Source organism: Alcaligenes sp. CHO6, from assembly GCF_037120595.1.
GTDB classification, from domain to species: Bacteria; Pseudomonadota; Gammaproteobacteria; order Burkholderiales; family Burkholderiaceae_B; genus Alcaligenes; species Alcaligenes ammonioxydans.
This window is the reverse complement of the sequence record NZ_JBANCI010000003.1, coordinates 338,161-379,707: the sequence shown is the minus strand read 5'-3', so window position 1 is coordinate 379,707 and position 41,547 is coordinate 338,161. Positions and strand designations below refer to the sequence as shown.

38 protein-coding genes are annotated in these 41,547 nt (G+C 56.9%); 25 read left to right on the top strand and 13 right to left on the bottom strand.

What is annotated here, in order from left to right; all coding sequences use genetic code 11:
* From V6936_RS13915 to rpsQ, 14 genes are all read left to right on the top strand, one after another.
* On the top strand, positions 1-767 hold a 767-nt coding region (locus V6936_RS13915), incomplete at its 5' end, for an elongation factor Tu (RefSeq protein ID WP_336580017.1).
* Positions 768-913: 146 nt separating this feature from the next.
* Complete coding sequence (rpsJ, locus tag V6936_RS13910) at positions 914-1,225, top strand: 30S ribosomal protein S10 (RefSeq protein WP_003803053.1); 312 nt, start codon at positions 914-916, stop codon at positions 1,223-1,225.
* A gap of 272 nt (positions 1,226-1,497) precedes the next feature.
* Entirely contained in the window at positions 1,498-3,432 is a 1,935-nt protein-coding gene (locus V6936_RS17385; RefSeq protein ID WP_442892612.1) for a glycine betaine ABC transporter substrate-binding protein, read from the top strand.
* The gene (locus V6936_RS13895; RefSeq protein WP_003803048.1) at positions 3,429-4,271 is read left to right on the top strand and encodes a quaternary amine ABC transporter ATP-binding protein; all 843 of its coding nucleotides are present in this window, start codon (positions 3,429-3,431) and stop codon (positions 4,269-4,271) included. The genes V6936_RS17385 and V6936_RS13895 overlap by 4 nt, the downstream gene beginning before the upstream one ends.
* A 240-nt stretch (positions 4,272-4,511) precedes the next feature.
* Entirely contained in the window at positions 4,512-5,186 is a 675-nt protein-coding gene (gene rplC / locus V6936_RS13890; protein ID WP_003803046.1) for a 50S ribosomal protein L3, read from the top strand.
* Positions 5,187-5,189: 3 nt separating this feature from the next.
* Positions 5,190-5,810: a 50S ribosomal protein L4 gene (gene rplD, locus V6936_RS13885; protein ID WP_059318600.1), complete on the top strand. Its 621-nt coding sequence runs from the start codon at positions 5,190-5,192 to the stop codon at positions 5,808-5,810.
* Positions 5,807-6,103 (top strand): 50S ribosomal protein L23, encoded by a 297-nt coding sequence (gene rplW, locus V6936_RS13880; protein ID WP_003803043.1) that lies wholly within the window; start codon positions 5,807-5,809, stop codon positions 6,101-6,103. The genes rplD and rplW overlap by 4 nt, the downstream gene beginning before the upstream one ends.
* A 1-nt stretch (position 6,104) precedes the next feature.
* Positions 6,105-6,932 carry a 50S ribosomal protein L2 gene (gene rplB, locus V6936_RS13875; protein ID WP_003803041.1) on the top strand — a complete coding sequence of 276 codons (828 nt, stop codon included), beginning with the start codon at positions 6,105-6,107 and terminating at the stop codon, positions 6,930-6,932.
* 12 nt (positions 6,933-6,944) lie between these two features.
* Complete coding sequence (gene rpsS, locus V6936_RS13870; RefSeq protein ID WP_003803039.1) at positions 6,945-7,220, top strand: 30S ribosomal protein S19; 276 nt, start codon at positions 6,945-6,947, stop codon at positions 7,218-7,220.
* A 3-nt stretch (positions 7,221-7,223) separates the two neighbouring features.
* Positions 7,224-7,553 carry a 50S ribosomal protein L22 gene (gene rplV / locus V6936_RS13865; RefSeq protein WP_003803038.1) on the top strand — a complete coding sequence of 110 codons (330 nt, stop codon included), beginning with the start codon at positions 7,224-7,226 and terminating at the stop codon, positions 7,551-7,553.
* Between the two features lie 9 nt (positions 7,554-7,562).
* A complete protein-coding gene (rpsC, locus tag V6936_RS13860) occupies positions 7,563-8,336 on the top strand; it encodes a 30S ribosomal protein S3 (RefSeq protein ID WP_003803035.1) in 774 nt (257 codons plus the stop codon).
* Positions 8,337-8,338: 2 nt separating this feature from the next.
* Positions 8,339-8,755, top strand: a complete 417-nt coding sequence (gene rplP / locus V6936_RS13855; protein ID WP_003803033.1) for a 50S ribosomal protein L16 — start codon at positions 8,339-8,341, stop codon at positions 8,753-8,755.
* Between the two features lie 9 nt (positions 8,756-8,764).
* Complete coding sequence (rpmC, locus tag V6936_RS13850) at positions 8,765-8,956, top strand: 50S ribosomal protein L29 (protein WP_003803032.1); 192 nt, start codon at positions 8,765-8,767, stop codon at positions 8,954-8,956.
* Position 8,957: 1 nt separating this feature from the next.
* A complete protein-coding gene (rpsQ, locus tag V6936_RS13845; RefSeq protein WP_003803027.1) occupies positions 8,958-9,233 on the top strand; it encodes a 30S ribosomal protein S17 in 276 nt (91 codons plus the stop codon).
* 329 nt (positions 9,234-9,562) lie between these two features.
* On the opposite strand, the gene V6936_RS13840 is transcribed toward rpsQ, so the two are convergent.
* Positions 9,563-10,531 carry an AraC family transcriptional regulator gene (locus V6936_RS13840; RefSeq protein ID WP_131071096.1) on the bottom strand — a complete coding sequence of 323 codons (969 nt, stop codon included), beginning with the start codon at positions 10,529-10,531 and terminating at the stop codon, positions 9,563-9,565.
* 129 nt (positions 10,532-10,660) lie between these two features.
* Between V6936_RS13840 and V6936_RS13835 the strand changes: the two genes are divergently transcribed.
* From V6936_RS13835 to V6936_RS13815, 5 genes are all read left to right on the top strand, one after another.
* Complete coding sequence (locus V6936_RS13835) at positions 10,661-11,221, top strand: carboxymuconolactone decarboxylase family protein (protein WP_003803023.1); 561 nt, start codon at positions 10,661-10,663, stop codon at positions 11,219-11,221.
* A complete protein-coding gene (locus V6936_RS13830) occupies positions 11,206-12,297 on the top strand; it encodes an acyl-CoA dehydrogenase family protein (protein WP_219235358.1) in 1,092 nt (363 codons plus the stop codon). The genes V6936_RS13835 and V6936_RS13830 overlap by 16 nt, the downstream gene beginning before the upstream one ends.
* Positions 12,294-13,103, top strand: a complete 810-nt coding sequence (locus tag V6936_RS13825) for an ABC transporter ATP-binding protein (RefSeq protein WP_059318601.1) — start codon at positions 12,294-12,296, stop codon at positions 13,101-13,103. Before V6936_RS13830 ends, V6936_RS13825 begins: the two co-directional genes overlap by 4 nt.
* Positions 13,104-13,113: 10 nt before the next feature.
* Entirely contained in the window at positions 13,114-14,310 is a 1,197-nt protein-coding gene (locus V6936_RS13820; RefSeq protein ID WP_336580016.1) for an ABC transporter substrate-binding protein, read from the top strand.
* A 77-nt stretch (positions 14,311-14,387) separates the two neighbouring features.
* On the top strand, positions 14,388-15,137 hold the full coding sequence (locus tag V6936_RS13815) for an ABC transporter permease (RefSeq protein ID WP_003803013.1): 750 nt from the start codon (positions 14,388-14,390) through the stop codon (positions 15,135-15,137).
* Positions 15,138-15,512: 375 nt separating this feature from the next.
* Here V6936_RS13815 and cysG read toward each other — a convergent pair whose 3' ends face one another.
* The 12 genes from cysG to V6936_RS13755 all read right to left on the bottom strand — a co-directional run bounded on the left by cysG (position 15,513) and on the right by V6936_RS13755 (position 32,971).
* Entirely contained in the window at positions 15,513-16,967 is a 1,455-nt protein-coding gene (cysG, locus tag V6936_RS13810; RefSeq protein ID WP_240209118.1) for a siroheme synthase CysG, read from the bottom strand.
* A 1-nt stretch (position 16,968) separates the two neighbouring features.
* A complete protein-coding gene (cysI, locus tag V6936_RS13805) occupies positions 16,969-18,678 on the bottom strand; it encodes an assimilatory sulfite reductase (NADPH) hemoprotein subunit (protein ID WP_003803008.1) in 1,710 nt (569 codons plus the stop codon).
* A gap of 11 nt (positions 18,679-18,689) precedes the next feature.
* Positions 18,690-20,522: an assimilatory sulfite reductase (NADPH) flavoprotein subunit gene (locus V6936_RS13800; protein ID WP_059318603.1), complete on the bottom strand. Its 1,833-nt coding sequence runs from the start codon at positions 20,520-20,522 to the stop codon at positions 18,690-18,692.
* Positions 20,523-20,676: 154 nt separating this feature from the next.
* Positions 20,677-22,341, bottom strand: a complete 1,665-nt coding sequence (locus tag V6936_RS13795) for an AMP-binding protein (RefSeq protein WP_336580015.1) — start codon at positions 22,339-22,341, stop codon at positions 20,677-20,679.
* A 23-nt stretch (positions 22,342-22,364) separates the two neighbouring features.
* The gene (locus tag V6936_RS13790; RefSeq protein ID WP_003803002.1) at positions 22,365-22,937 is read right to left on the bottom strand and encodes a chalcone isomerase family protein; all 573 of its coding nucleotides are present in this window, start codon (positions 22,935-22,937) and stop codon (positions 22,365-22,367) included.
* Positions 22,938-22,956: 19 nt separating this feature from the next.
* Positions 22,957-23,475, bottom strand: a complete 519-nt coding sequence (locus V6936_RS13785; protein ID WP_003803000.1) for a DUF4442 domain-containing protein — start codon at positions 23,473-23,475, stop codon at positions 22,957-22,959.
* Positions 23,476-23,484: 9 nt separating this feature from the next.
* Positions 23,485-24,810: an OmpP1/FadL family transporter gene (locus V6936_RS13780; protein WP_003802999.1), complete on the bottom strand. Its 1,326-nt coding sequence runs from the start codon at positions 24,808-24,810 to the stop codon at positions 23,485-23,487.
* A gap of 125 nt (positions 24,811-24,935) precedes the next feature.
* Positions 24,936-26,879 carry a 3-hydroxyacyl-CoA dehydrogenase NAD-binding domain-containing protein gene (locus V6936_RS13775; RefSeq protein ID WP_131071092.1) on the bottom strand — a complete coding sequence of 648 codons (1,944 nt, stop codon included), beginning with the start codon at positions 26,877-26,879 and terminating at the stop codon, positions 24,936-24,938.
* Positions 26,876-28,171: an acetyl-CoA C-acetyltransferase gene (locus V6936_RS13770; RefSeq protein WP_003802997.1), complete on the bottom strand. Its 1,296-nt coding sequence runs from the start codon at positions 28,169-28,171 to the stop codon at positions 26,876-26,878. Before V6936_RS13770 ends, V6936_RS13775 begins: the two co-directional genes overlap by 4 nt.
* Positions 28,168-30,513 carry an acyl-CoA dehydrogenase gene (locus V6936_RS13765; RefSeq protein WP_003802996.1) on the bottom strand — a complete coding sequence of 782 codons (2,346 nt, stop codon included), beginning with the start codon at positions 30,511-30,513 and terminating at the stop codon, positions 28,168-28,170. Before V6936_RS13765 ends, V6936_RS13770 begins: the two co-directional genes overlap by 4 nt.
* A gap of 270 nt (positions 30,514-30,783) precedes the next feature.
* On the bottom strand, positions 30,784-31,437 hold the full coding sequence (locus V6936_RS13760) for a TetR/AcrR family transcriptional regulator (protein ID WP_003802995.1): 654 nt from the start codon (positions 31,435-31,437) through the stop codon (positions 30,784-30,786).
* A 106-nt stretch (positions 31,438-31,543) separates the two neighbouring features.
* A complete protein-coding gene (locus V6936_RS13755) occupies positions 31,544-32,971 on the bottom strand; it encodes an NAD-dependent succinate-semialdehyde dehydrogenase (protein ID WP_336580014.1) in 1,428 nt (475 codons plus the stop codon).
* A gap of 825 nt (positions 32,972-33,796) precedes the next feature.
* Between V6936_RS13755 and V6936_RS13750 the strand changes: the two genes are divergently transcribed.
* The 6 genes from V6936_RS13750 to V6936_RS13725 all read left to right on the top strand — a co-directional run.
* Positions 33,797-35,338, top strand: a complete 1,542-nt coding sequence (locus V6936_RS13750; RefSeq protein WP_080584989.1) for a TolC family outer membrane protein — start codon at positions 33,797-33,799, stop codon at positions 35,336-35,338.
* A gap of 41 nt (positions 35,339-35,379) precedes the next feature.
* Entirely contained in the window at positions 35,380-35,601 is a 222-nt protein-coding gene (locus V6936_RS13745; RefSeq protein ID WP_003802992.1) for a hypothetical protein, read from the top strand.
* A complete protein-coding gene (locus V6936_RS13740) occupies positions 35,585-37,768 on the top strand; it encodes a type I secretion system permease/ATPase (protein ID WP_100214874.1) in 2,184 nt (727 codons plus the stop codon). Before V6936_RS13745 ends, V6936_RS13740 begins: the two co-directional genes overlap by 17 nt.
* A gap of 71 nt (positions 37,769-37,839) precedes the next feature.
* The gene (locus V6936_RS13735) at positions 37,840-39,126 is read left to right on the top strand and encodes an HlyD family type I secretion periplasmic adaptor subunit (protein WP_230406343.1); all 1,287 of its coding nucleotides are present in this window, start codon (positions 37,840-37,842) and stop codon (positions 39,124-39,126) included.
* A gap of 108 nt (positions 39,127-39,234) precedes the next feature.
* On the top strand, positions 39,235-39,849 hold the full coding sequence (locus tag V6936_RS13730) for a response regulator transcription factor (protein ID WP_003802989.1): 615 nt from the start codon (positions 39,235-39,237) through the stop codon (positions 39,847-39,849).
* A 175-nt stretch (positions 39,850-40,024) separates the two neighbouring features.
* Positions 40,025-41,547 (top strand): retention module-containing protein (locus tag V6936_RS13725; RefSeq protein ID WP_336580013.1); only part of this gene is annotated, 1,523 nt, incomplete at its 3' end.

Here is a 41,547-nt window from a genome sequence, read left to right as displayed (position 1 = left end):
ATGACGAAGAGCTGATCGAACTGGTTGAAATGGAAGTTCGTGAGCTGTTGTCCAAGTACGACTTCCCTGGCGACGACACCCCGATCATCAAGGGTTCGGCCAAACTGGCTCTGGAAGGCGACGAAGGCCCACTGGGTAGCCAAGCTGTTCTGGCTCTGGCCGAAGCGCTGGACACCTACATTCCTACGCCTGAGCGTGCCGTTGACGGTACCTTCTTGATGCCTGTTGAAGACGTGTTCTCGATCTCCGGCCGTGGTACGGTTGTGACCGGTCGTATTGAGCGCGGCATCATCAAAGTCGGCGAAGAAATCGAAATCGTGGGTATCAAAGACACGGTCAAGACCATTTGTACCGGCGTTGAAATGTTCCGCAAACTGCTGGACCAAGGCGAAGCTGGCGATAACGTCGGTCTGCTGCTGCGTGGTACCAAGCGTGAAGACGTGGAGCGTGGTCAAGTTCTGGCCAAACCTGGTTCGATCAAGCCACACACGGACTTCGACGCCGAGGTGTACATTTTGTCCAAAGAAGAAGGTGGTCGTCACACGCCTTTCTTCAAGGGCTACCGTCCTCAGTTCTACTTCCGTACAACTGACGTGACCGGCACGATCGAGCTGCCAGAAGACAAGGAAATGGTTCTGCCAGGCGACAACATTTCGATGAAAGTGTCCCTGATCGCTCCTATCGCCATGGAAGAAGGTCTGCGCTTCGCTATTCGCGAAGGCGGCCGTACCGTTGGCGCTGGCGTGGTGGCAAAAATCATCAAGTAATAAGCCTTGATCGCGGTGTGAAGGTGCAAACCTTCCCGCCGCGTCTTTGCTACCCCCAAAAGGGGTGCTTTTTAGTCAGAGTTTCTTCGAGCAATCGGTAAGCCCAGTCAAAAAGCCCCCACTTATATCGTTCTTTAGGATTACCCATGAAAAACCAGAAAATCCGCATCCGTCTGAAGGCTTACGATTACAAGTTGATCGATCAGTCTGCTGCTGAGATCGTAGAAACCGCCAAGCGCACCGGCGCTGTTGTTCGTGGTCCAGTACCACTGCCAACACGTATCCGTCGCTACGACATTCTGCGTTCGCCGCACGTCAACAAGACATCGCGCGATCAGTTTGAAATGCGTACCCACCAGCGCTTGATGGACATTGTCGATCCTACCGACAAGACCGTCGACGCTCTGATGCGTCTGGATTTGCCAGCCGGTGTTGACGTCGAAATCGCTCTGCAGTAATTCTGCCTAGCAGTTCGAGCTTCATCGAAAGAAACGCCATGCAACTGCATGGCGTTTTTTTTCGTCCGTAAGCAGCGGTCTGACTCAGACGATAGGGTGACTAGCCGCCATTTTTTCTGAGCAGGGGTTTTGTCTCTCGTCCTTGACCCTGTTGTGAGCGATGCACGCTGATGCCGCCGTGGAGTAAAACCTGTTTTTAGTTTGTTTTTACGACCGGACACACTTTCACCCGGAAACAAATGCGACGATGAGCGGGGTGAAGGAGGACGAGAATGAAAAATCAGATACGAAAGCCATTTCTGGCCCTGTGGTACTGCCTGGGCCTATGGCTTTGCCTGTGGGGAGGTCATGCATACGCGCAAGCTTGTCAGCCGGACAAACCAATACGTCTGGCTGACTTGAGCTGGGAGAGTGCCGCGTTCAGCACGGAGCTGTATCAACAGATTCTGGAAAGGGCGTATGGCTGCAAGACTGAACGGGTGCCGGGCTCCTCGGCTGCCTTGGAAAGTGCGTTGGCACAGAATGATATCCAGGTAATCGGCGAGATCTGGTCCGGGCGTACCGAGATCATCGAGAAAGCCATTGAAGCCGGACAGGTTCAGGTTCTGGGCAATACGCTGAAGGGTGGGGCCGAGCAGGGGTGGTACGTTCCGGACTATGTGGTCGAGGGTGATCCTGACAAGGGAATCAAGCCAATTGCCCCCGATCTCCAGAAAGTTGAAGATTTGGGGCGCTACGCCACTATTTTCAGCGACCCGGAACAGCCCCATAAAGGTCGCTTCTATAACTGTCCCTCCGGTTGGGTCTGTGAAACCTTCAATAGCCATCTGTTCGATCTCTATGGTCTGGGCGAACACTATCAGAATTTCCGACCCGGTACGGGTGCGGCTCTGGATGCGGCCATCAGTGCTGCTTATGACAGGCGTGAGCCTATCCTGTTCTATTACTGGCAGCCAGCAGGCCTCATGGCCAAGTATTCCTTCAAAAAGCTGGCCAGCGCGCCTTTCAATGAACGTTGCTGGGAAGCGGCGGTGTCTGGCAAAGGCCAGGTTTGCCCCACAGACTTCATTCTGGCCCATATTGGTGTGGCGGCCTCCACGCCTTTCGTACAGTCGCATCCTGATCTGGTGGATCTGTTCGAAAAAATCCAGCTTGAGCCTGAGCAGATGAACAAGATCATTCTGGGTATGACGGAAGGCGGACAGAATGCCCGTACACAGGTGCAGAAATTCTTGAAAGAGAACCCTGAGCAATGGCGCCAGTGGATGCCTGCGGCACAGGCAGAGCGGCTGCTGGCCTCCCTGGAGCCGCAGTCAACAGGGAAGGTCGCTGTCTCGCAGCCGTCATTTTTTGCACAGTGGTCGGCGGCGGATTGGGTGAATCGCCAATTGCTGGTAGCCGTGCGGGATTGGGGCACAGGTTTTCGTCAGATCAGCGCCTGGATTCTGACGAACGCCATCTTGCCGGTGGAGCGGGTCTTGCAGCAGGTGCCCGCCTGGGTCATCCTGGCCTTGACCGGTTTGCTGGCCTGGTGGGGCCAGCGACGTTTCCTGCCGGTCCTGCTCTACGTGGCCGGTCTGTACCTGATAGGCGCCATGGGTTTGTGGGACAAGCTGATGCAAACCTTCACTCTGGTGCTGGTGGCAACCGTTTTTTCGATTCTGATCGGTGTCCCACTTGGCATTCTTAGCGCCCGAAGTCGTCTGCTTAGAAAAGTGCTGACGCCCGTGCTGGATGTGATGCAAACCATGCCTAGCTTTGTGTACCTGATTCCGGTGCTGATGCTGTTTGGCCTGGGTAAAGTCCCCGCCGTCCTGGCCACCGTTGTCTATGCTGTCCCTCCCTTGATTCGCCTGACCAGTCTGGGACTGCGACAGGTGGACAAGCATGTGATGGAAGCGGCACAGGCGTATGGGGTCACGCGCTGGCAAATGTTGACCAAGGTCACCTTGCCTCTGGCCCGTCCCAGTATCATGGCGGGCATCAATCAGACCACCATGATGGCACTTTCCATGGTGGTGGTGGCCTCCATGATTGGGGCTCAGGGTTTGGGTGAAGACGTGCTGGCGGGGATTCAGACCCTGGATATCGGTCGTGGCTTGCAGGCAGGGGTAGCGATTGTGATCCTGGCGATTGTCATTGATCGGATCACCCAATCCTTTGGTCGTTCTCAGCGTCACCGTCGTAAGGTCAGGAGGCAAGCATGACGACGATACCTACTTCTCACCATGACTCCGACTGCAAGATTGAGCTGCGGGATGTGTATAAGGTTTTTGGTAATCGGGCGACCGAAGCCGTCGATTTGTTAAAGCAGGGGGTCGACAAGCAGGCCGTGCAAAAGCAGACGGACTGCATTGTGGGGCTGGCGGGGGTAGATGCCTGCTTTCCCGCGCAGCAGATATCCTGCGTGATGGGCTTGTCCGGTTCGGGCAAATCCACGCTGGTGCGCCACATCAACCGTTTGATCGACCCCAGCGCCGGACAGGTGCTAGTGGATGGGCAGGACATCTTGCAGCTGGACATGGCCAGCCTGCGACAATTCCGCCGCTATGGAATCAGCATGGTCTTCCAGGCCTTTGGCCTGCTGCCCCATTTGACCGTGTTGGAGAATGTCGCCTTCGGTCTTGAGGTGCGTGGAGACAAGCGTTCGCAAGCCCGAGAGCAAGCTCGGCAATGGCTGGAGCGCGTGGGTCTGCATGATTATGCCGATAACTACCCTGACGAATTGTCAGGCGGGATGCAGCAACGCGTAGGCCTGGCGCGAGCGTTGGCTGTCGATGCCGATATTTTGCTGATGGACGAGGCCTTCTCGGCCCTGGACCCCTTGATTCGCTACGAGATGCAGGATGAGCTTTTGCGTTTGCAGAGCAGCCTGAACAAAACCATTATCTTCATTACGCACGATATCGATGAGGCATTGCGGCTGGGGCAGCATATTGTGGTGTTGCGTGAGGGGAGGGTGGAGCAAAGCGGGACGCCGACGCAAATTCGGGATGAACCGGTCAATGAGTACGTCGCTCGATTCGTGAATAAGGCACATCAATAAATGGCGGGGGTGGAATCCGTTTTCTTGATGGCGCCCTGATGGCGTGCAGGGGCAAATGGGAAAAAACTGTTGTCAATCAAGCAGTTTCGGGCCATTTTTTGCAGTAAATCTTGCTTGGCTTTACAGCACCGTGCTATATTTACTAGCTTAGCCAAAAAGTTTTGGCTATGGTCGTCGCGCAAATTATTGCGTGTACTCTCAGTTAGCCCTGACCAATCGTAGTCAGGAATGGAGAAAACGATGTCGAACTCGACACCTACGCCTGCCGCGTGGCGGCTGGGCCTTGTTGGGCGTAAAGTTGGCATGACCCGTGTGTTTACAGAGGAAGGCGAGTCCATCCCTGTGACCGTGCTGGACGTGTCCAACAACCGCATCACCCAGGTCAAGACGCCCGCAGTTGACGGTTACGCTGCTGTACAGGTTGCCTTTGGCACCCGTCGTGCAACACGCGTTACCAAGCCCCAGGCAGGGCATTATGCAAAAGCTGGCGTTGAAGCTGGCAGCATCCTGAAAGAATTCCGCCTCGACCCCGCTGCTATCGCCGAGCTTTCCGCCGGTTCCGTAGTTGCTGTGGAAAGCATTTTCGAAGCGGGTCAGAAGGTTGACGTTACGGGCACCACGATCGGTAAAGGCTTTGCCGGTACCATCAAACGCCACAATTTTGGCGGCCAGCGTAACAGCCACGGTAACTCGCGCTCGCACCGCGTACCCGGTTCCATTGGTCAAGCCCAGGATCCAGGCCGTGTGTTCAAAGGTAAAAAAATGTCGGGCCATATGGGTGACGTTACCCGTACGGTTCAGAATCTTGACGTGATCCGCGTCGACGCCGAGCGTGGCTTGTTGTTGGTCCGGGGCGCTGTCCCAGGTCACAAGAACGCCAATATCGTTGTGCGCCCTGCTGTGAAAGGAGCCTAAACCATGGAACTGAAGCTCCTGAACGAACAAGGCCAAGCTGCATCCACATTGCAGGCCAACGAAAACGTTTTCGGTCGTGAATTCAACGAAGCTCTGGTTCACCAGATCGTTGTTGCTTACCAAGCCAATGCTCGCAGCGGCAACAGCAAGCAATTGACACGCGCTGAAGTCAACCACAGCACCAAAAAGCCATGGCGCCAAAAAGGCACCGGTCGCGCTCGTGCTGGTATGACATCCTCGCCCGTGTGGCGTGGAGGCGGTCGTGCATTCCCCAACACCGGTGAAGAAAACTACGCACACAAGGTCAACAAGAAGATGTACCGCGCCGGTATCAGCGCGATTCTGTCTCAGTTGGTCCGCGACGAGCGTCTGTTGGTTGTTGATTCCTTCACTCTGGAAGCACCCAAGACCCGTCTGGCAGCCAACAAGCTGAAAGACCTGGGCCTGGAATCCGTGTTGATCATCACCGACGCGCTGGACGAGAACGTGTACCTGGCTACGCGTAACCTGCCTCACGTTGCTGTGGTTGAGCCACGCTACGCCGACCCGCTGTCCCTGATCCACTACAAAAAAGTGTTGGTCACTAAAGCGGCTGTCGCTCAGTTTGAGGAGATGTTGGGATGAACGCCGAACGTCTATTGCAAGTCATTCTGGCACCTGTCGTGACTGAAAAAGCCACGTACGTTGCCGAAAAAAATCAGCAAATCGCTTTCCGCGTCGCTCCTGATGCCACCAAGCCCGAAATCAAAGCTGCTATTGAACTGCTGTTCAAGGTAGAAGTTGAGTCGGTTCAGGTGCTCAATCAGAAGGGCAAAGAAAAGCGCTTTGGCCGTTTCATGGGTCGCCGCCGCAGTGTGCGCAAGGCATATGTCTCGCTCAAGCCCGGTCAGGAACTCGACTTTTCTGAGGTGAACTAATATGGCATTGGTAAAAGTAAAACCAACGTCGCCAGGTCGCCGTGGCATGATCAAAGTGGTTCACCCTGAACTGCACAAAGGCGCTCCTTACGCGGCTTTGCTGGAAAAGAAATCCAGCAGTGCTGGCCGTAACAACAACGGCCACATCACGGTTCGTCACCGTGGCGGCGGTCACAAGCAGCATTACCGTATTGTCGACTTCCGTCGCAACAAGGACGGTATTCCTGCGAAAGTAGAACGTCTGGAATACGACCCTAACCGCAGCGCTCACATCGCATTGGTGTGCTACGCGGACGGCGAGCGTCGTTACATCATCGCCCCTCGTGGTCTGGAAGTGGGTGCAACGGTTGTGTCTGGCGCGGAAGCTCCTATCCGTTCCGGCAACACTTTGCCTATCCGCAACATTCCTGTGGGTCAAACCATTCACTGCATCGAGATGCTGCCTGGTAAGGGTGCTCAAATCGCTCGTTCCGCTGGTGGTTCCGCTGTGTTGCTGGCTCGTGAAGGCACGTACGCTCAAGTGCGTCTGCGTTCCGGTGAAGTTCGCCGCATTCACATCGACTGCCGCGCCACGATTGGCGAAGTCAGCAACCACGATCACAGCCTGCGTCAGATCGGTAAAGCCGGTGCTGTTCGCTGGCGTGGTATTCGTCCTACCGTTCGCGGTGTGGCGATGAACCCAGTCGATCACCCGCACGGTGGTGGTGAAGGTCGTACGGGTGAAGGCCGTGAGCCAGTCAGCCCATGGGGTACGCCTGCCAAGGGCTACCGCACCCGTCGTAACAAGCGCACAGACAACATGATTGTTTCGCGCCGTAAGCGCAAGTAAGGGGCGAACACTATGTCACGTTCGATCAAAAAAGGCCCATTCGTTGATGCTCACCTGATCAAAAAGGTTGATGCAGCCGTTGTGGGTAACGACAAGCGACCAATCAAGACCTGGTCGCGCCGCTCGACCATCCTGCCCGAGTTCATTGGGCTGACGATTGCCGTTCACAATGGTCGTCAACATATTCCCGTTTACATTAACGAGAACATGGTTGGCCACAAGCTCGGCGAGTTCGCCTTGACCCGTACTTTCAAGGGTCACGCTGCGGACAAAAAGGCCCGGAGATAAGTGATGGAAACTACAGCAATTATTCGTGGAGTCCATATTTCGGCGCAAAAAGCACGTCTGGTTGCGGATATGATCCGCGGCAAGTCCGTTGCTCACGCTCTGAATACGCTGACTTTCACTCCCAAGAAAGCCGCTGGCATCATCAAGAAAGCTCTGGAATCGGCTATTGCCAACGCTGAGCACAATGACGGCGCCGATATCGACGAACTGAAAGTCACCTCCATTTACGTGGACAAGGCTCAGTCGTTGAAGCGTTTTTCTGCACGAGCCAAAGGCCGCGGTAACCGTATTGAGAAGCAGACTTGCCACATTGTGGTCAAAGTCGGCGCTTAAGGAGTCACAATGGGACAGAAAATCCACCCAATTGGGTTCCGCCTGGCTGTTAACCGTAACTGGAGCTCGCGTTGGTACGCTGACGGTGCTGAGTTCGGTACGATGTTGGCTGACGACATCCGTGTGCGCGAATACCTGAAACGCAAGCTGAAAAGCGCGTCCGTTGGCCGTGTGGTCATCGAGCGTCCTGCCAAAAATGCTCGCATCACCATTTACTCGGCTCGTCCAGGTGTGGTGATCGGCAAGCGCGGCGAGGATATCGAAAGCCTGAAGGCTGACCTGCAGCGCCTGTTGGGCGTGCCCGTGCACGTTAACATCGAAGAAATTCGCAAACCTGAAACCGACGCTCAACTGATCGCCGATTCCATTGCCCAGCAATTGGAAAAGCGCATCATGTTCCGTCGTGCGATGAAGCGTTCCATGCAAAACGCCATGCGTCTGGGTGCCCAAGGCATCAAGATCATGAGCTCGGGTCGCTTGAACGGCATCGAAATCGCTCGTACCGAATGGTACCGCGAAGGCCGTGTGCCTCTGCACACCCTGCGCGCTAACATCGATTACGGTACTTCCGAAGCGCACACGACGTACGGGATCATCGGTATCAAGGTCTGGGTCTACAAGGGCGACATGCTGCCTAACGGCGAAATGCCTGTTGACACCGTAGCCCCTGAAGAGCGCCGCCCACGTCGTCCACGTGGTGACCGCCCTGAAAACCGCCGTCCAGGTGGTCGTGGTCGCGGTCCTCGTAAAGACGCTGCTCCTGCTGCGTCCGAAGGAGAATAAACATGCTGCAACCTTCTCGCAGAAAGTATCGCAAAGAGCACAAAGGCCGTAATACCGGTCTGGCGACTCGCGGTGCGCAAGTTTCGTTTGGCGAATTTGGTCTGAAAGCCACTGACCGTGGCCGTCTGACTGCTCGCCAGATCGAAGCAGCACGTCGTGCAATTAACCGTCACATCAAACGTGGTGGCCGCATCTGGATCCGTATCTTCCCCGATAAGCCAATTTCGCAGAAACCTGCCGAAGTTCGTATGGGTAACGGTAAGGGTAATCCAGAGTTCTGGGTCGCTGAGATTCAACCAGGCAAGGTCCTGTACGAAATGGAAGGTGTTAGCGAAGAGCTGGCACGCGAGGCATTCCGTCTGGCCGCTGCCAAGCTGCCTATCTCGACGACGTTCGTAACGCGTCAGATCGGTGCTTAAGGAGACGTCATGAAAGCCAGCGAACTCCGTACTAAAGATGCCGCCGAGCTCCAGAAAGAGCTCGAGAGCCTGTTGAAAGCACAATTTAACCTGCGCATGCAGCGTGCTACTCAACAGCTTTCCAACACCAGCCAATTGGGCAAAGTACGCCGCGACATCGCTCGCGTGCGCACTGTCATGGCTGAGACCGCAGGAAAGTAAGATGAGCGAAACTCAAACTACCGAAAAACGTCAACGTACCCTGATTGGTCAAGTTGTCAGCAACAAGATGGACAAAACTGTCGTCGTTCTGGTTGAACGCCGCGTTAAACATCCTCTGTATGGCAAGATCATCGTGCGCTCCAATAAATACAAAGCACACGACGAGACCAACCAGTACAACGAAGGCGATACCGTTGAGATTTCCGAAGGCCGTCCTATCAGCCGCAGCAAGTCCTGGACTGTTGTGCGTCTGATCGAAGCAGCCCGCGTGATCTAAACGCTTGCTCAGATGTTAGGCCTTGGCCTGGCTCTGGTAGGTCAAAAAAACCCCAATCTGTTTACAGATTGGGGTTTTTTTTATGCCCCGCTGTCTGCCCCTCTGTGGCGGGAGAAGGCTGGGAAATCAGGTAGGTAAGGGGCGAACAGGGCTCAGGATGATTACCAGAGTCCGTATTTGAGTCTGAACGGGTGGGACAAGCCTTTTGTCTGATCGGCGTGGTAGGCCGCTCGCGGCATCACAATGATCACCTTGGGGCTGATTGTCTGCACGGATGAGCCGCGTGATGACAGGGTTGGACTGTCGTTCGTGGCTGGCGGTGTGGCCGCTCAGGTGCGTGGCTCTTGCTTACGCCATTGAGCCGGGCTGACACCGACACTGCGCCTGAATGCCGCACTGAATGCCGCCGCGGAACTGTAGCCGATGCGCTCGGCGATCTGTTCCATGGTGAGCCCCTGTTCCAGCTGCCGTTTGGCCAGTTGCATGCGTAGTTGCAACAGTATCTGGGCCGGTGCCATCCCGCATAGCAGGGTAAAGCGTCGGTGAAAGGCGGCGCGTGACATGTTCAGATAGGCCGCCATGTCATCGACTGACCAGGCCTTGGCCGGTTCCCGCAGCAGTTGTTCGATCAGACCACCAAAAGCAGGGTCGCTGGCAAGATGGATCAGGCCCGCTGGCAAGGCTCCTTCGGAGGGCGTTTGACCAATTTGCCGCCGCAAAGTGTAGAACAGCAAAAGCTCCACCAGTTTCTCCAACAGGCTGGGGTTGGCCTGTGGGTGGCGCTGCATTTCCGCCTGGATCAAGTCCAGCAAAGGACGGCCCGTATCGGCATCAGCCTGCGAACCGTCAATCAGCAAAACATCAGGCACCGTTGCCAGAAGCAATTCACTCAAACCCCGACCCAAATTCAGAAAGCCGCAGAGCAGGCCGGTGCTCTGGGGCACTTGAGGCTCCAGACCTTGCATGTTTTGCCGCTGCAACGCCGCATTCCAGTTTGGGGGCTGTGGCGATGAGCTCAGCCGGTGAGGAATGTCACGCAGAAAAAACACGGCGTCGCCTGCTTGCAGGGCCAGGGTGTCCTGATGCGGGATGTGTAGCCAGCACGGTCCATGCAAGACCACATGAAAGCCGGCCCGTTGATGCCCGTGCAGGCTGCTTTCCCATTGATTGCAATACTGGCCCAAATGAAACAGGCTGGCCGAGATCTCCAGCCCCGACAAGAGCAGCTCTTCCACAGGGCGCCCTGTGTCGTGGGAGTTGAGGGCGCAATGGCCGTCAGGAAAGGCAGAATCACTCATGTGGAAAATATGCTTATTTCTTTTCGTGGATATTTTTAATATGAATACCGCTATGTTCGCACATGGAGATCAGGCGCCAGTCAATCGACAATAAAACCTTCTCGGATTAACTAAGGAATTGTCGCGATCATGACCCGCTTAACGTTGCATACTGTGGACTCCGCCCCTGAGGCCGTCAAACCAGCCCTGGAAAAAGCTGTGCGTGGTAGTGGCTTTCTCTCTAACCTGCTGGCTATTTTGGCGAACGCCCCCGTTGCCTTGCAAGCCTACCAGGACATGTCTGCCTTGAATGCCACCGCCAGCCTGTCGCTGGTCGAGCGCGAGGTGGTGCAGCTGGTTGCCGGTACCACACACGGCTGCCGCTTCTGCGTGGCCGGTCATACCGCCATCGCGACGAACAAAGCCAAGCTGGACCCAGAGATTCTGGCCGCCTTGCGTGCTCGTGGTTTTGATCAGATCAATGATGAACGTCTCCAGGCCCTGGCCCTGTTCAGCCGCGCGGTGATTGACACCCGTGGTCAGGTATCGGATCAGGATCTGGCCGCCTTCCGTGCTGCGGGCTATGGCGATCAGCAGGCTCTGGAGGTCATTACCGGCATTGGTTTGGCGACCATCTGCAACTTTGCCAATAATCTGGCTCGTACGCCGCTCAATAGCCAGTTGGAGGCCTACGCATGGGAAACGCCTTAACACGCGCCGAACAGGCTGTGCTGGCCTCAGAGCGCTCGGTTTTATCGCCTGCTCTGGCCCAGTGGCTCGAAGAGCACGCCCTGTCGCTGGATAGTGAGGCCTCCCAGTCGCAGGCCTTGTTGCCTCGCCTGGCGCAAGACGGTTTGTTGAGCCTGGGTCTGCAAGCGGACTTTTCCGATTTTGGTGATGCCGTTCAGTCTATTGTGGAAGTGGCTGAGCATTCGCTGACGGCGGGTTTTGTCCTGTGGAGTCAGCGCACCTTTATTGAATATCTGCGTGAGGTTCAGGACCCTGCCATGCGAGAGCGTTACCTGCCCGGTTTGCTGGACGGCAGTATTGCAGGTGCGACCGGACTGTCCAATGCCATCAAGTTCCTGGGTGGCATTGAAGAGCTGCAAGTGCGCGCCCGGCCCGAGCAAGGTCAGTGGCAGTTTGATGGCCGTTTACCGTGGATTACCAATCTGCGTCCCGGTAATTGTCTGGTTGCTATTGTGGCCGCCATGCCCGGCGATCAGGCGGGTATATGGGTGGCCCAGTTGGGTGATTCAGGGCTGGAGCGTTCGGAGGACCTGGATTTGGTCGGCTTGCGCGGCAGCAATACCGCCGCCTTGACCTTTAATGCCGTGCGCCTGGAACAAGAGCGTTTGTTGCATCCTGATGCCGGCCTGTTTGTGCGTTCGGTGCGACCTCGATTCATGGCGTTGCAGTGCGGCATGGCGATGGGGCTGGCGCGTCGCTCCTTAAAGCAGGTACTCAAGGCGCCACGCTGCCAATGGGTGCAGGAACAGCCCGCCCGCCGCTTGTTGGATCGCGTGCAGGAATTGTCGGATGTGCTGCTGGATGCCGTGCGCAAGCCAGACTCGGCCACGCCGCCTGATCTGTTCAGAGTTCGTATCGAGCTCAGCAGTCTGGCGTTGCAGGCCGTGGCCTTGGAAAGCTCCGCGATTGGCGGGGCGACCTATATGCAAGGCAAGCACCCCCAACTGCTGCGCCGTTACCGCGAAGCCATGTTGGTGCCTTTGATATCGCCTACTGTAGCGCAACTGAAAGCTGAACTTGGACAGGATGCCCTATGAGTTCCGCCACCCCCTTGCCGTCTGATTCTGAAGGGGTCGCGCTCTTGTCCGCGCGGGGTATCAGTCTGGCCTACGGTGGCCAGACTATCTTGCAGAACCTGGACCTGAACGTAGGCGCGGGCGAGATCGTCGCGCTGCTCGGTCCCAGCGGAGTCGGTAAATCCTCGTTGCTGCGGGTGCTGGCGGGTTTGCAAAGGCCTACGCAGGGTGAGGTGTCATTTCTAGGGCAGGCTGTGCGAGGGGTTCACCCTGCCTTGGCCATGGCCTTCCAGGAGGCCATCCTCTTGCCATGGCTCAACGTGCAGGCCAATACGGGTTTTGGTTTGGGCTTTGCTCGTCAGCCCTGCGTCTCTGCAGCAGAGCGCCGCCTGCGAGTGGAACAAGCACTGCGTCAGGTCGGTTTATATGACAGCCGCCACCAGCGTCCCGGTGCCTTGTCGGGCGGTATGGCACAGCGTGTGGCGATTGCCCGCTGTCTGGCACGACGTCCACAGGTCTTGTTGATGGATGAACCCTTTGGGGCGCTGGATGAGGTAACTCGTCGTCAGATGCAGGAGTTGATTCTGTCGATTCGCGGTCAGACCGGCTGCGCCATTGTTCTGGTCACTCACGATATCGATGAGGCGCTGTTGCTGGCTGACCGTGTGCTGCTCTTAGGCGGCCGTCCGGCCGGACTGCAGCGTGAGTGGAGCTGCCCGGCACATCCCCGATCTCATTTGGATAACTGGCTTCAGGCCATACGCCTGGAAATTGTGGCCAGCCTGGAGCAAAGCCTCTCCCAGGCGGTTCACGCTTCTGTTTTGTAAGGTGCACTTCATGATTGAATCTCCTACCTCCCGTACCCGTCGTGACTTGCTGAAACTGGCATCCCTGCTGACAGTCGCGGGCGCTGCACCTTTGCTGGCCCAAGGGGCTGCCCGTGCGCAAAGTGAGTCAAATGCGCCTTTGCGTATCGGCTACTTGCCAATCACGGATGCTACCGCCATGTTGGTGGCGCATCACAATGGGTACTTTGAAGAAGCGGGCATTACTGTTGAAAAGCCTGTCATGGTGCGTAGCTGGGCCCAGTTGATCGAAGCCTTTATCTCCGGGCAGGTCAATCTGGTGCATTTGCTCTCGCCCATGACGGTGTGGGCACGTTATGGCAGCAAGGTGCCTGCCAAAGTGGTCGCCTGGAATCATATGAGTGGCTCGGCCATTACCGTGGCGCAAAATATCAGTTCTGCTGAGCAACTGGGTGGGCAGACGGTAGCGATTCCCTTCTGGTATTCCATCCATAATGTGGTTTTGCAGCATGTGCTCAAGGCCCATGGCCTGACGCCGGTGGTGAAGAACTCGGGCGCGCTGGCTCCCAACGAGGTCAATCTGGTGGTGATGGCGCCGGCCGACATGCCGCCGGCGCTGGCATCAGGACGGATTGCGGGTTTCACTGTCGCTGAACCGTTCAATGCGTTGGCGGAGACCCAGGGCATGGGCCGCATCTTGCGCTTTACCGGCGATGTCTGGCGCGATCATGCCTGTTGCGTGGCCTTTATGCATGAGCAGGATTTGCAGGCGCGACCGCAGTGGTCGCAGGCGGTCGTCGATGGCTTGGTCAAGGCGCAGATCTGGATTCGGGATAACCGTGCCGACGCGGCTCGTATCCTGTCGCGTGAGGGTGGGAATCGCTATACCCCGCACACCCAGGAAAATCTGTTGAAAGTTTTGGCTCCGGACTCGAGCGACCGTGCCCAGTATGTGAAGTCCGGCGTCATTCGTCATCCGGACTGGGATGACCAGCGTATTGACTTCCAGCCTTACCCATTCCCCAGCTATACCGAATCCCTGGTGCACCTGTTGCAGGGCACGCTGATTCAGGGCGAGCGTGGTTTTCTGGAGGGTTTGTCGCCACAACAGGTGGCTAAAGATCTTGTGGACGACCGCTTTGTGCGTGCGGCCTTGGAAAAGCAGGGCGGGCTGACCCAGTTTGGCTTGTCCGAGCAATACACCCGCAATGAGAGCATCGTGGTATGAGTTTGACTGCGTCTGCCCCCCCATCCAGCGTGCCGTCTTTGACGCAGTCCCATCAGCGAGCGACTGTCAGGCCCAAAATGAACGCCTGGGTAGCCAGCACCTTGTGGGGCCTGGGCGGTCTGGCCGCCGGGGTCCTGCTGTGGTGGTTGGCCACCGCATGGTCCAGCAGCCCCCTTATGCAGCAGTTCGGGCCTGCGGCTGCGTTTCATAGCCTGCTGGAGATACTGGGCTGGTCAGAGACCTGGATGCATGTGGGTGCCAGCTTGCAGCGTATCTTTGTTGGTCTGGCTATCTCCCTGGGCGTGGGTGTGCCCGCGGGTCTGCTGCTGGGCTTGTCTGCCCGTGCCCATGCCGCCTTGACGCCCTTATTTCAGTTCCTGCGCATGATCTCGCCCCTGTCCTGGATGCCGATTGCCGTGATGGCTTTCGGGATTGGGGACGCACCGATTTATTTTCTGCTGGGGGTGGCCGGTGTTTGGCCGGTCCTGCTCAATACCGCTTCGGGTGTACGGCATTTGAATCCGCGCTGGTTGATGTTGGGCCGTAGTTTGGCCGCGACCAGGCTGGAGACGCTGTTGTATCTGATTTTGCCGGGTATTGTCGGGTCTGTGCTGACAGGCAGCCGACTGGCTATTGGTGTGTTATGGATTGTGCTGGTGCCGTGCGAAATGCTGGGTGTGTCCGCTGGTTTGGGTTACCTGATTCTGGATACGCGTGATCGTATGGCTTATTCCGAACTGATGGCGGTGATCGTTCTGATTGGCCTGATTGGCTATTTGCTCGATAGCGCCTTGCGTGCCCTGTTTTCGGCTGTTGCGCAGCGCTGAATGATCAGGCCCTTCAAGGCTGGCCAAGGGCTTGAGTCTATCCGCGTGCTCCCGCCTTTGGTGTGTGCAGAAGCATGAGGAATTGCTCAGTGATGAGTGTTTCCAGACTGTCAGCATCTCTCAAGCCAAGAGCCTTAAGAAAAAAGCCCTCAACGTTTTTGAATGTTGAGGGCTTTGGCGATTTTTTTCTCAAACCATGCCGGTCAGTGACCTCGTCAGCCGCGAGCGCCGCCGGTTGAGTTTGTCGTCCTTCTGCCTGTCTTGCTGGTGATTCCCTGTTCAGAGACGTAACCTTGTGTCTGAATTGCTCGCCATAACGGCCCGGCGCGGCGAGAAAACCTGCTTTGAGATCGAGGCCCGTGTCTGGGCTGGCAATCAGGCTGCGGCAAGCGCCTTGTCCAACGTTGGTTCAATGACGGCACGGGGACTTAATTGATCAATCAACTCGCCATACCAGGACAAGGTACTGCCCAGGGTCACGACCTGACCAATTACCAAAATGCACGGACTGGCAAACTGATGTTGCTGGGCATCTTGGGCAATGGTGTCCAGGGTGGACAACAAGGTGCGCTGCTCCGGGCGTGAGCCGTTTTCAATCAGGGCGCAGGGTGTGGAGGCACTGCGGCCACGCTGTACCAGCTCGTGGCTAAAGCCCAGGATTTGCTGCAAGCCCATGTAGACAGCGACTGTTTGGCTAGTATCGAGCAAGGGATTCCAATCCTCGATTCCGTGCCCGCTTTTGCGATGTGCCGTTACGAACTGCACGGACTGTGCGTGCTCACGGTGCGTCAGCGGGATGCCGCTATAGGCGGCACATGCGATGGCAGCCGTGATGCCGGGCACCACCTCAAACGCGATACCATGCTCGGCCAGATGCTCCAGTTCTTCGCCGCCCCGGCCAAAAATAAAGCCATCGCCGCCTTTCAGGCGCACGACGGTCTGGCCAGCGCGGGCGTAGTCAATCATCAGTTGATGAATGCGGTGCTGGGTTTGATGATGGTCCTCGCCCAACTGTTTGCCCACAAAAATACGATGGGCGTCACGGCGGGCCAGTTCCATCACCTGATCGGATACCAGGCGATCGTACAGAATCACGTCGGCACGGTTCAGCGCGCGCAAGGCGTGCAGGGTCAACAGTCCGGGGTCGCCTGGGCCGGCGCCCACCAGAATGACACGACCTTGAGAGGCACGGGGGGCTTCAGGCTCTTGCAGCGCGTTTTCCAGGCTAAGACGTGCCTGTTCATCCTGGTGGCTGCGAAGGGCGGCGCCCACCGGGCCATCCAGCAACCAGTCGTAAAACCGGCGGCGCGCACCCAGCTCGGGGCGGGCGCGTCGAATGGCGCTGCGGTACTCTTGCGCCAGACGGCTGATCGCCCCCAGACTGTGGTCCAACATGGTTTCCAATTGCTCCCTGACTCGTCGTGCCAGCATGGGGGCCGAACCGGCCGAGGAAATGGCAATAATCAGGGGGGAACGATCCACGATAGCAGGCACTTGAAAGCTGGACAGCTCGGGGTCGTCCACCACATTGACCAGAATGCGCGCTTCCTGGGCGTCCTGGGCGATCACCTGGTTTACTTCCCGCTTGTCGGTTGCGGCAATGATCAACCAAGCCCCCTGCAGGTGCAGGGCCTGGTAGCGTTCCCGGATCAGGGTAATGCGTCCCTGACGAGCCAGAGCTTCCAGGCTGTCCACCACATAAGGGGCGACTAGCGTGACCTGAGCTCCGGCAGCCAGGACCAGACGTACTTTGCGCTCGGCAATTTCGCCACCGCCGATCACCAGTACTGCACGTTGTTTCAAGTTGGCGAATAGAGGAAAGAGGTTCATGTCAGGCCGGCTGTAAAACCAGGGGAATCAGACGGCTCGTGGGTTCGGCAATGACGCCGACGCGCACCAGGAAATCTCCGAAGTGCTCATCTGGCAGACGCTCGGCTGCGAAACGGCCAAACAGCTCGTCCAGAATGCTCAGGATTTCCGGTTCGGCAATATTCTGACGATAGATCACGTTCAGACGTTCGCCGCTGAAGTTGGCTCCCAGGCGCAAGTCATAGCGGCCCAGTGCGCGTCCAACCAGTGCAATTTCACCCAGGTAAGGGCGGGCGCAGCCGTTGGGGCAACCGGAAATGCGCAGCACAATGCGCTCATTACGCAGCTGGTATTTGTCCAGCAGGGTTTCCAGCTTGGGCAACAGGATGGGGGCGTAGCGTTCGCTTTCGGCCATGGCCAGACCGCAGGTGGGCAAAGAGACGCAGGCAATCGTGCTGCTGCGTATGCCACTTTGCGTTTGATATACGTCCAGCTTGTGGTCGGCCACCAGTTTGTCGATAGCGGTTTTATCCGCCTCGGGAACGTCGGCAATAATCAGGTTCTGGTTGCAGGTCAGCCGGAAATGGCCTTGATGAATCTTGGCGATTTCACGCATGCCGCTTAGCCAGGGACCTGTTTCGGTATCCATGAGGCGTCCCGAATCCACCCGCAGGGTCAGGTGCCAGCGGCCATTGTTGCCTTGAATCCAGCCAAAACGGTCGCCATTGTGGTCAAAGTGATAGGGCCTTGAAGGCTCCAGAGTATGACCACTGCGGTTTTGTACCTCTTCCAGAAACCAGTCTGCCCCCAGCTTGTCCACGGTGTACTTGAGACGGGCATGACGACGTTCATCTCGATTACCGTGGTCCCGTTGGGTGGTGATGATGGCCTCGCATACCGCCAATATCTGTTCGGGGCGCGCAAAGCCGATCACGCTGCCCAGGCGCGGATACGTGGTTTCATCTCCGTGGGTGGCGCCCATACCGCCGCCGATCGCCACGTTAAAGCCCTGCAATTGATTGTTGTCGATAATGGCGATCAGGCCGATGTCCTGCGCAAATACGTCCACATCATTCAAAGGCGGCACGGCAATACCAATCTTGAACTTGCGAGGCAGGTAGGTTTTGCCGTAAAGCGGCTCGAAATCCTCGCCGTCAATGGCGTCTTCGACTTTTTTGCCATCCAGCCAGATTTCGGCGTACGCGCGGGTTTTGGGCAGGAAGGTTTCAGAAATCTTGTCAGCCCACTCTTGTACCAGGCCGTGCTGCTCGGACAGCAGGGGGTTGGTTGCGCTGACAACCTGGCGGTTCACATCGCCGCAGGTTGCCAGGGTGGTGGACAAGGCGTCGTTAATGGCGCGCAGGGTGGGTTTTAAAAATGGCTTGCGTACGCCGTGCCATTGAAAGGTCTGACGGGTGGTAATGCGCAGGCCGAACTGGGCCCAGTCACAGGCGATCTTGTCAAATGCCAGCCACTGGGCAGGTGTCACCACGCCACCGGGCAAGCGGGCGCGAATCATGAAGCTAAAGGCCGGCTCCAGCTTTTGCTTGCGGCGTTCTTCGCGCTGGTCGCGATCGTCTTGCTGATAGCTGCCGTGAAATTTCAGCAGTTTGTTGTCGTCTTCGCTGATGGCGCCGGTAATGGGATCGGCCAAACCCTCGGTAATGCTACCGCGCAGATAGTGGCTATCAATCTTGACCTGTTCGATAGCGGCGATTTTCTTTGTTGTCATGTCCTTGCTTCTCAGTAAACGTCGCGGGCGTAGCGGCCCTGCGCCGAGAGTTCTTCCAACCAGCTGCGAGCCTGGTCTGCATCCAGTCCGCCTTCCTGCTGCGCTATTTTTTGCAGGGTCTGGTGAACGTCTTTAGCCATTTGTGTGGCATCGCCGCATACATAAATATGGGCACCGCCCTGAATCCAGGCATAGACTTCGGCCGCTTTTTCCAGCAGGCGATGTTGAACGTATATCTTGTTTTCCTGATCCCGCGAGAAAGCCAGATCCAGATGCTGCAACTGCCCATCCTGCAAGGCGCGCTGCCATTCGGTCTGATAGAGGAAATCAGAGTGAAAGTGCGGATTGCCAAAAAAGAGCCAGTTGCGGCCTTTACCGCCCTGGATGCCGCGTTCCTGTACAAAGGCCCGGAAGGGAGCAACCCCAGTGCCGGGGCCAATCATGATGACGTCCCGGTCGTTGTCCTCAGGCAGGCGAAAACGCGTATTGGGATCGATAAAGACCGGCACGGTATCGCCTTCGCTGCGGCTGGCCAGATAGTCCGAGGCGACGCCCCACCGATCCTGTCCGTTGAACTGGTAGTGCACATTGGCGACGGTCAGATGTACTTCCTCGTCCACTTCGGACTGGCTTGATGCGATGGAGTACATGCGCGGTGCCAAAGGGCGCAAGGCTTGTACCAGCTCGGCGGCGCTCCAGGTGGCCGGGAAGCGTTCCAGTACGTCCAGCACTTGGTGGGTCTTTAGCAACGCTTGCAAGGTGTTCAAACCGTCTGGGCCCACGGCTGTTTGCAGCACGGTATCGCTGTTGCGTTTGGCCAGTTCCACCAGGAAAGGTTTGGTCAGTTGGGTGAGTTCGCGGTAGTGGCTGAGCCATGCTTGCAGCGTGTGCGAGGTGCCCTGAATGGTGACGGTTTCCGTCGGGTCCAGCTTCAAGGTTTGAATGACGGCTTCAACCAGCTTGGCATTTTGTGTAGGCCAGACACCCAGGGCATCACCGGGTTGGTACTGCAGGCCACTGCCTTCCAATGACAGCTCATAGTGATAGATAGTGCGGGTGCTGTCACGGCCCGTGATGCTTTGACTTTGCAGGATGGTGGCCTGGAAGGGATTATCACGGGTATAGCTGCTACGCGCTGGGGTTTCCAGTACGGTGACGTTACTCGATTGCGCAGCGGGCGAGGCTGCTGCAGCGTGGGCCTGGTGATCCGTTTCCAGAAAAGCAAAAGCCTTGTCCTGCCACGGGGCGGCTACCGTATCAATATCCAGATCGGCCAGGCCAGTATCCAGGATGCGCTCTGCCCCCAGAGCGACCAGACGTTGATCGATTTTTTCCGCGATCCCACAGAACAAGGGGTAGCTGGAGTCGCCCAGACCCAGCACGCCAAACTTCAATCCGGGCAGCTTGGGAGCGCGGGCACCGGAGAGGAATTCGAAAAATCCGATGGAGTCGTCGGGTGGGTCGCCTTCGCCCTGCGTGCTGATAATGACATACAGCAAACGCTCTTCTTTCAGCTCGCGCGTGGGGTAGCGGTCGGCGCGCAGCAGGCGCACGGCAATACCGGCCGCCTCACACCGTTGAGCAAAAGCTTCGGCGACGCGTTGAGCATTGCCCGTTTGACTGCCAAACACAATGGTGGCAGGACGTTGGGCGGGGGCAGCGGCGGCCGGTACCAAAGACAGTTCAGGAGCGGCCGGCACCTGAACGGGAAGCCCGTTATGGCGTATTTGTGCGACCCCTGCGAGATAACCGGACAGCCAGTTCAGGGACAGCGGATCGAGCTCTTCGGTGATTTGGGCAATCGCGGTGCGATTCGTTTCCGAGAGGCGGGACAGGGCGTGCATTCTGACACTCGCTTATATGAATAGTTTGTCCCATTCTAAAGAGCGGTATCAGGGTGACGAACGATCTGATTCTTATTTGTTTATGAATACGCCGGTTAATGAAAAAGGGGCATAAGCCCCTTTCATCTTCGTCTAAGCCTGCGCCAAATACGTGCTAGGGACGCAGTTCCCGTCGCAGGATTTTGCCAACGTTGGTGCGTGGCAAGTCGTCGCGGAATTCAACATAGCGTGGCGCCTTGTACCCGGTCAGGTTCTTGCGGCAAAAGGCAATGACCTCTTTTTCAGTCAGCGCGGGATTACGGCTGATGACATAGAGCTTGACCACTTCACCGGCTTTCTCGTCGGGAACCCCAACGGCGGCAGCCTCGACAATATCCGGGTGCTGCGCGGCAACCGCTTCGACTTCATTGGGATAGACATTAAAGCCCGAAACCAAAATCATGTCTTTTTTACGGTCAAGCAAAAACACGTATCCGTGCTCATCCATATAGCCGATGTCACCTGTGCGCAAAAAGCCGTCCCGGTCAAAGACCTTGGCGGTCTCATCGGGGCGCTGCCAATAGCCAGGGGTCACTTGCGGGCCGCGAATGCACAGTTCGCCTGTTTCTCCCAAAGGCAGGTCGTTCTGGTTTTCATCACGGATGCGGATGTCGGTCGAGGGTACGGGCAGACCAATTGATCCGGTAAATTCCAGCTTATCCAGGGGGTTGATGGTGGCGGCTGGCGAAGTTTCTGTCAGGCCATACGCCTGTGCCAGGGGTTTACCGGTTGCTTCCAGCCAACGCTTGGCGACGACTTGCTGTACTGCCATACCGCCGCCCAGCGTAAAGCGAAGCGAGGAAAAATCCAGTTTGCGGAACTCGGCATTGTTCAGCATGGCGTTGAACAAGGTATTTACGCCGGTAATGGCGGTAAAGCGCAGCTTGGCCATGTCCTTGATCATGGACGGAATATCGCGTGCATTGATGATCAGCAGGTTCTCCGCCCCCAGGCGAAGAAACACCAGCAGGTTCGCGGTGAAGGCGAAGATATGGTAGAGCGGCAGGGCGGTCACCACGCAGTCGATCTGGCCTTCTTTGAGGTAGGGGCGAATCCAGGCCAGGGCCTGGCTCAGGTTCGAGACCAGATTACCGTGCGTCAGAATGGCGCCTTTGGCTACGCCCGTGGTGCCACCGGTGTACTGCAGACATGCAATGTCGTCATGGGTCAGGGTGACCGGGGCAGGGGGGCGGGTACGGCCCTTTGCCAGCACCGATTTAAAGGACAGGGAACCGGGCAAGGACCAGGCAGGCACCCCCTTCTTGATATGGCGCACCACTTGGTTGACCAGCCACCCTTTAACGCTGCCCAGGCAGTCTCCCACACTGGTCACAATAATTCGCTTGATGGGAGTCTCGTGCAGGATTTCTTGCAGTACGTGCGCAAAGTTTTCAGCAATGATGATGGTCTCTGCGCCGCTGTCCTGCAGTTGGTGACGCAACTCCCGGGCGGTATACAGTGGGTTGGTATTGATAATGGTGGCCCCGCTGCGCAATACGCCATACAGGCTGATGGGGTACTGCAGCATATTGGGCATCATCAGGGCGACTCGGTCGCCTTTTTTCACACCCTGGCTTTGCAGCCAACTGGCCAGCGCCAGGGCATTTTCAGACAGTTCACGAAAGCTCATGCGCTTGCCCATGCTGATATAGGCCGTGCGCTGCGCGAACTCGGTGCAGCTTTGTTCAAATACATCCAGCAGGGATGAGTACTGCTGGGCCTGATCTTCGATCGTGGCAGGAATACCGGCGGGGTAGCTCTGCAGCCAGACTTTATCCATGAAGCGCTCCGAGGCGTGTAGGTTCAAGACAATCCCAGCAGGGCCTTTTTGAGCGATTCTTGGGCAGGTTTCTTGCCTAACCAGATTTTCAACAAGGCAGGGGTCAGCCCCGGGTGAGAGAGTTCGCCCAGCATTTTGTCGTTAAACAGGATTCTGACCTGGGGGGAGTTCATGTCCAGAATCACGATATCGCCCTCTTTGGCTTGCCCCACCTGGCGCATCAGATCCTCAAACTGTTTAAGGACCGGGTCCAGGTCCTGTTTTTCAGGATCGGTCAGGTTGTTGTGAATGCCTTCTTTCAGTGCATCGATCAGGGTTTGGGCATCCAGATCGCGTTTGAGAACCAAGCGAACCTGATGCGGCCCGGGGGACTGGATGATGGCTTGGGCATCCTGCGACGGGGAGGCGGTATACAAGGCGGCGACGTACACATCAAAAACAACTTTCTTGCGCAGGCCTGCCCCATTGAGTGTCAGGCTTTGTTGGTCCACCATGACGGCATCAGGCACGGAGACCTGCGCGACGGTGGCCGCCTGAACGGCGGGTAGCCCAAGGGACAGACTTAAAATCAGGGCGGCACAGCGGGGGGTAAACATGAAGCGGTCCTCCTGCAAATTAGCGTGATTGTGATTTCTGCTTGTAAAAGTGGGCGTCGGCAATGTAGATGGTGCGTTCCACCGTGGTGTAGACCTGTCCTTGCGGGTCCTGGATGTGTACGGTGAAGGTGGCTTCAGCCTCGTGATACTGGTCTAGCTGTCCTCGTATTGCGTCCAGTTCTTCCGGACGGATTTGAAAATCGGCATACAGAGTCTGATAACCGGGACGGCGATACTGGATCTCTGCATTTTTGTCCCACACGATCACAGGGCGTTGCAGGCCGGCCAGCAGCATGGTGGCGTGTACGCCGTCCGTGATGGCAAACAGGGAACCGCCAAATAAGGAGCCATTGATATTGCGGGTGCGTCGACGCAATGGCAGGCGTACGACGATGTGCTGCAGGTTTGGGGAAACTTTATGGACCCGCCCCCCGGTTGCCCGGAAGGCGGGGTGCCAGTTAAAGCCCAGCTGCAAAAAGCGGGCACGCCAGGTGGGAGGCAGGCGTGCTAGCAGCTCCATGCGGCGACTGCGGGCCATGGTGCATCCTTAGAAGCGGTAGGTGAACTGCACGCCCAGAATGTCGCCACTGTTTTTATAGGTACCGCGAGTCAGGCCGCGATTGACGACATCGGTGTTGTTGTTCATATCTGTATTTTTCAGGAACAAGTGGGTGTAGCCGATATCCCAGGTGGCGTTTTTGCTGGGGCGGTATTGCGCACCCAGAGACACCCAGTAACGATCGCTGTCAGGCAACGCAGTGGGGCGGTAGTTTTCATCACGTACTGGCGATTGGTCCCAGGCCACCCCCCCTTTGAGGGTCCATTGCTCGTTGTAATGGTAATTGGCGCCCAGGGCGACGCGCCAGGCGTCCTTGAATTTCAGTTCCAGACCGGAATCCCGGGCGCCGGGGCCGCTGTTTTCGATAGTCAGGCGCGGAATGCTGCTCCAGCCGGTCCAGGATACGTCGGCCAACAATTGCCAGCGCGAGTTCAGGTCGTGTACCAGACTGACAATGGCAGTGTCAGGCAGCTTGATGGTGGCTTCGGCATCCCAGTTGATATTGGGTGCAGGAATGCCGGCGGGGACATTGCGATTGCGCAGCTTGGTGTCACCATCAGCCGTGATCTTAATCTGGGAGCGGTAGGACACGCCCAAACGTGTGCTGGGGGTCAGTTGATAGAGTAAGCCGGCGTTCCAACCCCATGCGTCGCCCTTCATCTTGACGCGGGTGTCCATATCCAGGGGGCCCAGTGCAGGATGGTAGCCGACCGGCGTGGCCAGGCGGTAGTCCGCGTCAATGTGCAGCCAGTTCACCCCCACACCGAACGACAATTGGTCGTTGACCTTGTAGGCCACCGAAGGGTTGACGTTGACGGTTTCAATGGCGAATTTTTCGGAGTGATAACGACCAATCCAGCCTTCATCGTATTCGGTAGTCAGACCAAACGGTACACCAATCCCCAGACCCACCCACCATTTGGGCGAGAGCTGGTGAGACAGATAAATATTGGGAACTGCCGCTACTTTACCTGCATCGCCGCCCGAGCCGCCGGTTGCCGGACGGCTGGCGCCACCAGTCAGGGCCAGGGGGTCGGTACTGCCTTTATCGGAGAATTTGAACGTGGGTTTGATGACATTCAAGCCGGCCGAGAAGTTGTTGTCGGGCAGCAGGGTCATGCCAGCCGGGTTGAAGTAGATCGTGCTGGCATTTTCACCAATGGCAGCCGAGCCTGCGTAGGCATTGCCCAGGCCGCTCGCATTTTGTTCGAGCAAGTTGAAACCAGCCGCATGGGCCTGGCCCATGCCCACGCTCATTCCCAGAGGAATGAGCAAGGCAGGAATGGTACGCAAAGCTACAACCGTCTTTTTCATGTCTCTTCTCCAAGGTATAGGTGCGACGTCTGACAGAGGCTTATGACAAGTTTTAAAACACCTGTTTGTTTTCTATGGTGCATGACCTAGGCCAATCGGCGTATAGGTATTTGTGCCAATTCGAGCTAATTGCGTTGTTTTTGTGTTGCTTTGTAATGCAGCGGCCCTCCCCGGAAGGGGGCAAAGCCTGTACCGAAAATGACGCCTGCATCGGCCAGATCTTCGTTTTGCACCACCCCGATGCGCACCTGGTGCTCCGTCTGTTCGATCAGGGGCTTGATCAGGCGATCTGCCAGACCGCTGGGTATCGTTCCTGCGGGTGGCTTCTGGGCTTTGCCATCTTTCCAGGTATAGAAACCCTGGCCCGTTTTGCGACCCAGCTCCTGGCGATCCAAATGGCTTTTCAGGCAGGCGGGCATGACGGCCTGCTGGCTAAGTTGCGCACCGGCATCCCGGGCAATGTCCAGACCTACCGTGTCGGCCAGTTCAAGTGGTCCCATCGGCATGCCGAACTGGACCATGGCTTTGTCCACGGTGGCCGGCTCCAGTCCTTCGTCCACACAGCGCATGGCCTCGAGCATGTAGGGCGCCAAGACGGCATTGACTAAAAACCCCGGGCTGTCTTTGACGGGCAAAGGCAACTTGCCGATCTGGTTCACAAAGGCGTAGGCGGTGCTGCGTACGTCAGGTGCGAGCAATTCGCTTTCCACGACCTCAACCAACGGCATGCGAGAGACCGGGTTAAAGAAGTGAATGCCCACCAGTCGCTGCGGATTGATCAGATTCAGGCTGAGCTCGGACAAAGGCAAACTGGAGGTATTGGTCGCCAGAATGGCCCCCGGCTTCAACAACGGCTCTATCGTGGTGTACAGGCTGCGCTTGGCGTCGGCGTTCTCGAAGATTGCCTCGAGCACCAGATCCGCTGAAGCGATGCCATGACCGTTCGGGTCCGGGATCAAACGATCCAGCGCCGCCTGCACCAGCCTGCGGTCTTTCAGACGGCGCTGGAACAACTTGGCGGCCCGCCCCTGAGCCTGTGCGATCCGCTCTCGGTCCTGATCCTGCAAGGTCACTCGCAGGCCTTTGAGAGCACATACTGCAGCAATATCGCCGCCCATGACGCCCGCACCTACGACATGAATATGACTGAGCACTTGTGATGAGGCGTGTTTGCCGATGCTCTTTAGCCGCTCCTGCAGGTGAAAGACACGCAGCAGGTTGGCTGCGGTGTCAGAGCGGGTGATCTGTTCAATCAGCTCGGGTGCTTTCAGCGCGTTGCCATTGTGTTTCTCCCAAATTTCCAAAATGGCGCGAGGGGCTTGATAGTGTTGATACGGATCACGTTTTTCCAGTTGCTGGCGTACCTGGCGAGCCACCAGGGGACGTAGCAGCTTGCTGTTCATCAGACGGGGCAAGCCCTGGGCACGACGAGGTTTTTTACCGCTGAGAACCTGCTTGACGGCCGCTTGCCGGGCCAGACGCACCGGGACGCAGGCATCGACGATGCCCATACGGGCTGCCTTGCGCGCATCGACGCTTTTGCCACTGAGCATCAGGTCCATGGCGGCAGCCGGGCCGATGTATTCAGGCAGGCGCAACATTCCTCCCCAGCCTGGGAAGATACCCAGCATGACTTCGGGCAGAGCCAGGCGCGTGTCGTCCTGATCCACGGCCAGGCAGTAGCGACACGCCAGGGCCAGCTCCAGTCCCCCGCCCAGGCAGTGGCCTTGTACCAGTGCCAGGGTCGGATAGGTTTGCTTGGCCAGTTTGTTGAACACCGTCCAGCCGCGCGTGACCAATGCCAGACCCTTTTCAGGATTGTTGCCGTGTTCGGAAAACTCGTCGATATCAGCCCCCGCGATAAATCCGGCGGCTTTGCCTGAGTAAATGATCAACGCTTTTGGGGGATGGCCGCTCAGGTAATCCAGGGCCTGATTCAGTTCTTGCAACACGAGTGCAGAGAGTCGATTGACCGAACTGCCCACACAGTCGATTTTCAGCCAGGCAATGTGCTGATCGTCCGTATGCAGGGTGAAGTTTTGCAAATCCAAGGTAGCGACAGGCATCATGATTCAGTTCCTTGCAGCGATTCGATCAACATGGCGCCGCCCTGGCCACCGCCAATACAAATGGCGGCCATGCCCAGACGCAAGTTGCGACGACGCAGGGCATGCAGGCAATGCAGTACGATTCGGGCGCCAGAGGCGCCCACCGGGTGGCCGATCGCAATTGCGCCACCGTCCACGTTGAGCTTGTCCATGTCCAGCAAGCCCAGGGCATCACGTCCCAGATGCGTCTGGCACCATTGCTGATCGTCCCATGCAGCGCGACATGCCAGCACTTGCGCCGCAAAGGCTTCGTTGATTTCCCACAAGTCCGGGCCATTCAAGGCCAAACGATTGCGTTCCAGAATCGGTGTGGCCGCAAATACTGGCCCCAAACCCATGGTGGCCGGGTCCAGTCCCGCCCACTGGGCATCCACAATTCGGCCTATCGGTTTGAGCTGGTGCTCTTTGACGGCTGTCTCGCTGGCCAGAATCAACAACGCAGCGCCATCGGTGACCTGTGAGCTGTTGCCCGCTGTGATGTTGCCCCAGGGCGGGTCAAAGACCGGACGCAGCTTGGCCAGCTTGTCAGGTGTGGAGTCCGCACGTACGCCATCATCGTTCGGGTAGCTGTTGCCGCGCGTATCGCTGAGCGGCACGATCTCTTCAAACGCGTGTTCGTGTTGCGCACGCAGAGCCAGACGATGGCTGCGAGCGGCAAATTCGTCCATGTCCTGACGGCTGATGCCAAATTGATGGGCCAGAATTTCTGCAGTCTGCCCCATGGATAAGCCGACTACGGGGTCTGTCAGCCCCTTGAGCAATCCGATGACGGGTTTAAGGTAAGACAGCCGCAGGCTGCCCAGTGCTTTCAGACGTGCGCCCATGCTGCGAGCTTTGCCCCAGCCTGCCAGCCAGCGAACCATATCGTCGCTGAACAGGATGGGGGCATGAGACAGGGCATCTACGCCGCCGGCCAGTACCAGTTGCGAGCGACCGGTTTGGATGGCCTGCACACCTGAATCGAGTGCTTGCATGCCCGAAGCGCAGTTGCGCATCACGGTCCAGCCCGGCACTTTGTGGCCGGTACCCAGACGCAGACCCAGCACCCGGCCAATATTGGTTTCATCGGGCGAGGGAGCCGCGCAACCCAGGATGACTTCGCTGAGCTGCGACGCCTCAAAGGGTTGGCGCAGCAAAAGCTCGCGGCCGGTTTGTACCGCCAGGTCTCCCGCTGAGAACGGGCCGGGCGCGTTACGCGCTTTCAGAAACGGGCTGCGTGCGCCGTCAATAATATAGACCGGTTGAAAACTCATGCTTGGCTCCCACTGGTGGTTTCAGTGGCGGCGCGTTCCCGGCGCAGATCGAAAGGGAAATCGTCCACGGCGATCACTCGGTCGCGCAGGACATCGCGCGCCTGAATTTGCTCGAACTCTTGAGCGCTGATTCCGCCTGCCTGGAAGACCGCTTCGGCTATATCACGTACGTTGGCCTTGGGGTTGTCCTGCAACTGACCGCTCTTTTCGAACTGACGGATTTTCGCGTCAATATCGCGAGTATTCAGAGCCGCCAGCAATGCCGCTTCGATAGCGCCCACGGGCTCCTTGTCATCGTTGGGCAGATAGGTGTCGTAGGTCAGGCGGTCACGAGTGGGGCCGGGTCGGGTCAACAGTTTGGCGACGGCATGATCCAGCTTGTCATTGGGCCCCAGGCGGCGCAGGCCTAGCGGAAAGACCAGCAGGCGCAGCAGGCCAGCCAAAGGTCGGTTCGGAAAGTTTTCCAGCACCTTGTCCAGGGCATGCTGTGTGCGCATCAAGGCATCCTGGGCCGCCCAGTGAGCTAAAGGCGCATCTTCTTGTTGACGGCCTTCGTCCTGGTAACGCTTGAGGACCGCGCTGAGCATATAGAGTTCGGACAGTGCATCTCCCAGACGAGAGGAGAGGCGCTCGCGCATTTTCAGAGAGCCGCCCAGCACCAGCATGGAAGCATCGGCTAACAAGGAAAAGGCTGCGCTGTAACGGCTGGCCTGACCGTAGTAGGGATGCATGGACTTGGCTGTGCCCGTGGGGCCACTTAGCAAACGCCAGCCACCCAGGCCTAGCCAGAAAGAACGGCCCGTGTTGGCCAGAGTGTAACGAACGTGAGCCCAGAAGGCTTGGTCAAACTTGCGCAGTCCAGCTTCACGATCCGGGTCCAGCGCAGCAGTCATTTCTTCCAGAATGAAAGGATGGCAACGGATCGCGCCCTGACCAAAAATAATCAGGCTGCGCGTCAGAATATTGGCGCCTTCTACCGTGATGCCGACTGGTATTTGTTGGTAGGCGCGACCCAGGAAATTGGAGGGGCCAAGGCAAATGCCTTTGCCGCCGATCACATCCATCCCGTCGTTAACCACCATGCGGCCCCGCTCGGTCACATGGTATTTGACGATGGCTGAGACGACGGATGGCTTTTCGCCCAGGTCCACCGCCGCGGCTGTCATGGTGCGGGCGGCATCCATGGCATAGGTGTGGCCAGCAATGCGAGCCAGCGCTTCTTCCACACCTTCAAACTTGCTGATGGCGCTGCGAAACTGGGTGCGTACGGCGGAATACCCGCCTACCGCGCGGCTGGTTAACTTGGCCATGCCGGTAAACGAGGAGGGCAAGGAGATGGAGCGCCCTGCCGCCAGACACTCCATCAGCATGCGCCAGCCTTGCCCGGCCATGGCAGGGCCACCAATAATGAATTCCAGTGGCATGAAGACATCGTTACCGCGGGTCGGGCCATTCATGAACATGGCGTTCAAAGGGAAGTGACGACGACCGGTCTCTACCCCTGGGTGATCGCTGGGGACCAGGGCGCAGGTGATGCCAATGTCTTTCTCTCCCCCGAGCAAGCCGTCCGGGTCATAGAGGCGAAAGGCCAGTCCCAGCAAGGTGCATACCGGGGCCAGAGTGATGTAGCGCTTGTCCCAGGTGACGCGCATGCCCAGTACTTCCTGACCTTCCCATTCGCCTTTGCAGACAATCCCTACATCGGGAATGGCCGCCGCATCGGAACCGGCCCATGGGCTGGTCAGGGCGAAAGCGGGGATGTCACGGCCATCAGCCAGACGGGGCAGATAGTGTTGCTTTTGCTCATCGGTGCCGTAATGCAGTAGCAGCTCGGCCGGGCCTAGTGAGTTGGGCACCATGACCGACACGGACAGGGCCGAGTTGCGTGTCGAGAGCTTGGCCACCACGGCCGAGTGCGCCTGTGCCGAGAAACCGCGACCACCGTATTCCTTGGGAATAATCAGACTGAAAAAGCGGTTTTCTTTCAGGTAGTTCCAGACTTCGACGGGCATGTCGAAGTCTTCCTGGCTGACTTGCCAGTCATCAATCATGGCGCAGGCCACATTGACTTCATTGTCCAGAAACTGACGCTCTTCCTCGGTGAGCCGATAGGCGGGGTAAGCGCTCAAGGTATTCCAGTTGGGTTTTCCACGAAACAGCTCACTTTCCCACCAGACTGTCCCTGCCTCCAGCGCATCGCGCTCAGTTTGGGACATGGCGGGCAAAACACTGGAAAAGGCACGGTAAATTGGGCGACTGAGCCACTTAGTGCGTAGATTCCGGTTTTTGAGAACGTAGACGCAGCCAAGCACCAGCAGTATCAATAGCAAGGTCAGAAACATAGCAACTCCGGACTAGCTCAAAAAGAAAAAGAATGCCCCCATGCAGCCCCTTCAGCGTGCTGCCCCCTGAGGGGGCGCTTTGTACCGTGGGACGGCTTGGCGGTAGGAAAATTACCCCCATGCTGCGCCGCTGGCTTGTTGCCCCCTTGGGGGGCGTTTTGTCCCTCGGGACGGCTCAGCGGCAAAAACACCTTCATGCTTACCTGAGGCTTGTCGTTCCCTAACAGTACGGTTCGCCTCGGTGCAGCCCGACTGCCAGGACCTCGCAGATCAGCTGCTGGCCGGCAAAGGGGCCCGTAATCCACCCAGCAGAAAACTCATCAGACGCTGTTGCAATTGCTGCTCACTTTCAGGAGAGTCGTTAAGGGGCAATTGCAAGGCCCGACGCAATGATTGGGTGCCCATCAGGGCATACGAAGTAGCACCCAGCATGAAATGGAATCGCCAGATGATTTCTTCTTCCGGCACGGTGGGCAGCGCCTCGTGCAAAGCCTGCTTGAAAGGAAGAAAGATGGCGACTTGTTCGTCCCAGCATATGGACTGAATGAAGTCTTGTGGCGCTGGACGATCCTGTCCTGGCAAAGGAATGAACGAGCGTGGAGCGCCCTTGCCTGAACCGGCTAGACGTATCAGCGGGCCAAAAAAGGCATCGACCACCTGAGATGCTTTCAACGGTCCATCACCGGCTTGCTGGCGATAAAAAGCCAGCTTTTCCAGCCGCTCTTGATTGATGCTGTTCAGGCGGCGTTGAAATACAGCCTGTGTCAGTCCGTCTTTACTGCCGAAGTGATAATTGACAGCCGACAGGTTCACCTTGGCCTGCGCTGTAATCTGGCGCATGGAGGTGTTTTCGTGGCCATACAGCGCGAAAAGATGCTCGGCTGCGTCGAGAATGGCGGACTGTGTCCGATCAGAGCGTTTCACCGTTATTTCCTAATTTCAAACGAGTGTTTGAATAATTTAACGGGAATACACAATTAGTACAGTAGGGGTTCACCCTAGCCCCGTAAAGCGGGGCCAGGAGCCATTCTTAGATCTGTGTCACAAATTTGGTGACTAAGTATCCGTCAAAGGTTTCAGTCCCGCCTTCACTGCCAATGCCACTGTCTTTGACTCCTCCGAAGGGAGTTTCGGGCAAAGAGCTGCCAAAGTGATTGATGTTGACCATACCCGATTCCAGTTCTGTGCCCAAGCGATGCGCAGCCTGTAAGGATTGCGTAAAGGCGTAGGCCGATAAACCGTAAGGCAGGCTGTTGGCGCGGGCGATGGCATCGTCCAGATCATGATAGCGGGTCAGGGGGGCGATGGGGCCGAAGGGCTCTTCGGTCATGACCAGTGCATCGTCAGGTAAGTCGGTCAGTACCGTAGGCGAGAAAAAGAAACCGTCGCGTTTGATCTGCTCGCCTCCCAGCACGACTTTGCCGCCCAGCGAACGGGCGTTGTCGACAAACTTTTGCATCATGGGAATACGGCGTTCGTGGGCCAAGGGGCCCATCTGTGTATCCGGGTCCAGGCCGTCTCCCACCTTCACATTCGCCAATTCTTCGGTAAAGCGGTCCACGAACTGGGTATAGATGTCGTCGTGAATATAAAAGCGAGTGGGTGAAATGCACACCTGCCCGGCATTGCGTATTTTGAACCGGGCGAGCTGACGAGCAGCGCGGGCGACATCGGCATCGGGCAGGACCAGAACGGGCGAGTGCCCTCCCAGTTCCATGGTGATGCGTTTCATATGAGCGCCGGCCAGCGCTGCCAACTGCTTGCCAACGGGGACTGAGCCGGTAAACGAGACTTTACGCACGATGGGGGAGCGGATCAGATAATCCGAGACCTCTTGTGGAATGCCCCAGACAATATTCAATACGCCCGGTGGCAAGCCCGCATCGTGAAAGGCCTGGGCAATGGCCATGACTGCGCTGGGGGAGTCCTCCGGGCCTTTCAGAATAATGGTGCAGCCCGCTCCGATGGCGGCGCAGATTTTCCGAATGGCCTGGTTATAGGGGAAGTTCCAGGGTGTGAACGCAGCGCAGACACCGATAGGCTCGCGCAGCACCAGTTGCTGCACTTTTGGATTGCGGGCAGGGATGACGCGACCATAAATCCGGCGGCACTCTTCGGCGTGCCAATCCGCATGGTCGGCGCAGGACATGATCTCGCCGACGGCCTCGGCCAAGGGCTTGCCTTGATCCAGCGTCAAATTGCGGCCAATCTCCTGCGCGCGTTCACGGGACAGTTCCGCCACCTTGCGCAAGATGGCACTGCGGTCCATCGGGGAACTGTGACGCCAGCTTTTGAATGCGGCCTGGGCGGCGCTCAGTGCGGCATCCAGATCGGCCTGTGACGCCAGCGGCAGTTGGTCTAGCGTGCTGCCGTTGGCCGGGTTGATGACGGCCTGAGTCTGGCGACCTTGTCCATCCAGAAATTGACCATTGATATACAGGGCCAGGTGTTGATACATGTGCGGCCTCCAAGTTGAGTGTTGCTCACTGAATACGTACCTTCCGATGGTATCGGGCAGGCAGAGGTGGGACAAGCGCCAGGGAGTGGACAACTGGTAAGCGATGGTTCTAAGAAGCGACCAAAGGGGCCTGGCACAGGGGGGAACGCGCGATTGCTATAAGTTTTTGATTACAAGTCTTTTTTTCAGTTCCTTGTACAAGGAAGTAAAAAGAAACCAAACTGCAATGGGAAACGGTTACAAGTGAGTTATTGTCGACAATAAAGAAGGTTATATGTTGGCCCCGTAAATTCCTTTTACCGACAGATGAGATTTAGATCGGCAGACGATGTAACCCAAATGCTTATTAAGGTGAAAGTTTTTTGTAGATTATTACCAACGGTGCTGAGCGTGACTTATGACACAATGGTTTGTCGTTAAGCGCCTAATATCTTGGAGTCGTTTAATTTCATGGCGTTATTGCTGATTTTGTCACAGGCTATTTATCATTTTTAACATTGTGATCGACGAAGAGCTTTGTAATCTAAGATACAATTTGTCCTGTGATCGACGTAGAGAGTTTCACCTTTCTCTACACGAAAAGTCACAAATAGACACAAGGTTATGCTCCAAGAATACAGGTCAGAAGCCTGTAGCTCCGCCTTGTCTTGCCCCGGTCCATTATGAACATACTGCTGCGGCTGGCGTCAGGTTTGCCAGCCTTAGATGTAAATCCTATGTGCAATACATAGGTGTTGGGCCCTCGGGTGGTGTTCCTTTCGCTTATCTTAAGTGGCACACCGATCCCACTCTTCTTTCATTTTTGTACTTAAATATGATCCGGCCATGCGTTGCAACGCTGACGCGAGGACGTCTGTTGCGGACGCGGCTCAGGATCTTACGGAGGCCGACGTGCGTGGTAAGAAAACTCTAACGGTAAGTTCGCTGCTGACAGCGTTACTACTGGCGCAGCCAGCGCTTGCCCAGCAGGAAAACAGCTTGAGCTTCAAGGACAGTATTGAGCGGGCAATTATGTCCAATCCTGAACTTGGCGCTCGCTTTCAGGATTTCCAGTCGGCGCTGGAAGGCCAGAATGTGGGCCGGGGTGCCTTGATGCCCGAAATCAATGCTCAGGGCTGGGTCGGTAAAGAATGGCGGGGCGGTACATCGAGTGCGCCATCGGTCAACTGGACCCGTAATGGCTACAGCCTGCAATTGCGTCAATTGATCTTTGATGGTTTCTCCTCGATCAATCAAGTGCGTCAATTGGGCTACGAAAAACTGGCTACTTACTATGAGTTGCTGGCGTCGGTAGATTCGCTGGCCCTGGAAGCGGCCAATGCGCACATTGATGTGTTGCGTTACCGCGAAATGGAAAAGCTTGCCCGTGAAAACTATGGCATGCACCTGAACATTCTGAGCCAGATTCAGGAGCGCTCCGAATCGGGCGTAGGCCGTGGTGTGGATCTGGAACAGGCCTATGGTCGCCAAGCCCTGGCCCAAAGCAATATGATGACCGAAGCGGGCAATCTGAATGACGTGTTGCAGCGTTACCGTCGTATTGTGGGCGTGCCTGCGCCGGAAGTATTGCAGGCCGCACCCAGCCTGAGCGAGTCCATCCCTGCCAAGACCGTGGACTTCCTGCCTTCTTTGCGTACCAGCCCGGTAATTCTGGCTAAACAAGCTTTGTACCAGGCCGCCGAGTCGGGCAAGCATGTAGCCCAAGGTCGTCTGTCGCCAACGCTGGAGTTGCGCGCTGCCACTGGTAAAGACAAGACTGACCCCCCAGGTGCATCTGCCTACCGTGATTCACAAAGCAGCAATGTGCAGTTGATGCTGTCGTACAACCTGTTCCGAGGTGGTGCTGATGCCGCCCGCATCCGTCAAACCACGGCTCAACAGTATGCTGCCCGCGATGTGCGCGACTACACCTGCCGCAACGTACAGCAGGATCTGGCAGTGGCTTGGAACAATATCGAGCGTCTGCGTGCCCAGTTGCCTTTCCTGAAGCAGCACGAACTGGCGACCTCCAAGGTGCGAGTTGCCTATATGCAGCAGTTCCAGATTGGTCAACGCTCTTTGCTGGACTTGCTGGATACGGAAAACGAGCTGTTTGATGCCCGTCGCGCGCTGGCCAATGCCACTTACGATCTCCAGCAAGCTGAATACCGTTGGTTGACTTTGTCGCACCGCCTGGTGTCGTCCGTAGGCCTGTCCCAGCCCTACTCGGAGCAACCTGAAGAAGCGGCCAAGCTCGATTTTCCTGAAGAAGCGTTCAAGGCATGTATGACACCGGTTCCAGATACGTCTAACCTGACGCCAGTCTCTGTTGATTATCGCGACGGCATGGCCCCGCCTGTCCTGCGCGAGAAGGCAGCCGGACTTTAATATCTGCCTGATGGCGTACTAGATAGAAAAAGGAGGCATGGATGAGTCAGAACGAAGACGATTACAAACAAGAGCTTTCGGCCTCGGATGCGAGTTTTATCCGGGTACTGGAAGATTTGATTGACGCACTGGTTGCAAACGGTGTGCTTCGCATGACTGATCTGCCTCCCCAGGCTTTGGCCAAGTTGAATGAGCGCAAACTGACCCGCCAGCGCCTGCGGGATTCGTTGGATTTGATTAATGACGATGAACCACTCATCTGATAGCACGGCACCAACAAGCGGGGAATTCAGTGTCCCGCCTCATCTGACTCATGATGATCCCCTTCTAACCTGCCTGGCGGAGATTACCCGTATACACGGTAATCCCTGCACGCCCCAGCACTTGTCTGCGGGCTTGCCTTTGCAGCGGGGGCGCTTGACGCCTGCACTGTTGAATCGGGCGGCGGCACGCGGTCATTGCACGGCGCGGATCTGGCGCCGGGTATTTACCGAGCTGGACGCCAGCTTGTTCCCGGTCATTTTGTTGTTGAAGAACAACCGGGCATGTGTCTTGCTGGGGCTGGAAGAAGGCCGTGCGCACGTTCATTTCCCCGAAAGCGGGAGCCCCAGCGAAATCAGTCTGGATGATCTGCAAGCGCAGTATTCCGGGCTGTTGGTCGTTGTCAAACCCGATTTCCGGGTTGAGGCGCGTGCCAAGGATGGTGTAGCCCCTATGAAGGGCAAGCACTGGTTCTGGACCGCCGTGGTGCAGAATTGGCGACTGTATCGCGATGCGCTTGGCGCTGCCTTGTTGATCAATCTGTTTGCCTTGGCCCTTCCGCTCTACACCATGAACGTGTACGACCGGGTGGTTCCCAACAAGGCGCTTGAAACCTTGTGGGTGCTGTCGATCGGGATCGGACTGGTGCTGATCATGAACATGGTGCTCAGTACAGTGCGTGCCTACGTGGTCGATGTCGCGAGTAAACGGGTGGACATCCAGCTGTCCGCGCGGATTATGGAGCGGGTGCTGGACTTGCGGATGGAAAACCGGCCGCCGTCGGTGGGCTCTTTCGCGGCCAATCTGCGCTCTTTTGAATCAGTGCGCGACTTTATCGCTTCGGCCAGTCTGACCACGCTGGTCGACTTGCCGTTTGTGCTGCTGTTTTTGGCGGTGCTGGCCTGGATTTCGCCTTGGATGCTGATCCCGCCCGTGGTGGCCATTGTGGTCATCTTGGGCATCTCCTGGTTTGCTCAGGCGCGTATGGAACGTCTGACCAAGCAAACCTTTCAGGCAGCTGCCCAGCGTAACGCCGGCCTCATCGAATCCCTGGCCGGTATGGAAACTCTGAAGGTTCTGAACGCGCAAAGCAATGCCCAGCGCGATTGGGAACAGTCCACCGAGTATCTGGCGCGACAGGGCGCACGCATCAAGATGACTTCGACCTTGACCGTCAACACGGTACAGATGCTGCAGCAAATGGTCACTATCAGCGTGGTCATTATTGGTGTGTATCTGGTTCAGGAGACGAAATTGTCCATGGGGGGCATCATTGCTGCGTCCATGATTGCGGGACGCTGCCTTGCCCCCTTGGGGCAGGTCGCCGGCCTGATGATGCAATACCAGAATGCCCGAACGTCATTGGGGTCGGTGGATACCTACATGACGATGCCCATCGAGCATCCGGAAGATCGACATTTTGTGCCGCGGCCTTACCTGGAAGGTTCTATCGAGTTTCGTAGCGTCAGTTTTGCGTATCCGGGTGCAAGCCAGAACGTGCTTGATAAAGTCAGCTTCTCTTTGAAGGCGGGCGAGAAGGTCGGCATTATTGGTCGCATCGGCTCCGGTAAAACCACCTTGTCCAAGCTGATTCTGGGCTTGTACAAGCCTACGGGTGGGACCGTGGTGCTGGATGGTATCGATAGCCAGCAGATCGACCCGGCAGACGTACGTCGCTCCATGGGTTATGTCTCGCAGGATCCCATGCTGTTTTACGGTAGCCTCAAACACAATCTGATGATGGGTACTCCTTACGCGACCGATGATCAGATGCTGGCGGCCGCCCGCCAGGCAGGGGTAGATGATTTCGCCCGACTCCATCCCGATGGATACGACATGATGATTGGCGAGCGGGGTGATTCCCTGTCTGGAGGCCAGCGTCAGGCCATTGCCGTGGCCCGTGCCTTGATCGGCAACCCGTCCATATTGCTGCTCGATGAGCCCAGCAGCAATATGGATAACCAGAGCGAGTCTGCCTTGCGTCGCAGCTTGCAGAAGGAATGTGAAGGCAAGACCGTGGTGCTGGTGACACACCGCACAGCGTTGCTGGAATTGGTCGATCGTCTGATCGTGATGGATATGGGGCGCATTGTGGCGGATGGCCCTAAAGATCAGGTGATTGCCGCTTTGCGTAGCGGGCAGATTGGCAAGGCCCGGAGTGCAGCATGAAGATACAGAACCTGATCAATTGGGTGCGTGCGCAGCTTCAAGATACCACTTCGCCGCCGCCGGGCAGCAATATGCTCAAAAATGCATCGTGGACCGCCCGATACCAGGACGTCAGAGGTTCCACGCTGCTGATCTGGCTGACCTTGCTGGCCATCTGCTTGCTGATCGTCTGGGCAAGTCTGGCCAGTATTGATGAAGTGGTACGTGGCGAGGGTAAAGTGGTCCCATCTCGCCAGGTTCAGGTCGTGCAGAGTCTGGATGGCGGGGTAGTAGAAGAAATTCTGGTGCGCCCCGGCCAGTCTGTGGAAGCCGGTGAGGTGCTGTTGCGTATTGACCCCACGCGCGCCTCCTCCTCGTTGGGGGAGAACGAAGCAGAATCCTTGTCCTTGAAGGCCAAGGCGGCTCGTTTGGAAGCCATTGCCGCCGACCAGCCCCTGGACATGCCTGCCGAAGTTCTGGAAAAGGCCCCGGATCTGGCCGAAGGGGAGCGCCGCGTCTGGCTGGCTCGCACTGAGGAGCTGCGTTCCAATATTTCCGTGGCTCAGGAACAGTTGAATCAGCGCCAGCAGGAATTGCGCGAAACACAAGCTAATCGTGATCAGGCGGCGTCCAGTTGCGGTTTGACCTCGCAAGAGTTGCAAATGACCCGTCCTTTGCTCAAAAGCGGAGCGGTGTCCGAGGTGGATTTGCTGCGCCTTCAGCGCGATGTGGCTCGTTACTGTGGTGAGCAAAAAGCGGCCACGGCTCAGATCAGTCGTATTCAGGCTTCGATTCAGGAAGCTCAAAACCGGATCGGTGAGGTGGAAATTACGTTCCGCAATCAGGCTCGTACCGAGCTGGCGGAAACACGCGCCAAGCTGGCTTCTTTGGAACAGGGCCAACGTGCCTTGGCCGATCGGGTACGACTGGCTGAAGTGCGTTCGCCCGTGCGTGGCACCATCAAAACCTTGTCGGCCAATACCGTAGGTGGAGTGGTTCAACCTGGCAAGGACATCCTGGAGATCGTGCCTACCGATGACACCTTGTTGCTGGAAGTGCGCATCAACCCACGCGATATCGGGTTTTTGCACGCTGGTCAAAGTGCCGAAGTGAAGTTCACTGCCTATGACTTTGCCATTTACGGCGGGCTGCCCGGCGTGCTGGAGCAGACCAGTGCTGACACCATTACCGATGAAAAAGGCAATTCATTTTATATAGCTAAAGTACGTACTGACACGGTGTATGTCGGTGACGATAACCGTCCGATCCTGCCTGGCATGGTGGCCGAAGTGCACATTCTGACGGGTAAGCGGACCGTTATGCAGTACTTACTCAAACCTATTCTCAGGGCCAGATCCAACGCATTCAGGGAGCGTTAAGGCCGATTGGTCCGTTGGGGGAGTAGCGCTGACGATAGAGGTGTAACACCCGAGTCAGACCAAGAGCTGATGGCTTATAGCTCGTGTTACCAGTAAGGGAAAAGCGGTATGCGACAAGTAAATTCGGTTTTATTTCTGACGGCCGATGAGGCGTTGTGGCAGCATTGGCGTCATCTGGATTCCGTCACCTGGCTGCCTGCCAGAGGACACGGGATGGACGATTTGTTGCGTTGGAAACAACAGCATCGAGATCTGGTGGTGGTCGATAGCGCCTTGGCATTGTGGAACCATCCACAATGGGCTCAGGCGGTGCAGGGCATGAAAATTATTGTCGCCAGCCCCCGTCCTTCGGATACCGAAGGTCAGGCCGTTCTGGCTCAGGGCGCTCGTGGCTATATTCACGCTTACAGCTCGTCGCCTTTACTGATTCAGGCTTTGGATCATGTTGCAAGCGGTCAGGTCTGGGTGGGCGAGTCGCTGTTGAGCCGTTTGCTCAGTGACGTGACCCGCCGTCTGGAACCCAAGTCGGGCTGGGAAAGCTCGCTGACCAGTCGGGAAATCGAGGTTGCGCAACGTGCCTCTCTGGGCCATTCCAATCAATTGATTGCAGATGATCTGGGTATCACTGAAAGGACGGTTCGTGCCCACCTTCAGGCTGTTTTCGAAAAACTAAATGTAACAGATCGTTTGATGTTGGCGCTAAAAGTACACGGCATAGCCTAACAAGCTGCTTGCCGTCTTGTTCGCATTGTTAAGTTCAGTCAATAACTATAAATAAAACAGCGAACTGGCGGCGACGCCAATACCGAGTAGCGACCCAACTCGCTATTCTCTAAACAAAGAAAGTCCATTTCTGACTGCTGCGTTGCGGCAGTCTTTTTTTAGGAATCAGACAGTCATGGCACTGGATACAGTTTTAGTGACACGAGTTGAAGGTACGGCATGGATTCGTACCAGCGATGGCTCCAAAGTAGCTGTTAAAGAAGGGATGCGAGTCCCTGTGAATGCCGAGATCATCACCGAGACCGGTGCCAGCGTCGAGCTTGAGATTCCTGGCAGCCCATCGATGACCATTTCCGATAACCGCTCCTTCCTGGTCAGCGGCGATATCGCAGAAACCGATGTGGACCCCGTAGCCGCCGCTCTGGCCAACCCGAACGACCCAGCCATTACGGCTGTGCTGGCCGCTCTGGAAGCTGGCGATGACCCATTTTCCCAACTTGATCCTACCGCTGCGGTCTTGACCGGTGGTGGCGAAGGCGGTGGCAGCAGCTTTACCCGTCTGGTCAGCATTGTGGAAACTACCCGTCCCTTGGCGTTGGAATATCCACGTCCTGGCGTGCCCACTGTTGAAAACGTGCGCTTGGGCGGTTACAGCGGTACAGGCGAAGAGGAGGCCGGCCCCCTGGTTCCTCCCTCTGTTACGGTCAAGATCAATGATGACGGCACGGTTACCTTCACCTTCACTGAAGTGCCATTTGGCTTCGATGTTGGAGACATTGTGGTCACTGGCGGCGGTCGCATTGAAGGCCTGACGCCCGATAACAATGATCCAAAAAACTGGACGGGTACGCTGGTTCCTCCACCGAACTACGAAGGCGACATTACCATCACAGTGCCTGATGGCAGCTACACCAACGAAGCTGGGACCCCTGGTAACGGCGGTCAGGACACGACGACGGTTGACACTCTGCCTCCCGAGGCTGAAATCACGCTCGACCCCATCACGGGCGACGGCGTGGTTAATAAAGAGGAGTCTGACGGCGACGTAACCATCACTGGCACCGTTGGTAAAGACGTTAAACCGGGTGACAAAGTCACCGTTACGGTTGGCGGCAAAGAATACGAAACCACGGTTAATCCGGACGGTAAGACCTGGAGCGTGGACGTTCCTGGCTCCGAACTGATCAACAACGACAAGGTTGAGGCCAAGGTCACCACCACGGACGATGCAGGTAACACGACAACCGCGACGGACGAGAAGCCTTACGGTGTAGACGTCACATCTCCTGAAGCCGAGATCACGATTGATCCGATTACGGATGACGATGTGATCAACAAGGATGAATCGGGCGGTGACGTCACGATCACCGGTACGGTTGGTAAAGACGTTAAACCCGGGGACAAGGTCACCGTTACGGTTGGTGGCAAAGAATACGAAACCACGGTTAATCCGGACGGTAAGACCTGGAACGTGGACGTTCCCGGCTCCGAGCTGGCCAACAACGACAAGGTTGAGGCCAAGGTCACCACCACGGACGACGCAGGGAACACTGTTACCGTGGGTACTGAGCGTGACTATGATGTTCAGACCGAGACGCCCGTGGCCACGATCGAGATTGATCAGCCGTTTGTTGACGGTGTTCTGAATCAGGACGAGTCCAAGGTTGAGCAGACGATCACCGGTAGCGTGGGCGGTGC

Excerpts from the sequence above, each read along its gene's own strand:
- V6936_RS13730 (WP_003802989.1), top strand. The coding sequence starts at position 39,235 with ATGCGACAAGTAAATTCGGTTTTATTTCTGACGGCCGATGAGGCGTTG.
- V6936_RS13750 (WP_080584989.1), top strand. The coding sequence starts at position 33,797 with ATGCGTTGCAACGCTGACGCGAGGACGTCTGTTGCGGACGCGGCTCAG.
- V6936_RS13820 (WP_336580016.1), top strand. The coding sequence starts at position 13,114 with ATGATTGAATCTCCTACCTCCCGTACCCGTCGTGACTTGCTGAAACTG.
- V6936_RS13785 (WP_003803000.1), bottom strand. The coding sequence starts at position 23,475 with ATGGCCCGCAGTCGCCGCATGGAGCTGCTAGCACGCCTGCCTCCCACC.
- rpmC (WP_003803032.1), top strand. The coding sequence starts at position 8,765 with ATGAAAGCCAGCGAACTCCGTACTAAAGATGCCGCCGAGCTCCAGAAA.
- V6936_RS13830 (WP_219235358.1), top strand. The coding sequence starts at position 11,206 with ATGGGAAACGCCTTAACACGCGCCGAACAGGCTGTGCTGGCCTCAGAG.
- rplB (WP_003803041.1), top strand. The coding sequence starts at position 6,105 with ATGGCATTGGTAAAAGTAAAACCAACGTCGCCAGGTCGCCGTGGCATG.
- rplW (WP_003803043.1), top strand. The coding sequence starts at position 5,807 with ATGAACGCCGAACGTCTATTGCAAGTCATTCTGGCACCTGTCGTGACT.
- rpsC (WP_003803035.1), top strand. The coding sequence starts at position 7,563 with ATGGGACAGAAAATCCACCCAATTGGGTTCCGCCTGGCTGTTAACCGT.
- V6936_RS17385 (WP_442892612.1), top strand. The coding sequence starts at position 1,498 with ATGAAAAATCAGATACGAAAGCCATTTCTGGCCCTGTGGTACTGCCTG.
- V6936_RS13780 (WP_003802999.1), bottom strand. The coding sequence starts at position 24,810 with ATGAAAAAGACGGTTGTAGCTTTGCGTACCATTCCTGCCTTGCTCATT.
- rpsS (WP_003803039.1), top strand. The coding sequence starts at position 6,945 with ATGTCACGTTCGATCAAAAAAGGCCCATTCGTTGATGCTCACCTGATC.
- V6936_RS13800 (WP_059318603.1), bottom strand. The coding sequence starts at position 20,522 with ATGCACGCCCTGTCCCGCCTCTCGGAAACGAATCGCACCGCGATTGCC.
- rplC (WP_003803046.1), top strand. The coding sequence starts at position 4,512 with ATGTCGAACTCGACACCTACGCCTGCCGCGTGGCGGCTGGGCCTTGTT.
- rplD (WP_059318600.1), top strand. The coding sequence starts at position 5,190 with ATGGAACTGAAGCTCCTGAACGAACAAGGCCAAGCTGCATCCACATTG.
- V6936_RS13840 (WP_131071096.1), bottom strand. The coding sequence starts at position 10,531 with ATGAGTGATTCTGCCTTTCCTGACGGCCATTGCGCCCTCAACTCCCAC.
- cysI (WP_003803008.1), bottom strand. The coding sequence starts at position 18,678 with ATGACAACAAAGAAAATCGCCGCTATCGAACAGGTCAAGATTGATAGC.
- V6936_RS13815 (WP_003803013.1), top strand. The coding sequence starts at position 14,388 with ATGAACGCCTGGGTAGCCAGCACCTTGTGGGGCCTGGGCGGTCTGGCC.
- V6936_RS13740 (WP_100214874.1), top strand. The coding sequence starts at position 35,585 with ATGAACCACTCATCTGATAGCACGGCACCAACAAGCGGGGAATTCAGT.
- V6936_RS13835 (WP_003803023.1), top strand. The coding sequence starts at position 10,661 with ATGACCCGCTTAACGTTGCATACTGTGGACTCCGCCCCTGAGGCCGTC.
- rpsQ (WP_003803027.1), top strand. The coding sequence starts at position 8,958 with ATGAGCGAAACTCAAACTACCGAAAAACGTCAACGTACCCTGATTGGT.
- rplV (WP_003803038.1), top strand. The coding sequence starts at position 7,224 with ATGGAAACTACAGCAATTATTCGTGGAGTCCATATTTCGGCGCAAAAA.
- V6936_RS13765 (WP_003802996.1), bottom strand. The coding sequence starts at position 30,513 with ATGTTTCTGACCTTGCTATTGATACTGCTGGTGCTTGGCTGCGTCTAC.
- rplP (WP_003803033.1), top strand. The coding sequence starts at position 8,339 with ATGCTGCAACCTTCTCGCAGAAAGTATCGCAAAGAGCACAAAGGCCGT.
- V6936_RS13755 (WP_336580014.1), bottom strand. The coding sequence starts at position 32,971 with ATGTATCAACACCTGGCCCTGTATATCAATGGTCAATTTCTGGATGGA.
- V6936_RS13775 (WP_131071092.1), bottom strand. The coding sequence starts at position 26,879 with ATGATGCCTGTCGCTACCTTGGATTTGCAAAACTTCACCCTGCATACG.
- V6936_RS13895 (WP_003803048.1), top strand. The coding sequence starts at position 3,429 with ATGACGACGATACCTACTTCTCACCATGACTCCGACTGCAAGATTGAG.
- V6936_RS13735 (WP_230406343.1), top strand. The coding sequence starts at position 37,840 with ATGCTCAAAAATGCATCGTGGACCGCCCGATACCAGGACGTCAGAGGT.
- V6936_RS13745 (WP_003802992.1), top strand. The coding sequence starts at position 35,380 with ATGAGTCAGAACGAAGACGATTACAAACAAGAGCTTTCGGCCTCGGAT.
- V6936_RS13825 (WP_059318601.1), top strand. The coding sequence starts at position 12,294 with ATGAGTTCCGCCACCCCCTTGCCGTCTGATTCTGAAGGGGTCGCGCTC.
- V6936_RS13795 (WP_336580015.1), bottom strand. The coding sequence starts at position 22,341 with ATGGATAAAGTCTGGCTGCAGAGCTACCCCGCCGGTATTCCTGCCACG.
- rpsJ (WP_003803053.1), top strand. The coding sequence starts at position 914 with ATGAAAAACCAGAAAATCCGCATCCGTCTGAAGGCTTACGATTACAAG.
- V6936_RS13790 (WP_003803002.1), bottom strand. The coding sequence starts at position 22,937 with ATGTTTACCCCCCGCTGTGCCGCCCTGATTTTAAGTCTGTCCCTTGGG.
- cysG (WP_240209118.1), bottom strand. The coding sequence starts at position 16,967 with ATGAACCTCTTTCCTCTATTCGCCAACTTGAAACAACGTGCAGTACTG.
- V6936_RS13770 (WP_003802997.1), bottom strand. The coding sequence starts at position 28,171 with ATGAGTTTTCAACCGGTCTATATTATTGACGGCGCACGCAGCCCGTTT.